This is a genomic window from Hydrogenophaga aquatica (genome assembly GCF_054780915.1).
The window spans coordinates 1-55,316 of sequence record NZ_BAAGVK010000005.1 but is presented as its reverse complement, the minus strand read 5'-3'; the positions used below and the strand labels follow the sequence as shown (position 1 = coordinate 55,316).

Here is a 55,316-nt window from a genome sequence, read left to right as displayed (position 1 = left end):
GAAGCTGAACATTTGGGGTGTTTCTAGAATCAGGTGCATTCTATGAAACCCAATCATCTTGTTCACGCCGGGGTGCTGGCTTTTGCCGCCTGGCTTCTTCCCCTGGCCCCGTCCGTGGCGCAGGTTCCGGTGCCGGGTGCCCGTCTGGCTGAACTGGCGGGTGCCGCCCAGACCGGTGTCACGGCCCAGACCTTCACGCTTTCCAACGGCATGACGCTCATCGTCCAGCCAGACCGGCGCGCGCCCACCGTGGTGCACATGGTCTGGGTGCGTGTGGGTTCCGTCGACGAGGTGAGCGGCACGTCCGGCGTGGCCCATGTGCTGGAGCACATGATGTTCAAGGGCACACCCACCTTGGCAGAGGGCGAGTTCTCGCGTCGTGTGGCGGCCCTGGGTGGGCGCGACAACGCCTTCACCAGCCGGGATGTGACCGCCTACCACCAGCAGGTGCCCGCCGACAAACTGGCAGACGTGATGGCGCTGGAGGCCGACCGCTTCGCCAACATGCAGTGGGCAGACGATGCCTTCCGCCGCGAGATGGGTGTCATCCAGGAGGAGCGGCGCCAGCGCACCGAGGAGTCGCCCCAGGCGTTGATGTTCGAGGCCTTCAATGCCACGGCTTTCCTTGCGCACCCTTACCGGCGCCCCATCATCGGCTGGATGAGCGATCTCAAGTCCATGACGCCCGACGACGCGCGCGACTTCCACCGGCGCTGGTACGTGCCCGCCAATGCTGCCGTGGTGGTGGTCGGCGACGTGGACGTGGACCAGGTCCGCACGCTGGCAGAGAAGCACTACGGTGCCATTCCCGCCCGTGCCGTGCCCCAGCGCAAGCCGCAGGTGGAGCCTGAACAGACCGGCCCGCGCCGCATCACCTTCCATGGCCGCACACAGCAGCCTTACCTGCTGATGGGCTACAAGGTGCCCCAGTTGACCGGCCCTGACGCCACCGACGCCAACAGCCAGGACGCGCTGGCGCTGCTGCTGCTGTCTGGCGTGCTGGATGGCAACAGCGCATCCCGTTTGGAGCGGCGCCTGGTGCAGGGGCAGGGCGGCAAGCGGCTGGCCGACAACGTCGGTGCTTCCTATGGGTTCATGGGCCGGGGGCCGCAGCTCTTCATGCTCAGCGGCGCCCCGCGCGATGGCATAGCCCCCGAGCAGCTGGAGGCCGCCCTGAAAGCCGAGGTCCAGCGCATTGCCCGCGAAGGTGTGAGCCAGGCGGAGCTGCAACGCGTGAAGAACCAGTGGACCGCCAGCGAGGTTTTCCAGCTGGACTCCATGTTCGCCCAGGCGCGCGAACTGGGCAGCCACTGGTCGCTGGGTTGGCCGGTGGACGCCGGGCAGACGCTGATGCAGCGCCTGCGCGAAGTCACCCCCGAACAGGTGCGCAGTGTTGCCCAGCGCTATTTCGATGACCGTCAACTCACCGTTGGCCTGTTGTTGCCGGAGGTGACCCGATGACCCCCCTTTTTCAGACCTTGCGCAAGGCTTGTGCGGCCTGTGCCTTGATGTGCCTCGGCCTTCAGGCGGCATGGGCGGCCTTGCCCATTGAGCATTGGAGCCTGGACAACGGCGCCAAGATCTATCTGGTGCGTTCACCGGGCTTGCCCATGCTGGATGTGCAGATCGACGTGGACGGCGGTAGCCGCCGCGATCCGGCGAACCAGGCAGGCCTGGCGCAGACCACCGCGCTCATGTTCGGCAAAGGCGTGGCGGCACAGGGCCAGAACGCGGCCCTGGACGAAAACGCCCTGGTCGAGGCCTGGGCGGACCTTGGGGCGCAGTTCGGCGCCAGCGCCAGCAGCGACAGGTTGACCTTCCAGTTGCGCACGCTCACACAACCCGATTTGCTGCAGGCAGCCGTGACGCTGGCTGCGCGCCAAATGGCTGCCCCGGCCTTTGCCGAGCCCGTGTGGGTGCGCGAACGCGAGCGCCTGTCGGCCGCGTGGCGTGAGGCGCAGACCCAGCCCGGCACGCTCGCCGAGAGGCGTTTTGCCCGCGCGGTTTATGGCACACACCCGTATGGCGCCGATGCCAGCCCGGATAGCTGGAAGCGCATCAACGCACAAGCCATGCGCGCCCATTACCGCCGCCACACCCAGGTTTGCGATGCCCGCGTCACGCTGGTGGGCGCCATCGACAGGGCAGGCGCGCAGGTGCTGGTGGAACGTCTTCTGGCCGGGTGGCAGGCACACGGTTGCACACCCCTGCCAGCGGTGCCCGAAGTTGTTGCACTCAAAGAGGCCCAGCAGATCCGCGAGCCGTTTGCGGCGGCCCAGGCGCAGGTGCTGGTGGGGCAGCCCGGCATCGCCCGCTCCGATCCCGACTTCCTGGTGCTCACCGTGGGCAACCACATTCTGGGCGGTGGCGGCTTCAATTCACGCCTGATGCGTGAAATCCGCGAGAAGCGCGGCCTCACTTACGGTGTCTACAGCTACTTCTCTCCCGGGCGGCACGCAGGTGCCTTCACCGTGGGCCTGCAGACGCGGCCCGACCAGGCTGCACAGGCTGTGGCACTGGTGCACGATGAACTGCGCCGCTTCGTGCAGGACGGCCCCACCGACGTCGAACTGGCCGAAGCCAAGGCGTCGCTGATCAACGGCTTCGCATTGCGGCTGGACAGCAACCGCAAGCTGCTGGACAACGTTGCCTCGCTGGCGTGGAATGGCTTGCCGCTGGACTACCTGGATACCTGGACCACGAAGGTTCAGGCCATCACGCGCGAGCAGGTCGTGCGCGCCTTCCAGCGTGTGCTCCAGCCGGACCGCATGGTCACGGTCGTGGTTGGGGGCGCGCAATGACGGCGCCCGGCGAAGTCCGCATCATCGGCGGCCAGTGGAAGCGCAGCAAGCTTGCCGTGCCCGTGCGGCCCGGCCTGCGCCCCACGCCCGACCGCGTGCGCGAAACCCTATTCAACTGGCTGGGGCAGGACCTGACCGGCCAGCGTTGCCTGGACGCCTTCGCAGGCAGTGGTGCGCTGGGCTTCGAGGCCGCTTCGCGCGGCGCCGTGGAGGTACTGCTGTGCGAGCTGGATGCCACCCTTGCGGCCAGCCTTCGCGGCCATGCGCAGCGCCTCAAGGCCAGCCAGATCACCGTGCGCCAGGGGGACGCCTTGGCCGCCCTGCGCTCGGCGCGGCAGGGCGCCTGGGACGTGGTGTTCCTCGACCCCCCCTTCGGACAAGGCCGCAACGATGCCCTGTTCCAACAGGCGCTGGAGGCGGCCGCGCCCCTGCTCACGCCGCTGGGCTACCTCTACCTGGAGGCCCCGCGCGAGTGGCAGGATGACGACGTGGCAGCCCTGGGCCTGCAGCGCCTGCGCCATGGCAAGGCGGGGCAGGTGCATTACCACCTCTTTGAACGCAGGCAAGAGCCCTCCGGCGATAATCCGGGGCCATGAGTGCAACACCGTCCACAACCTCTCGGCGCGTCGCCGTCTACAGCGGCACCTTCGACCCCATCACCCTTGGCCACGAGGACGTGATCCAGCGCGCTGCGGGCCTGTTCGACGAGTTGATCGTGGCCGTGGCCGTGGCGCACCACAAGAAGACACAGTTCGCGCTGGAGCAGCGCATGGCCATGGTGACCGAGAGCATGCGCCATTGTCCGCAGGTGCGGGTGTTGCCCTTCGAGGGGCTGATCATGGATTTCTGCCGCGAACACGGTGTCAGCGCCGTGGTGCGCGGTATCCGCAACGTGGCCGACTTCGACTACGAGGCCCAGATGGCCGCCATGAACCGCAAGCTGCTTCCCTCGGTGGAAACGGTCTTTCTGCTGCCCCAGGCGCAGCTGCAATGCATCTCCAGCACCCTGGTGCGCGAGATCGCCAAGCTCGGTGGCGACGTATCCGAGATGGTCAGCACAGGCGTGGCGCGCCAGTTGCTTGCAGCCACCGGCGCCGTGGCCCGCTGAGACCGGAAGGAGTCAGACCATGGCCCTCATGATCACCGACGAGTGCATCAACTGCGACGTCTGCGAGCCCGAATGCCCGAACCAGGCTATTTCCATGGGCCCGGAGTTCTACCAGATCGACCCCGCCAAGTGCACCGAATGCGTTGGCCACTTCGACGAACCTCAGTGCGTGCAGGTGTGCCCGGTGTCGTGTATTCCGGTCAATCCCGAGCACGTGGAAAGCCGCGAAACCCTGTGGCAGAAGTACCAGCGCCTGCAGAAGCTCACGGCGCCCTGATCACCCCACCCTGATCACCCTTGTGTCAGGAAGGAAGCCTGGCACGCAGCGCCAGGTTCAGCTGGTCCACCACCTCTGCCCAGTCGGCGTCCACCAGCAGTTGTTCCCGCAGCAAGGCGGCTTGGGCAGATGTCCAGAACGGGGCTTCGTACAGGTGAACGGCATCGCTCAACGGCGAGTGCTGCTCAATGAACGCGCGGATATCCGCCTCACCATTGGGCAACCCCAACTGGGCGAACAGTTCCGAGAAGCGGTGGAAGAACTTGTCCATGTCCGGCTCCTTTGCTTGATCTGCCAGCGCCTTACTCTACCGTAACTGCAGGTTTTGGGGGCTTGGGGCGCGGTGGTTTGGTCGTGTGCATGGCGGCGGTGGCCTTGTCCATGCGGTCGGCCAGCAGGTCGGGCAGCGCCTTCAGGGCACGGTCGATCGATTGCTGCAGCGCTTCGCGCTGGTCGGGCGCGGGTTTCTTGAGCACCCAGTTGGCCACCTCGCTTTTCACCCCCGGGTGGCCGATGCCAATGCGCAGGCGCCAATAGTCTCCGCTGCCCAGTTGCGCGTGAATGTCACGTAGACCGTTGTGGCCGGCATGGCCGCCACCTTTTTTCAGCTTCAACTCGCCGGGCGGCAGGTCAAGCTCGTCGTGCGCCACCAGTATCTCGTCGGGCGCAATCTTGAAAAAGCGCGCCAGCGCGCCCACGGCCTGACCCGAGCGGTTCATGTACGTCATCGGCTCCAGCAGCCACAGCGGGCGGCCCCCCACATTGGCCCGTGCCACCAGGCCAAAGTAGCTGCGCTCCGGTTGCAGATGCACCTTCAGTTCGCGCGCCACCGCCTCCAGCCACCAGAACCCGGCGTTGTGACGTGTTTCTTCGTATTCCGGCCCGGGGTTGCCCAGGCCCACCAGCAATTTGATCATGGGGCTTAGCTTAAACGATGACTGAGGCAGGGCGAGACACGGTCTTCAAGCCAGACAAGACACTTTCCGTTCAAGTGGTTATTGCGGTTGAAATGCATGTTTGTCCTAGACAAAATAGAATAGACACACCACGTTCCCTGTTTGGAGAAGACCATGTCCAGCTCAGCCATCAACTTGCAAGCCAGTGGGCTGGAGGCGCAACGGCACAACGCCGAGAAGTTCTTGCTGGCAGCGTCGGTGGTCTATGTGCTGGCCGCAATCGCGCTTGCCGTGGTCTTTGAACGCCCTGGACTCAGTCCTTTGGCTGGCATGGCATTGGCCGTGTTGCTGGCCCTGCCGGGCTGGCTGGGGTGGTGGCTTGCGCCGGGGCGTCTTGTGGCGCGGCTGCTTCAGGCCGCCTCCCTCACCGCGCTGGTGGCTTTGCACATCCAGCTCGCCATGGGCATGCGTGAGTTCCACTTCGGGGTCTTCGTCACGCTGGCTTTGCTCCTGGTCTACCTGGACTGGCGTCCTGTTGTCCTGTCTGCCGCCCTTTTCGCGGTGCATCACGTGGGTTTTGACCGTTTGCAGGCCTTGGGGTGGGGCGTCTACTGTTTGTCCGAACCTGACTTTGGTCTCATCCTCATCCACGCGGCTTACGTCGTCGTGCAGACGGCTTTCGAGGTGATGTTCGTTGTGGCGCTGGCGCGCCGTGTCCGGGACAACGCAGAAGTCGCCACGCTTGCAGGCGGCCTGCAGCAAGGCGGGCGTATCGTGTTTGATGGCGCTACCCAACTCAAGGTGAACGCGCCGGTGGCACTGCGTCTGCAGGAGGTCTTGGGCAGGATTGCACAGACGCTTGCGTCCGTCAGGCAGACCGCCGCCAACGTGCAACTGGCCAGTGAAGAAATTGCACGCGGCAACCAGGACCTGAGCGCGCGCACGGAGCAGACGGCGAGCAACCTGGAGGAGACGGCGTCGAGCATGGAGGAGCTGACCTCTACGGTGCGCCAGACGGCAGACGCGGCGCGTCAGGCCAACCAGCTGGCGTCCAGCGCGGCGGAAGTGGCGCAGCGCGGTGGTTCAGTCGTGGGCCAGGTGGTCACGACGATGGACGAGATCAACCACAGCAGCCAGAAGATCAGCGACATCATCAGCGTGATCGACGGCATCGCGTTCCAGACCAACATCCTGGCGCTGAACGCGGCGGTGGAAGCGGCGCGCGCGGGCGAGCAGGGCCGGGGCTTTGCCGTGGTAGCGGGCGAGGTGCGCACGCTGGCGCAGCGCAGCGCGCAGGCGGCCAAGGAGATCAAGGAGCTGATCAACACCAGCGTGGAGAAGGTGCAAAGCGGCAGCCGGCTGGTGCAGGACGCGGGCACGACGATGCGCGAGATCGTGGAGAGCGTGCAGCGGGTGACGGACATCATTGGCGAGATCACGGCGGCGGCTGGGGAGCAGAGCGACGGGATAGCGCAGGTGAACACGGCGGTGAACCAGCTGGACCAGATGACGCAACAGAACGCGGCGCTGGTGGAGCAGAGCACGGCGGCGGCCGAGAGCCTGAGGGAGCAGGCGGCGTCGTTGATGCAGGCTTTGGCGATGTTCGAGGCCTCAGGGGGCGCGCAGCGGCCGCGTCTGCGTTGACCGCAAAAGCAAAAGGCCCACCGAGGTGGGCCTTTTGCTGTGCAAGGAAGAATTACTTCTTCTTCTTGCCTTTCTTGTCGTCGGCAGCGGCGGCGACCGGCGCAGCGATCACTTCCTCGACCGGCTCCACCACGGTAACGATGGTGGGGTTCGGCTTGCCGTGGGTCACCAGCTTGATACCAGCAGCCAGCTGCAGGTCGTTGGCGTGGATGCTCTGACCCTTGGTCACGTTGCCCAGGTCGACTTCGATGAACTCGGGCAGCTTGGTAGCCAGGCACTCGATCTCCACTTCGGTCACGATGTGGTTGATCACGCACTTGTCCTGCTTCACAGCGGGAGAGTTGTCGGCGTTCACGAAGTGCAGGGGCACTTTCTTGTGCAGGCGGGTGGTTTCGTCCACGCGCTGGAAGTCCACGTGCAGGACCAGGGGCTTGAACGGGTGGTACTGCACGTCACGCAGCAGAACCTTCTCGACCTTGCCGTCGAGTTCCATGTCGAGGATGGAAGCGTGGAAAGCCTCTTTCTTCAGGGCGTGCCACAGGGCGTTGTGGTCCAGCTCGATGGTGGCGGGGGCAACGTTGCCACCGAAAACGATACCGGGCGTGCGGCCGGTGTTGCGCAGGCGGCGGCTCGCACCCGTACCCTGCTTGGCGCGCTCAAATGCGACGAATTGCATGGTTTTACTCCATTGTGGGGGCCTGCCGCGACCAGCGGGCCCCAAACTTAAAAAGCGCCCCTGGGCCAAAACGGCTTGGGGCGCCACGACATGTTGCTGTCAGGAAAGTGGCCTCAGGCCGGGTTCTCCTGCTCAGCGAACAAACTCATCACCGACTCACCGCTTGCAATGCGCGCGATGGTTTCGGCCATCAGCGGCGCCACGGAAAGTTGGCGGATCTTGGAGCAGGCCTGTGCGGCCTGGCTCAGCGGAATGGTGTTGGTGACCACCACCTCGTCGAGCGCGTCGCCCTTGGCGATACGGTCGATGGCGGGACCCGAGAAGATCGGGTGCGTGCAGTAGGCGTACACCTTCTTGGCGCCCCGCTCCTTCAGCACCTCGGCGGCTTTCACCAAGGTACCGGCAGTGTCGATCATGTCGTCCATGATGACGCAGTTGCGGCCTTCGATGTCGCCGATGACGTGCATGACTTCAGACACGTTCGCCTTGGGGCGGCGCTTGTCGATGATGGCCATGTCGCAGTTGAGCTGCTTGGCCAGTGCACGGGCACGCACCACGCCGCCCACGTCGGGTGACACCACCAGCAGGTCGGGGTAGCTCTTGGCGCGCAGGTCGCCCAGCAGCACGGGGGACGCGTAGATGTTGTCCACCGGGATGTCGAAGAAGCCCTGGATCTGGTCAGCGTGCAGGTCCATGGTGAGCACGCGGTCCACACCGACAGCCTGCAGCATGTTGGCCACCACCTTGGCGGAGATGGGCACGCGGCTCGAACGCGGACGGCGGTCCTGGCGGGCATAACCGAAATAGGGGATGACGGCCGAGATGCGGGCAGCAGAGGCGCGCTTGAGGGCATCGACCATGATGATGAGTTCCATCAGGTTCTCATTGGTCGGTGCACAGGTGGACTGGACCACGAAAACGTCGCGTGCGCGAACGTTCTGTGTGATCTCGACGGTGACTTCACCGTCGGAGAAGCGGCCTACATTGGCTGCACCCAGCGTGGTGCCGAGATGGTGCGCAATTTCAGCTGCGAGTACCGGGTTTGCGTTACCGGTAAAGATCATGAAATCCGGTGCTTGCACTGGCGTGGAAATTTGCATGAGATACCCGGCGCAGGAAAAATGTTTTGGCAGGGGAGGAAGGACTCGAACCCTCGCATGCCGGAATCAAAATCCGGTGCCTTAACCAACTTGGCGACTCCCCTACACTGGTTCGTTGCTGGCGCAACGCACCGAATGCAGTGTTTGCTCATCTCGTTTCGAGCAACGCCCGGTATTGTAACCGCTAACGCCACCCAATCAGAGGATGCTCATTCAAATTGCTGCAAATTTTTGCTTGCCAGCCTGGGGGCAGATCGGACGTGTCCGGCTCCTGCAAAACCCGGGCAAACAAGGCACTTCCTGAACCTGTCATTCGCCCGTTGAAACCACGGGCTTGCAACCACTTCAGGCCTTGCTCGATGTCAGGGCACAGTGCTTGCGCAACAGGTTGCAAGTCGTTATGTCCGAATCCGTAGATTCCGCACCCCGTACCGCAGTTTGCGGTGCTTTGAACATCGTTTGCAACAAAGTCTGCCATTGTAGCGTGTTTTGTGGCTCGTTGCAAAGTCGGGCTGGAAAAAATTTGCGGTGTGGATGCACCGGTGGGTGGTTTGATGACCAGGAAGCGCGCAGGCGGAAGGTCTATCGGAGTGAGTTGTTCGCCAATACCTTCGACCCAGGCGTTGCGTCCACCCAGAAAGAAGGGCACATCGGCGCCCAGCGCCAGACCGATGGGCAGGAGTTTTTCCAGTGGCCAGTTCAGTCCCCACAGCTGGTTGAGCGCGAGCAGGGTGCTGGCAGCGTTCGTGGAGCCGCCACCCATGCCGGCTTGCACGGGGATGCGTTTGTCGAGCGCAATGTGGGCTCCCAGTGTGCAGCCGCTGGCCTGCCGCAGCTGCTGGGCCGCGCGCACGACCAGATCGTTGCCGGGCAGGGGTGGTGCGTCCGCGTTCAGGTCTTCCCGGCTGATGCGGCCGTCGTCGCGCCGCTCGAAGTGCAGCGTGTCTGCCCAGTCGATCAGCATGAAAACCGACTGAAGCAGGTGGTAGCCGTCATCACGCCGCCCAACCACATGCAGGAACAGGTTGAGTTTGGCCGGGGCGGGTACGTCGAGCAGTTGGCGCAGCGTCATCGCGGTTCACTGAAATACAACGCGCAGGTGTGCGCCGGGAAGGGGGAACAAGCGGCGTGCGCTCAAGCGGCCTTGCGGGTGTTGCGTCAGGTCTGCCTCCCACCCATCCAGGGTCGCGGGCAGGCCCTTGAGCCAGTCGAACAGTGGCGAGATGGGCAGGGCCGTGCCTGTCAGTTCCGCGGTCAGGCTGGCCATGTCGGGGTAGTGCCGCGTTTCCTCGCCTTGGTGCAGGGCTGCACCGGTGTTTGTCCAGGTCGCGCTGGCAACGGTCTGCCCGAAGGGCGAGAACAGCTTGATCTCGCCCTGGGCCGGGTTGCCGCTGAGTTCAAAGCCGGCGGAGAAACTCTGCGCCGGGTTGCCGTCGATCTGCAGTGTCAACCGGCCTGTCCAGAATTCGCTGCTGCCGGTGGGTGGCGGGGGCGGGGTGGCGCAACCGGCCAGCCACAGGGCTACCGACAGCGCACTGGCCGAAAGCAGGGTGCGCCTGCTGGGAAGAAGCGCCTTCATGGCCTCACGTTCAAGCGGCGGAGTGTGGACAGCAGGGTTTCGTTTTCGGGATTCAGCAGAAGGCCTTCGCGCCAGACCTTGATGGCGTCTTCCTGCTGACCTTTCACCCAGTAGACCTCTCCCAGGTGGGCGGCGATCTCGGCGTCCGGGCGGCGGCGGTAGGCGTCCTGAAGCACCCGCAGGGCTTCCGGCAGGTTGCCCATGCGGAATTCCACCCAGCCCAGGCTGTCGAGGATGAAGGGGTCTTCCGGGGCCGTGCGCAGGGCTTGCTGGATGAGGGCCTTGGCTTCGGGCAGGCGCTCGTTCCGGTCGGCCAGCGAATACCCCAGCGCGTTGTAGGCGTGGTGGTAGTCCGGCCGGCGGGCGATCAGGCTGCGCAACAGCTGTTCCATGTCCTCAAGGCGGCCCGCTTTTTCGGAGGCCATCGCCTGCTCGTAGACGAGGTCGGGGTCGTCGGGGAAGCGTCGAACGGCTTCTGCGTAGACTTCAAGCGCCGCCGGGTATTGCTCCAGGTCACGCAGCAACTGGGCTTCGGCCAGGAGCTTGCGGCGCGAGTCTTCCGGGCTGCGCTCAGGCTGCTGCCGCAGCAGGGCCCGCGCTTCGTCGACCCTGCCCTGGCGGCCAAGCAGCGCGGCTCGGCGCAACTGGGTGCTAAGGATGTCCTGTCCGTCTTCGATCCGGTCCAGCCAGGCATTGGCAGCCGCGTAGTCCTTGCGCTGCTCCGCTATCTGGGCCAGCTGCAGGAATGCCTGTGTCTGCCCCCGCCGCACGGCGTCGGCAGGCAGTTCGCGCGCCAGCACCAGGTAGTGTTCAAACGAGGTCTGCGCGGCGTTGTACTGCCGTTCCTGCATTTGCAGCGTGCCCTGCAATAGCCAGCCGTCGGCGAGTTTCGGGTCCTGGGTGAGCAGGATGGCGAGTTCCTGGCGGGCAGGTGCGAACTGGCGCTGGTCGATCAGCGTGCGGATGAACCCCAGGTGCAACGGGCGTTGTGTCTCGCGGCGGTTGCGCTCCAGGTAGCTGCGCACGAGCGCTTCCGCGCCGGGCTGGTCCCTCTCCATCAGTTCCAGGCCAAGCACGGCAGGCATCACGGCGCGGGTGTCCGCTGCCATGGCCTGTTTCGCCGAGGCCAGCGCCTCAGTGTTGAGCTGCTGGTCTAGTTGCATCCGGCCAACGGCCGACCATGCCGCGGACGCAGTTGCCGGGTCGTTCAGGAAGGGTTGCAGAGCCGTGCGCGCGGCCTGCATGGCGGCGGCTTTGTCGCCGGTGCGCGCCAATGTCTGTGGGATGGCACCGATCACTTCGGGCCGGCGTTCTGGCGGCGCCAGCTGGATCAGCGTGCGCAAGGTCTGTGCAATCTCGGCAGGGCGGTTGAGCGCCAGCAGAATCTGCAGCACGTAGCGGTGCGGCTCATCGGACTGTGGGTGCGTACCCGCCCACTCCCTGGCAGCACTGAGCGCCGCGTTGCCGGAGCGCCCCTGCAGGGCGATCTCCACGGCGCGGCGGTACAGCTCCTCGCGGCCGGTCCGGCGTCCGGCGTCCAGAATCAGCGAGTAGGCCGTTCCTGGTTCCTCGTTGCGCAGATGCAGTTCACCCAGAAGCAGCTGGTAGAACAGCTCGGCGTCGATTTCCGAGTTGTTCACCGGTGGCGTTTCGGCAGCCGCATCCTGAGCATGGGCTGGCGAGAGCCACAGCGTGGCGGAGACCAGTGCAGACAGCAGCAAGCGTGGTGCTGCTGCAAGGCGCAATCGGCCCTGTGCCGTTTCCATTCTTGCGCCCAGGGGCGCGAGGTCACGGCGGGCGAGGTGGGGGGCATGCGGATGCATTGGCCGATCATAATGGAAGGCCCGTAGTCTTACCCACTGTCAGAACATGCCCGAATTGCCCGAAGTGGAGGTAACCCGACTGAGCTTTGCCGACCGCATTCGTGGAGCGGTGGTGCGGGCAGTGCGTCTGGGCAAGCCGTTGCGCTGGCCGCTGGGGGTGGAGCCCGGGTCGTTGGCGGGACGCCGGGTCACGGGGGTGCGCCGCCGCGGCAAGTACCTGTTGATCGACCTGGACGAGGGCATTCTGCTGTTGCATCTGGGCATGTCGGGCAGTGTGCAGTTTGCAGGCCATCTGCCGCCCGCCGGGGTGCATGACCATTTTGATATGGAGACGAGCCAGGGGGTGCTGCGACTCAACGACCCGCGCCGCTTTGGTGCCGTGGTGCATGTGCAAGGCGAAAGCGACCCGCTTGCCGTCAAACTGCTGGGCGGCCTGGGCGTGGAGCCTTTGACCGACGCCTTTGAACCCGAGGCCTTTCACTGTGCCTTGCGGCAGCGTCAGGCCAGCATCAAGCAGGTGCTGATGGCGGGCGATATCGTGGTGGGGGTGGGCAACATCTACGCTTCCGAAGCGCTTTTCCTGGCGGGCATCAGGCCCACGGTGCGTGCCAGCAGACTCAGCCTGCCGCGCGTGCGCAAGCTGCACCGGGCCATACGGCAGGTGCTGGACAAGGCCTTGAATTCCGGCGGCAGCACGCTGCGCAACTTCTCGAACGCGCACGGGCAAAGCGGGCATTTCCAGCAGGAGGTGATGGTTTACGACCGGGCGGGCGAGCCTTGCCGGGTCTGCGGCACGCCGATACGCATGCTGCGTCAGGGGCAGCGGTCCACCTTCTACTGCCCCCACTGCCAGAAGGCTTGAAATGCGACAGGCGGTGCTATATTGCCCGCAGAACATCCATACCATGAACACGCAGGGCCCCATGTCTTTCAACCAGGAATTCGACGAGCACAGCGTCTGGCGGCGGCAGTACGCCGCACGATTGAAGACCCTGGCGGACTGGCTGGACGCCGAGGAGCTGCTGGACGCCGGCACGCGAGAGCGGCTGGAGCAGCTGCAGGCGCAGCTCAAGTCGGACAAGGTGATGGTGGCCTTCGTCGCGGAGTTCTCGCGCGGCAAGTCGGAACTCATCAATGCGGTGTTCTTCGCGGGCTACGGGCGGCGCATCATGCCCGCCAGCGCCGGGCGCACCACCATGTGCCCGACCGAACTGGGTTACGACCCCGACGTGCCTCCCTGCCTGCGACTGCTGCCCATCGATACGCGCCTGCAGCCCCAGTCCCTGCTGGAGTGGCGCAGTGCCCCAGAGCAGTGGGAGCGGATCGATCTGGACGTGAACGACCCGGCACAGCTTGCCCAGGCCATAGAGAAGGTAGCCGAGGTGCGCCGTGTGAGCGTGGACGAGGCGCGGGCGCTGGGCTTCTGGCATGACGACGCACCCGACGACAACCCGCTCACCGGGCCGGACGGCTTGGTGGAGGTGCCGCAATGGCGGCACGCGCTCATCAACATGGCCCACCCGCTGCTGAAGCAGGGGCTGGTGATTCTGGACACGCCTGGGCTGAACGCTATTGGCGCGGAACCCGAGCTGACGGTGAGCCTGCTGCCGCAAGCGCATGCGGTGGTGTTCATCCTGGCGGCAGATGCGGGAGTGAGCAAGTCCGATCTGGCCATGTGGCGCGAGCACCTCGCGCCCGCTGCCGAGCGCAACGACACGCGGCTGGTGGTGCTCAACAAGATAGACACGCTGTGGGACGAGCTGAGCACGCCCCAGTACATCGAGCAGCAGATTCAGCACCAGCGCGAGACTTCGGCCCAGGTTTTGGGGCTGTTGCCGCAGCAGGTCATTGCTGTTTCGGCGCAGAAGGGTTTGCTGGCCAAGGTGCGGCAGGACGGTGCGTTGTTGCGCGAAAGCCGCCTGCCTGACCTGGAGCGTGCTTTGGCGGAAGACGTGCTGGCGCAGCGCAGGCAGATACTGCAGGCCAGCGTGGCCGGTGCTTTGCAGGCCTTGCGGGCGGACGTGGGCCAGCAACTGCACGCGCGCACCCGCGAGATGGTGGAACAGGTGCAGGAGCTGGAAGGCTTGCGCGGCAAGAACACCACGGTGATCAAGCAGATGCGCATGCGCATCGAGCAGGAGCAGAACGAATTCGACGCCAGCGGCGCTCGCATACAGGCGGTGCGATCGGTGCACCTCAAGCTGCTCAAGGACGTGTTCGCTCTGCTGGGCACCAACCACCTGAAGACCGAAGTCGCGCAGTTGGGCGAGGCCCTCAGGCAACCGGGCATCAAGCTGGGGGTGAAGAAAGTGTATGGCGATGCGTTCGACCGCTTGCGTGCTGGCTTGCAGCAGGCTCAGCGCCTGGCGGACGAGGTGCAGGACATGCTGGGCAGCAGCTTCCGCAGCCTGAACGCGGAGTTCGGCTTTTCCCTGCAGTTGCCGCAAAAGCTCGATGTCATGCGCTTTGCGCAGGAACTGGACGTGATCGAGCGCAACCACCTACAGTACCTGGGGCTCACGAACATCTTCCGCCTTGCGCAGCCCGAGTTCGCGGAGAGGCTGGCCAAGGCGGTGATGTCTCGCTTGCGTGGCGTTTACGACGATGCGTCGAGCGAGGTGGAACTGTGGAACAAGTCTGCCGCCGCTCAGCTGGATGGGCAGTTACGTGAGCGCCGCAAGAACTTTGCACGGCGCATCGAGGCGGTGCACCGCATCCAGCAGGCCGCTGGCGGTCTGGATGAACGCATTGCAGAACTGCAGCAGCGCCTGACCACGCTGGAAACCGACCGGGCCGAGCTGGAACGCCTGACCAGCGAGCTGGGACAAAGTGACGAGATGGCGGAAGAGGCAGTCACCGAGTCCTGGCCCGCCGTGGACAGTGCCGCTGCATCTCATGGCACGGCGGCCTGACCGGGAGGCGGGAAGACAGGCCGTTCCCGCAGCGTTTTTCCCTACCCTGGTGGCCTGGCAGAAAGTGCACGGGCGGCATGGCCTGCCCTGGCAGGGCACGCGCGACCCTTACCGCGTGTGGCTGTCCGAAATCATGCTGCAGCAGACCCAGGTGAGCACCGTGCTGGGCTACTACCCGCGCTTTCTGGCGCGTTTCCCCGACGTGCGCGCGCTGGCCGCTGCGCATCAGGATGACGTGCTGGCGTTGTGGAGCGGCCTGGGTTATTACAGCCGGGCGCGCAACCTGCACCGTTGCGCCCAGGAGGTGGTTGAGCGGTGGGGCGGGGCGTTTCCGCACACGGCCGAGTCTTTGCAGACGCTTCACGGGATCGGACCATCCACGGCGGCAGCCATTGCGGCTTTCTGTTTCGGGGAGCGTGTGTCCATACTCGATGGCAACGTGCGGCGTGTGTTGACTCGTCTGCTGGCCTTTGAAGGTGACCTGGCCGACGCCACGCAGGAGCGCCAGCTGTGGCAACTGGCCCAGGAGATGCTGCCACCGAACCCCACGGCAGACGACATGGCAGCCTACACACAGGGGCTGATGGACCTGGGGGCTACCCTGTGCACGCGTGGCAAGCCGCAATGCCTGCTTTGCCCGGTGGCGCCACTTTGCCAGGCGCGGGTGCAGCAGCGGCCGGGCGACTTCCCCGTCAAGACCCGCAAGCTCGTGCGCCGTACAGAGGAGTGGTGGCTTGTCGTGCACCGGCGCGGCGATGGCGCGATCTGGCTCACCCAACGGCCGCAGCAGGGCATCTGGGCGGGCTTGTACTGCCTGCCGGTGCACACCACGCGTGCTGACGCCTGGGCGTCGGTGGCAGGCGGTTCCTGCAACGAGGTTGCGCCCATGCGGCAGGACACCCTTCGGCACGCGCTGACACACCGTGATCTGGTGCTGCAGGTGGTGGAGTGGCAGGGTGCACTGCCCGAAGTCCGTGCGGCTGCCGAGGCGGGATTGTGGGTGCGCGGACCGCAGGATCTGGAGATAGGCCTGCCCGCACCCGTGCGGCAGTGGTTGCTTCAGCAGTGGTGAAGCATCACGCGCCGGTCAATGACCGGCGGCGTGCCTGAGCGCGTCGAGTTCGCGGTGGCGGCGCTGGACGGTCCAGGCCTTGCCGAAGACGCTGGCCAGCTGCTCCACCAGGTAGACCGAGCGGTGCTGCCCGCCGGTGCAACCCACCGCCACGGTCACGTAGCTGCGGTGGTCCTGCACCATGCGCGGCAGCCAGTGCTCCAGAAATGCCGTGATTTGGTCCTGCATGGCCTGCACTTCCGGCTCCGCGCGCAGGTAGGCTGCCACCGGGGCGTCCTGCCCGGTCAGCGGCTTGAGCTCGGGCTCGTAATGTGGATTGGGCAGCATGCGCACGTCGAACACGTAGTCGGCGTCCATGGGTATGCCGCGCTTGAAAGCAAAGGACTCGAACACCAGCGTGAGCGTGGCTGGCGCCCGGTGCAGCAGGGCCTTGACCTCGCTGCGCAGGTGCGATGCCTTGAGCTGGCTGGTGTCCAGCACCTGCGCCAGCTCGCGCAGTTCACCCAGCATCTCGCGTTCCAGTTCAATCGCATCCACCAGCGCGCGCCGCTGGTCGGCCGTGTCCTTGAGGGAGAGCGGGTGCATGCGCCGTGTCTCGGAAAAGCGCCGGACCAGGGTGTCGGTGGTGGTGTCCAGGAACAGCACGGTCAATGCCTGGCCCTGTTCACGGATGCGCTGCAAACGCTCCGGCAAGCCGGGCAGGGACTTGGCACTGCGCACGTCGATGGCGACGGCCACGCGCTCGGCGCGGTGCTCCTGCTCGACGGCGATGAAAGCTTCGAGCAGTTCTGGCGGCAGGTTGTCCACGCAGTAGAACCCAGCGTCTTCCAGCGCGTGCAGGGCCACCGACTTGCCGGAACCCGACATGCCGGTGATCACCACCAGCTGCATGTTCGAGGCAGGCAAGGTGTTCATGTCTGCAGCATCTCGCGTGCGTGGGCGAGTGAGGTGTCGGACAGCCGGTCACCCCCGAGCATGCGTGCCAGTTCGCGCACGCGGCCGTCGGTGTCGATGATGCGCACTTCGCTGGCAGTGCCTTGCGCATCCTGCTGTTTGGAGACGAGCAGGTGGTGGTCAGCGCAGGCGGCGACCTGCGGCAGGTGCGTTACGGCCAGCACCTGGCGGTCGCGGCCGAGCTGGCGCATCAATTGCCCCACGGTCTGGGCCACGGCGCCGCCAATGCCGCTGTCCACCTCGTCGAAGATAAGGGTGGGGGCCTGCCCCAGCTGGCTGGTGGTGACGGAGATAGCCAGCGCGATGCGCGAGAGTTCGCCGCCCGAGGCCACCTTGCCCACCGGGCGGGGTGTGGTGCCAGGGTGGCCTGCAACCAGGAATTCCACGTTTTCCAGGCCATGGGCCTGCGGCTCGTCCAGCGGCAGCAGCCGCACTTCAAAGCGGCCGCCTGCCATGCCCAGGCCCTGCATGGCTTCGGTGATGGCCTTGGACAGGCGCTGCGCGGCGGTCGAACGGTTCTTGCTGACCTGCTTGGCCGAACGCACCAGCGCCTGGTGGGCGGCACGTTCGCTTTGCTGAAGCGCATCAAGATCGGCGCTGCGCTCCAGTTCCGCCAGGGACTGCTTCCACTCGGCCAGACGCAGCGGCAGCTCTTCAGGCGCACAGCGGTAACGCCGTGCCAGAGACAGCCATTGCCCCAGCCGCTGGTCCAGGGCCTCCAGGGCGGTGGGGTCCACTTCTGTGTGGTTGGCGTGGTGTTGCAGGTCGTGGCAGGCGTCTTCCAGTTGCGCCAGCGCACCTTGCAGCACCTCGGCCAGTTCGCCGTAGCGCGGCTCGATGTGCTGCTGTTCCTGCAGCGCCTGGATGGCGCGGTTCACCAGACCAGTGGCGCCCGGTTCACCCTCGTCGAGTGCGTGCAGGGCGCTCTGGGCGGCATCGATCAGGCCTTGCGCATGGGCCAGGCGGCCGTGCTGCAGGTTGAGTTCATCCCACTCACCGGGTTGCGGCGCCAGCTTGTCCAGTTCGCCGATCTGCCATTGCAGGCGTTCGCGCTCCTGCTGCAGTGTGGCCTGGCGGGCGCGGGCTTCGTCTAGCACGCGCAGGCTGTCGCGCCAGGTGTTCCAGAGGTTGCGCAGTTCGGTCGTGGTGATTTGCGCGTAATCGTCCAGCAGCTGGCGCACCGCGTCGGGCCGCGTCAGGCTTTGCCACGCGTGCTGACCGTGGATGTCCACCAATTCGTCGGCCAGCGCCTTGAGCTGCCCGGCCGTGGCCGTGCTGCCATTGATCCACGCGCGGCTGCGGCCCTGGGTGTCTATGCTGCGGCGCAGGAGCAGCGGCTCGCCTTCTTCGGCGGCAAAGCCGTTATCGTCCAGCCAGCGGCGCACAGGGGCGCTGGCCAGGAATTCGGCGCTGATCTCGCAGCGCTGCGCCCCTTCGCGCACCACGCCAGCGTCACCACGTGCGCCCAGCACCAGTTGCAAGGCGTCAATCAAGATGGATTTGCCCGCACCGGTTTCACCCGTAAGCACGGTGAAGCCGTTTTCCAGGTCCAGATCCAGGCTGCGCACGATCACGAAATCGCGCAGCACCATGCGCTGCAGGCTCACGTCACCACCCCCTCGTTCCAGTGCAGTTTCTTGCGCAAGGTGTCGAAATAACTCCAGCCCACGGGGTGCAGCAGGCGCAGCTCGTGGGCAGACCGCCGCACGGTGATGCGGTCGCGGTGCAACAGGCTGGTGAAGGTCTGCATGTCGAAGTGCGCGCTGGCGTCGCGTCCGGCCACCACTTCCACGGCAATTTCGCCGGTGGACGGCAGCACGATCGGGCGGTTGGACAGCGTATGCGGTGCGATGGGCACCATCACCCAACCATCGATGGCGGGGTGCAGCAGCGGGCCGCCAGCCGACAGCGCGTAGGCCGTGGAGCCGGTGGAAGATGCAATGATGAGACCGTCGGCGCGCTGGTTGGCCACGAAGTGCCCGTCAACCTCCACGCGCAACTCCACCATGCTCGGGGCGCCGCCCCGGTTGACCACCACGTCGTTCATGGCAATGGTTTCGAACACGCAGTGGCCGTCGCGCCAGACCCCTGCCTGCATCAGTGCGCGCTGGTCTTCCTCGTACTCGCCGCGCAGCATGGGTGCCAGCAGCGTTTCGAAAGTATTGAAGGGGATGTCGGTGATGAAGCCCAGGCGACCCTGGTTGATGCCCACCAGCGGCACGTTGTAGCGGGCCAGCTGGCGGCCTATGCCCAGCATGGTGCCGTCGCCGCCCATCACCAGCGCCAGATCGCACTGCGCGCCGATGCCTTCCACGTCCAGCACGTGGTATTGGGTCAGCCCGGTGTTGAGGGCCGTGTCGTGTTCGATGACGACGTCGCAGCCCTGGTCGTGCAGGAAGTGGGCAATGCGTTCCAGGGCATCCTTGGAGCCCACGGCGTTGTATTTGCCCACTATGGCGACATGTTTGAACATGGTTAAATTACAGCACAAGCTTTTTACAATGACCTGATGTTAGACGACCGCGCCAAGCTGCTGCTCAAGACGTTGGTGGAGCGCTACATTGCCGACGGGCAACCGGTCGGCTCCCGCACGCTTTCCAAGGCGGCCGGGCTGGAGTTGTCGCCCGCCACCATACGCAACGTGATGAGTGACCTGGAGGACCTGGGCCTCATTGCCAGTCCGCACACGTCGGCCGGGCGCGTGCCCACGGCGCGTGGCTATCGCCTGTTCGTGGACACCATGCTCACCGTGCGGCGCGAGGAGATTTCAACGCTGGAACACCTGCCCGCGCCCAGCCTCGCCGCCGACCAGCCGCGCCAGGTCATCAGCCAGGCCGCGCAGATGCTTTCCAGTCTCTCGCAGTTCGTGGGGGTGGTGATGGCGCCCCGGCGGCCTACGGTGTTCCGCCACATCGAATTCCTGAGCCTGTCAGACCGTCGGGTGCTGGTCATCCTGGTGTCGCCCGAGGGCGACGTGCAGAACCGCGTGATCCACACCGAGGCTGCCTTCACGCAGTCGCAGCTTCAGGAGGCCGCCAACTTCCTCAATGCGCACTACTCGGGGCTGACCATCGAGCAGGTGCGCGAACGGCTGCGCACCGAGGTCGAGGCCCTGCGCAGCGAGATCGCCAGCCTCATGGTCAAGGCGGTCGATGTGAGCTCGCAGGCCATCGAGACGCAGGACGAGGTGGTGGTGGCCGGGGAGCGCAACCTGCTTTCTGTCAGCGAGTTCTCGCACGACATGGGCAACCTGCGCAAGATGTTCGACCTGTTCGAACACAAGACGCAGCTCATGCGGCTGCTGGAAGTCTCCAACCAGGCCGAGGGCGTGCGCATCTTCATCGGCGGTGAGAGCCAGGTGGTGCCCTACGAGGAACTGTCGGTGGTGAGCGCGCCGTACGAAGTGGACGGCAAGGTGGTGGGCACGCTGGGTGTGATCGGCCCGCAGCGCATGCCTTACGACCGCATGATCCAGATCGTGGACATCACGTCCAAGCTGGTGAGCAACGCACTGAGCCAGCAGCGCTGAAACAGCACCTGCGGCGGCTACAATCTCGGGCTTGGTCAGGGCCGTTAGCTCAGTTGGTCAGAGCAGAGGACTCATAATCCTTTGGTCGTTGGTTCAAGTCCAACACGGCCTACCAAAAAATCTTGTTCGAAAGAACGAGGGGGTTGAAAGAAGGCCGAAAACGGTGTTATACTTTCAGCTTCAGCAAGCGGCTGTAGCTCAGTTGGATAGAGTACTTGGCTACGAACCAAGGGGTCGTGGGTTCGAATCCTGCCAGCCGCGCCAAATCTGTAAGCCTCGCAATCGGAAACGGTTGCGAGGCTTTTCAGTTTCTGGCGTTGTGTTTTCCCGCATTCTCAATGGCAATGCACGCTTCCAGCCTTGTTGTCCATGTGGCAACACTGGCCAGGTGGTGAACTCTTGCGGCAACCGCCGCCATGTTCCAGTAGGCCAGAGAGATTGCCCGGGAGTGGTGTGTAAACGATTGAACCCGCATTGGCTATCGAAGATGCGAGTGCGACGGTCGCGACAGCAAGCAGCCACTTCATCATCAGCCTCCCTGTGGGTGCACAAGAGTTGCAATTTGGCATAGATCACATCTCTTGTAAACACATGGATTGCCTGACGGATGCCATTCCTCGGGCAGCAACGGCATCTCGCGCCGAATGGCTGTGCCGTGGTCAGCGTGCCAGTGCCCGGCGTGCCGCGTAGCTGATGCCGTCCACCAGGCCCACCATAAGCAGCATGGCTGCCAGCACCGTGGCGGTCTTGCCCATGTGGAAAAGCCCCATGTGAAAGGCCAGCAACTGGCCCAGGCCGCCTGCCCCCACCACGCCAAGCACGGCGGCGGCGCGGATGTTGTTCTCCCAGCGGTAGAGGGTGTAGCTCAGCACCTGCGGCAGTACCTGCGGCAGTGTGGCGTACAGGAACACGCGAACGGTGCCGACGCCCTGCGTGCGCAAAGCGGCGGCAGGCCCCGGCGGGGCGTTTTCAAGCGCCTCGGCAAAGAGGCGGCCCAGCACGCCGCTGGTATGCAGCGCCAAGGCCAGTGTCCCTGCCAGCGGCCCCAGGCCCGCAGAGATCAGCAGCAGGGCGGCCCACACCAGTTCTGGCACCGAACGCAGGGCGTTGAGCAGCCAGCGTGTGGGTGCCCGGCCCCAGGCCCGGTCGGCCTCGTGCAGGCGGCTGGCGGGCAGGGCCAGCAGCAGTCCCCCTGCCACCGCGAGCAAGGTGCCCAGCACGGACATTGCCAGTGTCTCCCAGGCCCCCAGTGCCACCTTGCGCAAAAACGCGGGCGAGGTGTCGGGTGGAAAAAACTCCCCCAAGAACCGGCCCATGCTGGCCAATGCGTCGGCAGAGAGAAACTGCGCCCACTGCAGATCGAGTGACCAGAAGCTGGCTACCACCAGCAGTAAAAGCCCCGCCATGAACCAGCAGGCCTTGCACCGAGCATCGAACAGCGGCGGCGGCAGCTTGTAGGGCGGGTTGGCGGCGCGGGGTTTGTTCATCGGATCAACCCAGGGTGCGGCGCAGCCAGGCGCTGGCCCGGTCGGCCAGGGCCACCAGTGCCACGAAGACCAGCAGCATGGTGGCCACTTCACCACCGGCAAACATCTTCATGGAGTTGTCGAGCTGCTGGCCCAGCCCGCCCGCGCCAACGAAGCCCAGCACCACTGAAGAACGAATCGCGCATTCCCAGCGGTACACGGTGTAAGAGGTGAGTTCTGCCGCATTGGTGGGCAGCAACCCATAGAAAAACGCTTGCAACCGGCCGCTGCCATTGCGCAGCAAGGTTTCTGTGGCGTGGGTTTCGCCGCTTTCCAGGATGTCGGCATACACCTTGCCCAGCATGCCCCCGTAGGTCAGGGCGATGGCGAACACGCCCGCCGTGGGGCCCAGGCCCACAACACGCACGAACACCAGCGCCCACACCAGTTCGGGTACGCTGCGCAGGACGATCAGCGTCCACCGCACACAGCGGCGGCCCCAGGCGGGCAGCAAGGCCATGCGCCCGGACAGGGCGGAGATGGACAGGACACGCACCGACAGCAAGGCCATGGGGGCCGCGATGAGCAGACCCAGCGTGATGCCCGCTGTGGCAATGGCGACCGTGCGCCAGGTTTCCCGCACCACGAGGGCAAGGAACTCACCGTCCAGCCGCAGGGGCCAGAAGCTGCCCAGGAACTGCGCGCTGGCCTTGAGGCTTTCGGCTTCCAGCAGTATCCACGGCCGGAACTCCGAAGCCACCGCCAGCGGCCACAGCAGCACCAGTGCGGCGCTCATCCAGAACACGCGGCCAGCCCAGGCAGGGTCTCGGCTCGGGGCGGCCCTGGCGGAGTTTTGGGCGATCGCTGTCATGGCCTCGACCCGTTCTCTCAGCGGCAGGTCATCACCACCGGGGCGGCAGGCAGCGGAGCTGCCGCATCCTGGGCGCCCACGCCGTCGCTCAGCTCGTCTTCGTGCTGGTAATAGAGCCTGTCGATGTGCTGCTGCGTGACCTGGGCCGCAGGCAGGTCGAACGCGATCGCGCCTTCGCGCAAACCCACCACGCGAGGGAAATGGGCAAGCGCTGCGTCTACCTGGTGCAGCGTGGACACCAGCGTGATGCCGCGCTCGCGCGCCACGTCGGTCAGGGTGAGCAGGGCCTGGCGGGCTCGCACCGGGTCGAGGGCCGACAAGGGTTCGTCCACCAGCCACAGGCTGGCAGGCGACAGCAGTGCTCGCGCCAGCCCCACGCGCTGGCGTTCCCCACCCGAAAGGCGGTCCACGCGGTCGAAGAGTTTGTCAGCCAGGTCGAAGCGGTCGAGCGCGTCGAATGCGGCCGGTATGTCAGAGGGGTAGAACAGCGATCGCACGCTGGACAACAGGCCCATGGCAGGCAGGCGCCCGGCCAGCACCGATGTGACCACGCGCTGGCGTGGCGGCAGCGGAGGCACCTGCGGTGCAAGGAACAGGCGGCCACGCAGCTTCTGCAACTCAGGCCTGGGCAGGCGCCAGGGGCTTTGGCCGCCCAGCCGCAACTCGCCGCCCGACAAGGGCAGGGCACAGGCCAGCACCTGCAGCAGCGTGGTCTTGCCCGCGCCGGACGGGCCGATCACCGCAACCTGTTCACCCGCCTGCACCGTCAGGCTCAGGGACTGCAGGATGGCCGCCGTGCCTGGTCGTGCTGCCGGGTGACGGGCACTGGCGCCCGCAAGTTCGATGTTCAAGCGCGCAGCCTCGCGTCAGAGCAGCTCGGCGCTGCGGGCAGCGGCCTCGATGCCCTTGTAGTTCTCGGCCTTGGTGGGCACGAAGCGCGTGGCGCGTTGCAGGTCCAGGATTTCCTTGCCCTCGGGGGTGTTGCGGTTGAGCGAGAGCAGGGCATCGGCCAGTTTCTGCCGGAGCGCGGCGGGCATGTCAGCGTGGACCGACCAGTTGTAGTCGAAGTAGGGGGGCGTGGTGTAGAAGGCGCGGACCTTGGTGGTGTCTACCTTCTTTTCGGTGACGAACTTGTCCCACACCGAGATGTTGAGTGCACCTGCCTGCACCTTGCCCGAGGCCACGGCCGCGATGGTGGCGTCGTGCGCGCCGCTGTAGGCCACGCGCCGGAAGTCCTTTTCCGGGTTGATGCCTGCCTGCAGCAGGAAGCTGCGCGGCATCAGGTGGCCCGACGTGCTGCTCTGCGAACCGAAGCTCACGTCCTTGCCCTTGAGGTCGGCCAGGGTCTGGATGGCCGGGTCGGCGGTGATGAAGACGGATTTGAACTTCTCATCTTCCTCGCGCTGCACCAGGGGCACGACCTTGCCACCCGAACGCACGTTGGCCTGCACGAAGGTGAAGCCGCCGAACCAAGCCAGGTCCACCTTGCGGTTGACCAGTGCTTCCACCGAAGCAGCGTAGTCGGTCACCGGCGTGTACTCCACCTTCACGCCCAGCTTGGTTTCCAGGTACTTCATCAGCGGCGCGGCCTTGCGCGCCAGCTCGGTGGGGGATTCATCAGGGATGGCGGTGACCCGCAGCACCTGCTGTGCAGAGGCCAGGGTGGAAACGGCGAGCAACGCGATTGCGGTGGCCGCGCGCAGCGCGCGCGTCGGAAGAAAACGGGACATGGTGGCTCCGGTCAAGAGGGAGGACAAAAAACCCCGGTGCCGGGTGACCATGCGCCCCGTGATGAAGGACGGGGCGGGCACGCATTGAACAGCGGGGCAAGGCTCTCAATTTTAGGCCGCGTGCCAAGGCCGAGTTGGCGCGACAAGGTATAAGAGCGGAAACTGCAGGGAAATGACCATGGGTTCCATCTCGTTGTTCGACTTCCACCAGCACCACCACGGCGATGCCGCGCAGGTGCGTGCCGAATTGGAGGAGGGCCTGCGGAGCGTGCCTGCGCAGATGGCCCCCAAGTATTTCTACGATGAATTGGGGTCGCGCCTGTTCGATGCGATCACGGCCTTGCCGGAGTACTACCTCACCCGGGTCGAAGCATCCATCTTTGAGTCGCATGGGCGTGGCATGGCGGCATGCATTCCGGCTGGCGCGGTGATGATCGACCTGGGGGCGGGCTGCTGTGCCAAGGCGGCCAGGCTGTTTCCTGTGCTGCGGCCTGCAGCTTACGTGGCCGTGGACATTTCGGTGGACTACTTGCGCAACAGCCTGGAAGGCCTGCGCCAGCAGCACCCAGGCCTGCCCATGTTCGGCCTGGGGCTGGATTTTTCTGCTCGGCTGGAACTGCCAGCCGAGGTGCTGAATTGGCTGGACGGCCTGGGGCTTGCCGGGCGGCCGCGCGTGGTGTTCTACCCAGGGTCGAGCATCGGCAACTTCGAGCCCGATGATGCTGCCGGCCTGATGGCGCAGGCCCACGCGCTTTGTCTGCAGGGCGGTGAAGGCAGTGGTTTGCTGATCGGCGTGGACCGTGTGAAACCTCGCGACGTGCTGGAGCCCGCTTACGACGACGCCCTGGGTGTGACCGCAGCCTTCAACCGCAATCTGCTGCTGCATGTCAACCGTCTTCTGGGCACCGACTTTGCGCCAGCGCGTTGGCAGCACGTGGCCTTCTTCAACGAAGAACGCTCCTGCATAGAGATGCATCTGGCTTCCAGCGTCGATCAGACCGTGCACTGGCCGGGCGGGCGGCGCCATTTCAAGGCTGGCGAGCGCATGCATACCGAAGACTCGTTCAAGTGGCGTAGCGATGCGTTCACTGCCTTGCTGCGCGACGCAGGCTTTGCGGGCACCAACTGTTGGAGCGACGCGCGCGACTGGTTCAGCGTGTTCTGGGCGCGGGCTTGACGTTCAGGCGGCCATGCTGCGAAAGCCTGCGTAGATGTCGTTGCGTGTCGCCACAAAATAGTTGCGGTACCTGGGATGCCGCATGCGTGCCGCGGTGGCTGCACTGGCGCCGCGCAGCACCGGCCGTCCGTCGAACCAGGGGGCTGAATAATCGGCGTAGGGGTGGGGCTCGAAGCCCGGGTAGGGCGTGAAGGCGCTGCTGGTCCATTCCCACACCTGACCCCAGGTGAAGCCGGGCAGGGTGCAGGCAGCGGCCTCCCATTCGGCTTCGGTGGGCAGGCGCCGACCGGCCCAGCGGCACCAGGCCTGGGCCTCGTGGGCGCTCAGGTGGCACGCGGCCACGGCTTCACCCAGCGCTTCCCAGCGGCCAAACCGAAACGCCTCCCAGCTGCCCGGGGCGTTGGCGGCACGCCGCAGGTGGCGCGGCGCGCTGATCTGCTCCGCCTGCCTCCAGGCCCAGCCCTCAGGGCTCCACAGCCTGGGGTTGTCATAAGCGCCATCCTCGATGAAGGGCAGATACTGTCCCCACGTCACCGCGTGGGCGTCGATATCGCCCCCGTCAAGCGTCACCGGGTGTGCGCAGCGCTCGTTGTCGAACACGAAGCCAGGGCCATCGTGCCCCAGCATCCAGGTCTGCGGGGCCAGCGCCAACTGGCGAGGCGGCCCGGGCAGAGCCGGAATGGCCGGGCGGTCGGCGCCGCCCGGGTCGATGCCCAGCGTCTGTGCCATGTAAAGGGCCGCTTCGCCATGCATGTCTTCGTGGAACAGGGCCAGCCGGAAAAAATAAAGACCCTGGTCGTCGGGGGGCGCGTCTTCCAGCCACGCCAGCGTGTCTTGCAGACTGGCCACGAGATGGTCTCTGGTGGCGTCCACATCCGGCAGCCGCAGGTGCCAGCGCGTATCGTGGGCCACGGTGCTGGAGTTGTAGAGGGCATCGGCGTCCCAGCCATCCCTGGCCTGGCGCGCCGCTGCGCGGGGCTGCCCCGTGCCCAGCAAGGTGCCCAGGAAGCGTCCTGGGTTGCGCGCGATCCACCAGTCGGCAAACCAGCCGATGTGCCCTGCCTCCCAGAGCGGCGGGTTGAGTTCGATGCTGTGGGGCACGGCCAGCGATGGCCCCAGGGCACGCTCACACGCCGCCAGCAGCCGCAGGGTGCGCTCGCGGGCGTCGGTGAGGGCTTCGCGCAGCCAGGCCTTGCCCGCATGGCGCGCATGGGGTCCGGCTTGCGAGACAATCTGAACCATGGGTGCCTCCACCGATAAAGCTTCCGTCTGCATTGTCACGCCTGCGCTGGCCGACGCCAACAATGGCAACTGGCAAACGGCGCAGCGCTGGGCCGGATTGCTTGAAGGCGATTATCGGGTGAGCCTGCGCAAGGAGTGGGTTGGAAGCGCCAGCGGCGACGCGGACATCCTGGTGGCTTTGCATGCCCGCCGTTCCGCAGCGTCGGTCAGCGCCTGGGCGGCGGCCCATCCCAGGCGCCCCCTGGTGGTGGTGCTGACGGGAACGGACCTGTACCGGGATATCTACCGTGACGAAGCCGCACAGCGTTCGCTGGCGCTGGCACAACGGCTGGTGGTGTTGCAGGGCGACGGGCTGCAGGCCTTGCCAGAACCCTACCGGCCCAAGACACGTGTGATCTACCAGTCCGTCGCCAAGCGCAAGCCGCTGCACAAGACAGACCGGCACCTGCGTGCCGTGATGGTGGGCCACCTGCGCGAAGAGAAGATGCCCGAGACCCTGTGGGCCGCCGCGCGCCTGCTGCGGCCGGACGAGGGCATCCTCATCGACCACATAGGGGGTGCGCTCGACCCGGCCCTGGGGGATGCCGCGCGGCAGACCATGGTGGCGTGTCCGCACTACCGCTGGCTCGGCGCGCTGCCGCACATGGCTACGCGTTCGCGCATACAGCGCGCCCATGTGCTGGTGCATGCCAGCCGCATGGAGGGCGGTGCACACGTCATCATGGAGGCCGTGTGCGGTGCGACGCCGGTGCTCGCGTCCCGGATTTCGGGCAACGTGGGCATGCTGGGGTCAGGCTACGGTGGTTACTTCGAGGCAGGTGACGCCCAGATGCTGGCCAGCATGCTCCGGGCCTGCCGCGATGGCCTTGGCCATGCGGACGGCATGCTTGCGCGCCTGCAATCACAATGCGAATTGCGCGCCCCGCTGTTTGAACCGCAAACCGAACGGGATGCGTTGCTGACGCTGCTGCGGGAATGCCGCCAGCCTTCGGCCCCGGCTCCTGTCCATCTACCAACGGATCGTTTCATATGACTTCATGGACCTCGCCTCCCGGCGAACCTCGCCTGACCAGCCTCTCCCATGGAGGCGGCTGCGGCTGCAAGATCGCACCTGGCGTGCTCAGCGAAATCCTCAAGGGCACCAGCGCCATGCCCGTGCCGCCGGAATTGCTGGTGGGCATCGAGACGGCGGACGACGCCGCCGTATACCGCCTCAACGACGAGCAGGCGCTGATTGCGACCACCGATTTCTTCATGCCCATCGTCGATGACCCGTTCGACTTTGGGCGCATTGCTGCCACCAATGCCATCAGCGACGTGTATGCCATGGGTGGCACCCCCATCATGGCGCTGGCGCTCGTGGGCATGCCGGTGAACGTGCTGTCCACCGCCACCATCGGCCGCATCCTGGAGGGCGGGCAGAGTGTCTGCCGTGCGGCAGGCATACCGATTGCCGGTGGACACACCATCGATTCGGTCGAGCCGATCTACGGGCTGGTCGCTTTGGGGTTGGTGCATCCGTCGCGCGTCAAGCGCAATGCCGATGCTCGCGTGGGCGACCGTCTGGTGCTGGGCAAGCCGCTGGGCGTGGGGGTGCTGTCCGCCGCGTTGAAGAAAAACGCGCTGGATGCCGAAGGCTACGCCCGCATGATTGGCCACACCACGCGGCTCAACACGCCAGGGCCGGTGCTGGCCGCGATGGACGGGGTGCATGCGCTGACCGACGTGACCGGTTTCGGCCTGGCGGGCCATGCGCTGGAAATGGCGCGGGGCAGTGGGGCAACGGTGCGCATCGACATGGCACGTGTTCCGCTGGTGCCAGGTGTGCGTGAACTGGCCGCCGCAGGCATGGTTACCGGAGCCTCCGGGCGCAACTGGGCGGCCTACGGCGGCGAGGCGGTGCTGGGGCAGGGCGTGGGCCCGGTGGAGCAGGCGCTGCTGACCGATCCGCAAACCAGCGGCGGGCTGCTGGTGGCCTGCGCGCCGGAAGCGGTGCCGCAAGTGCTGGCCGCCTTTGCCGCGCATGGCTTTGCCGAAGCGGCAGAGATTGGCGGCATTGAACCCGCCGGTGCTGGCGGCCCCCGCCTGGAGGTTGTTTGAGAGTGTTTCTGAAGATGAAGCTTCCCCCACGGTCACTTTGTTCGCTGCCCCCCGAGGGGGCTTCAGCCTCCTTGAGGCGGCTCGGCGGAGGCTGAGATGAGCAAGGCGTTTACCCGAGAGACTGACAACGACAGCGATGAAGACGATCTGCCGGCAGGGCCGAAGATTCCTGCGGGTGCCAAGAACTACATGACGCGCGCAGGCCATGACCGCCTGCGCGCCGAGTTGCTCAACCTGCTGGACGTGGAGCGCCCGAAGGTGGTGGAGGTGGTCCACTGGGCTGCGAGCAACGGCGACCGTTCCGAGAACGGTGATTACCTGTATGGCAAAAAGCGTCTGCGCGAGATTGACCGGCGCATCCGCTTCCTGACCAAGCGGCTGGACATTGCCGAGGTGGTGGACCCGTCTGTCCACCACGGCAGGGACCAGGTTTTCTTCGGCGCCACCGTTACCTATGCGCGCGAAGATGGCAGCGAGACCACCGTCACCATCATGGGCATTGACGAGGCCGACAGCGCGCAGGGCCAGGTCAGCTGGGTGTCCCCCGTGGCGCAGGCGCTGCTGAAGGCCCGCGTAGGCGAAGAGGTTCGGCTGCGCACCCCTGCTGGCTGGGAAACACTGGAGGTGGTGGACGTCGTCTACCCCGAGCCGGCCTGAACGCTGCCGGCGGCCAGTGGCTCAGGGCTTGGCCGGGCGTACCCGCTGGGCGCGGATGACCGAAGGCGTGCGCTTGAGGGTTCTCAGGGCCTGTGCCAGGTGCACGCGGTCGCGCACCGCCACCGTAAAGCGCAGGTCGGCGGTGGCCTGGGCTGCCTCGTCGCCCATGTGCACGTGGGTGATGTCGGCTTCCGAGGCAGCCAGCGCTGCGGCCACCTTGGCCAGCACGCCCTTGCCGTTGTTGACGGTCACCAGTACGGTGGACTCGAACAGCCGCACCGGCTCCTCGGCCCATTCCACTTCCAGGAAACGCTCGCTGTCGCGGTGCAGCAGCTTCTTGCCCACCGGGCAGTCGTCGGTGTGCACGACCAGGCCCTCGCCGCGTCCCAGGTAGCCCACGATGCGGTCGCCCGGGATCGGGCGGCAGCAGGTGGCGTACTGCACGGAAACCCCCTCGCTGCCGTCCAGTGTGACGACACCCTGACTGGGTTGGTCTTCCCGCGCGGTGGCGTAGCGTTCCTGGCTGATCAGCAGCACATCGGGTTTTTCGCCGGTTTCGGCCAGCAGGGCAGCCAGCTTCTTGCCGATCATGCCCGCGATGCGCTTGCCCAGGCCGATGTCGGTGAGCAGTTCTTCGCGCGACCGGTTGCCCGCGAAGCGCAGCAGCTTGTCCCACACCGCCTGGTGGGTTTCGTCGTCGGTGGGCAGGGCGGGAATGCCTTCGGCCCGCAAGGCCTGCCGCAGCAGGCGTTCACCCAGCTCGCGCGACTCTTCCTGCGCCAGCGTCTTGAGGTGGTGGCGGATCTTGGAGCGTGCCCGGCCCGTGCGCACAAAGCCCAGCCAGCTCGGGTTGGGCTTGGCGTGCGGCGAGGTGATGATCTCAACCACGTCGCCATTGTTGAGTTCGGTGCGCAGGGCGGCCTGTTCGCCGTTGACCTTCGCGCCAATGGCCCGGTGGCCCACGTCGCTGTGGATGGCGTAAGCAAAGTCCACTACCGTGGCGCCGCGCGGCATCGCCATGATCTTGCTCTTGGGCGTGAACACGTACACCGCGTCGGGGAAAAGGTCGATCTTGACGTGGTCCCAGAACTCTGCCGCGTCGTGCGTTTCCTGCTGGATGTCGAGCAAGGATTGCAGCCACTGGGCGTTGAGGTCCTGTGAGGCCGGGCTGTCGGGGTCGCTGGCCTTGTAGAGCCAGTGGGCCGCCACGCCCGATTCGGCCACCACGTCCATGGTCGCAGTGCGCAGCTGGAACTCGATGTTGGTACCGAAGGGGCCCACCAGCGTGGTGTGCAGCGACTGGTAGCCGTTCATCTTGGGAATGGCAATGTAGTCGCGGAACTTGCCCGGCAGCGGTTTGTACAACTGGTGCAACACGCCCAGGGCCGTGTAGCAGTCCAGCAGCTCGGGCAGCACGATGCGAAAGCCGTAGATGTCGGTCACCTGCGCGAACGACAGGTGCTTGAGCGACATCTTGCGGTAGATGGAGTAGAGCGTCTTCTCGCGCCCCACGATGCGCACTTCCACGCCCTGCTTCTGGAAAGCGGCCTCCACCTCGCCCTGCACGCGGGATATGAGGTCCTTGCGGCGGTTGCGCGACTTGTTGAGGGCCTTGTCGAGCGACTGGTAACGCCAGGGGTGCAGGTAGCGGAAGGCCAGGTCCTGCAGCTCGCGGTAGTTGTTGTTCAGGCCCAGGCGGTAGGCGATGGGGGCGTAGATCTCCAGCGTCTCACGCGAGATGCGACCCCACTTGGCGCGCGGCATGTCGCCCATGGTACGCATGTTGTGCGTGCGGTCGGCCAGCTTGATGAGGATCACCCGCACGTCACGCGCCATGGCCAGCAGCATCTTGCGGAAGGACTCGGCCTGGTTCTGCTCTCGGGTGTCGAATTCGAGCTTGTCGAGCTTGGTGAGGCCATCCACCAGCTCGGCCACGGGCGCGCCGAAGCGTTCGATCAGATCGATCTTGCTGACGCCGCAGTCTTCCATCACGTCGTGCATCAGCGCGGCAGACAGGGCCTGCGCGTCGAGCTTCCACTCGGTGCACATGCGTGCCACCGCGATGGGGTGGGTGATGTAGGGGTCGCCGTTGCGGCGCATCTGGCCCAGGTGGGCCTGGTCGGCGAAGCGGTAGGCCTGGCGAACCTGCTCGATTTCGGCCGCACTGAGGTAGTCCAGCCTGGCCTCCAGGGCGGCAAAGCTGGCCGCAGCGGCGCTGGCTGCTGCCTGCGCCGGACTCAGGGCCGGGACCGAAATGGCGTCGTCGTTCATGCCTTTACTTTAGCCTGACTTGTCGCCCGCCGTGCGAGCAAGGGTGACAAAGCCGCCCTGATTCTAGTTATGGGAACCATCGAAAAAACAAAAGCACCGCTTGCGGTGCTTTTCGGGTGGAACCCTGCAGGGCTCAGATGGGGACCTTCTTGAGCATCTCCAGGCCGACCTTGCCTTCGGCGATTTCGCGCAGGGCGGTCACGCCGGGCTTGTTCTTGGTCTCGATCTTGGGGGTGTGGCCCTGGCTCAGCATGCGGGCGCGGTAGGTGGCAGCCAACACGAGCTGGAAGCGGTTGGGGATCTTTTCCAGACAGTCTTCAACGGTAATGCGTGCCATGGCGGTGCTTTCGGTTCGGGGATCAAAGGATGTTGAGGGCGCGGAAGGTGTCGGCGCGGGCGCGGCGCTGTGCGGCCACCTTCAGGCGCTGGGCGTGTGCAATGGCTTTCAGGTCGAAAAGCGCACGCTCGAACATCTCATTGATTATAACGAAATCGAATTCCCCGACGTGTGCCACCTCCTCGGCGGCATTGCGCAGGCGCAGCTCGATGGTCTCTTCGGAGTCCTCGGCACGGCGCATCAGGCGCGAACGCAGCTCCGGCCAGCTGGGCGGCAGGATGAAGATGAGCACGGCGTTGGCAAATTGCTGCTTGATCTGGATGGCGCCCTGGTAGTCGATCTCCAGCACGATGTCGGCGCCGGCGGCGATCTTGTCCTCGATCGCCTTGCGCGACGTGCCGTAGCGGTTGCTGTGCACGTTGGCCCATTCCACAAAGGCGTTGTTGGCCACCATGCGGTCGAATTCTTCGTTGCTCACGAAGTAGTACTCGCGGCCGTGCATTTCCTGGCCGCGGGGCGCGCGGGTGGTGTGCGACACCGACAGTTCCATGCGGGAATCGACTTCGAGCAAGGCCTTGACCAGGCTGGACTTGCCCGTGCCGCTGGGTGCGGCTACGACGTAGAGGTTTCCGGGGTAGTCCATGGTGTTACTCAAGGTTCTGCACTTGCTCGCGCATCTGTTCTATCAAGACTTTCATGTCCACCGACACCCGGGTGAGTTCCAGGCTGGAGGATTTGCTGCCCAGGGTGTTGGCCTCGCGGTGCAGTTCCTGGATGAAAAAATCCAGGCGCTTGCCCACTTCGCCGCCTTTGTGGATGAGCCGCTCAATCTCGTCCAGGTGGGCTTGCAGCCGGGTGAGTTCCTCGGCCACGTCAATGCGGATGGCGAAAGCCGTGGCCTCGGTCAGGGCGCGTTCCTGGGCCGCGCTGGCTGCGGCGTCGGTCTGGGCTGCACCCAGGGCCTCGTTCCAGCGTTCCAGGAAGCGCTGGCGTTGCAACTCCACCAGCTGGGGCACCATTGGCTGTGCCTGGCTGGCCAGCGTGCGCAGTTGGGCCACCCGGTCCAGCAGCATGGCGGACAGCTTGGCGCCTTCGCGTTCGCGCGACGCGGCAAACTCTTCCACGGTGTGCCGTGCCAGCGCGAGCAGGTCGTCGGCCAGGCTGCTGCCAGCGGGCGTGGCACGCCCAAGGGCTTGCATCACTTCGGCCACCGACAGCTCGCGTGCTTGTGGCAGCCAATCGCGGATCTGGTCCTGCACGGCGGCAATTTTCTGGAGTTCCGGTACCCCCGGCGCGCGCAGCGCGTTGTCGGCCCGGCCTTCGATCCAGGCGCGCACCTCCACCTTGCCGCGCTTGATGCGCGCGCCAATGAGTTCGCGCAGGGCGGGTTCAACCGGGCGCAACTCGTCGGACAGGCGGAAGGTCAAGTCCAGGAAGCGGCTGTTGACCGACCGGATTTCCATGCCCAGGGCGGGCGCGGCGGGTGTCACGGCGGCCTCGCCCTGCGGGGGCTGGCTCTGCGCCGTGGCATAGCCGGTCATGCTGTAAACTGGCATTCAAACGTCTCGCAGTCTGTTTGCAACATTGTCTGGGGTTGCAAATTCTTCGATTATGTCAAAGACCAAGCCAGCCCCGCTGCCGCCCGACACATTGATCGGCGGCTACCGCATCATCCGCAAGCTCGCCGCAGGGGGTTTCGGGCTGGTGTATCTGGCGCTGGACAGCGATGGGCAGAAGGTTGCGCTCAAAGAGTATCTGCCATCGGCCCTGGCCACTCGCGAAGTGGGGGAGTTGCTGCCCGTCGTTCCCCCGGAAAAACTCTCGCTGTACCGGCTGGGCCTGAAGAGCTTCTTCGAAGAAGGCCGGGCGCTGGCGCAAATCTCGCACCCTTCGGTGGTGAGCGTGCTCAACTTCTTCCGCGAGAACGAGACCGTCTACATGGTGATGAACTACCTGGAGGGTGCTTCCCTGCAGGACTACATCATCGTGGCGCGTGAACTCAAGCGCAAGAAAGTGTTCCGCGAGTCCACCATCCGTTCCCTGTTCGACGAAGTCCTGCGGGGGCTGCGTATCGTGCACCAGCACAAGATGCTGCATCTGGACATCAAGCCCGCCAACATCTTCATCACGGACGACGACAAGGCCGTGCTGATCGATTTTGGTGCGGCGCGTGAGGTGCTCAACACCGAGGGTAACTTCGTGCGGCCCATGTACACGCCGGGTTTTGCGGCGCCAGAGATGTACAAGCGCAACTCGGCCATGGGCCCGTGGACCGATATCTACGCCGTGGGTGCCTGCATGTACGCCTGCATGCAGGGCTACCCGCCGCACGACGCTCCCCAGCGCGTGGAAAAGGACCGGCTGCCCACAGCCATGGCCCGGCTGCGCGGCCTGTATTCCGACAGCCTCATCGAGGTGGTTCAGTGGTGCATGGCAACCGATCCGCTGGCCCGTCCGCAGTCGGTGTTCGCTTTGCAGAAGGAACTCAACCGCGAGGAGGAGCGCCAGTACACCGAACCCAGCCTGGCCGACAAGCTGCGCATGCGGCTGGGCGGCATCATTGGCAGGGGCGACGATTCGGGCATGGCGCGCCCGCGCTCCAGCTTCCACGACACATGAAGTTCTCTGTCTACCAGATCAGCCGCAAGGGCGGTCGCGAGATCAACGAGGACCGCCTGGGCTACACCTACACCCGCGCTGCGGTGCTGCTGGTCCTGGCCGACGGCATGGGCGGGCATCCGCAGGGCGAAAAAGCGGCCGAGATTGCGGTCCAGGTCTTCACTCAGCGTTTCGTGGCGCAGGCCCAGCCCCGGCTCGACGATGTCCAGGCTTTCCTGGAAAAGGCGCTCTACGCGGCCAACCAGGCCATCATCGACTACGCGGAAGAACATGCCCTGCAGGACAACCCGCGCACCACGCTGGTCGCTGCCGTCCTGCAGGATGGCTGCCTGCACGCGATCCACTCGGGCGATTCGCGCCTGTACTGGACGCGTGGCGGGCACGTGCTCAAGCGCACGCGCGACCACTCCTACCAGGAGAACGCCGACCTGTTCAAACACGCGCCGCCCAATGTGAACCGCAGCGTGCTGTTCACCTGCCTGGGTTCACCAACCCGGCCGATCTTCGACGTCCTGGGGCCCGAAGTCCTGCGGGAGGGTGACCGCCTGTTGCTGTGCTCCGACGGCCTGTGGGCTGTCATGTCCGACGAGGACGTGGGTGCGGGCTTGCATGGCCTGGCGTTGCGCGACGCGGTGACCTCGCTGGCCGAGCACGCGCTGCACAAGGGCGGCAAGCGCGGCGACAATGTGTCTATCCTGGCGCTGGAGTGGGAGATGACGGATGATTTCGAGCCCACCCAGGTGATCCGGACCGAAGCATTGGGCGAGGAACCCTTTGCTTCGTCGTTCCACAACGTTGCCCCTGGCGATCTGGTGGACGACTTCGACGACGAGGCGATCGAACGCTCGATTGCCGAGATCAACGAGGCGATCCGCCGCACGGCGGCTCGCAAACCACGCTGACTGACCCCTTCATGACCGCTGAAAACACCACTGCCCAGTCCCGCCCGGACGGGCGCTTGCCTGATGCCCTGCGCCCCGTGCGCATCACCCGCAACTACACCATGCACGCCGAAGGTTCGGTGCTGGTGGAGTTCGGCCACACCAAGGTGTTGTGCACCGCGTCCGTCGAGGAAAAGGTGCCGCCGCACAAGAAGGGCAGCGGCGAGGGCTGGGTCACAGCCGAGTACGGCATGCTGCCGCGCGCCACCCACACCCGCAGCAGCCGCGAGGCTGCCAAGGGCAAGCAGAGTGGCCGCACCCAGGAGATTCAGCGCCTTATTGGCCGTTCCCTGCGTGCCGTGTTCGACCTGTCCGTGCTGGGCGAGCGCACCATCACGCTGGACTGCGACGTGTTGCAGGCCGATGGCGGCACGCGCACGGCGGCCATCACGGGGGCCTTCGTGGCAGCGCAAGATGCTGTGCACCAGTTGCTGGCCGAAGGCAAGATTGAGCGCACACCGGTGCAGCATCCGGTGGCTGCCATCTCGGTGGGCATCGTGGGCGGCGTGCCGGTGCTGGACCTGAACTATGTGGAAGACTCCGCCTGCGACACCGACATGAACGTGGTCATGACCGGTGCCGGGCACTACGTCGAAGTGCAGGGCACAGCTGAAGGTGCGGCCTTCACCCGTGAAGAGATGAACCAGCTGCTGCTGCTGGCCGAGAAAGGCATCAACGAACTGATCGCCCTGCAGCGCGCCGCGCTGGCGGGCGCCGACGTGGAGTGAGGTGGCGGATGGTCGGTCACAAGCTGGTGCTCGCATCCAACAACGCTGGCAAGCTGGCGGAGTTGCAAGCCATGTTCGCCCCGCTGGGCGTGGAGTTGGTGCGCCAGGGCGACCTGGGCATTCCCGAGGCGCCCGAGCCGCACCGCACCTTCATTGAGAATGCCTTGGCCAAGGCACGCCATGCCAGCGCGCAAAGCGGCCTGCCCGCGCTGGCAGACGATGCCGGGCTGTGCGTCGATGCCTTTGGCGGCCAGCCTGGGGTGGACACCGCCTACTACGCCACCCGCTTTGGTTACGAAAAGAGCGATGCCAACAACGTGCGCGCGTTGCTGGAGCAGCTGCGCGGCCAGCCCAACCGCCGTGCCGCCATGGTGAGCACGCTGGTGGCCGTGCGTTCGGCTGACGACCCCGAACCCCTGGTGGCCACCGGTCGCGTGGCGGGCGTCATTGCCGAGGCACCCGTGGGCAGCAACGGCTTCGGGTTCGACCCGGTGATGTGGATACCCGAATTCGGCCAGACCTTCGCCCAGCTCCCGGTGGAAGTGAAGAACGCCAACAGCCACCGGGGCCGCGCCGCCCGCGCCATGCTGGAACTGATGCGCGAGCGTTGGTTCTCACGGGCATGACCCAGACCACCGTTTTGCGCTGGCAGCGGCCAGGTGCCCTGCAGCTGCCTGCGCTGCCGCCCCTGTCGCTTTACATCCACCTGCCCTGGTGCCTGAAGAAATGCCCCTATTGCGACTTCAACTCCCATGAGTGGGGTGCTGCGGCGGGGCAGGGGGGCGCCATGCCCGAGCAGCGCTACCTGGACGCGCTGCGTGCCGACCTCGAAGCCAGCCTGCCGCTCATCTGGGGCCGGACGGTGCACAGTGTGTTCATCGGTGGCGGCACTCCCAGCCTGTTCTCGCCAGACGCCATCGACCGTCTGTTGTCTGACGTGCGTTCGCTGCTGCGGTTGGAGGCCGATGCCGAGATCACGCTGGAAGCCAACCCGGGCACCTTCGAGAAGGACCGCTTCCGGGGATACCGGCAGGCGGGCGTGACCCGCCTGAGCATTGGCGTGCAGAGCTTTGACGACCGCTTCCTGAAGGTGATCGGCCGGGTGCACGACGCCCAGCAGGCGCGCGCTGCCGTGGAAGAGGCTGCGCAGACGTTCGATACCTTCAACATCGACCTGATGTACGCCCTGCCCGGGCAGACGCTGGCCGATCTGGACCGCGACCTCGACCTTGCACTGGGCTACGCGCCGCCGCATCTGTCGGTCTACCACCTGACGCTGGAGCCCAACACCTATTTCGCCAAGCACCCGCCCCAGGTGCCTGACGACGATACCGCCTACGAGATGCTGGACCGCATCACCGAACGCACGGCCGGGGCGGGCCTGCACCGCTATGAGGTGTCGGCCTACGCGCGCGACGGCCACCGCTGCTGGCACAACCTGAACTATTGGCAGTTTGGCGACTACCTGGGAATAGGCGCGGGGGCGCACGGCAAGCTGAGTTTTGCGCACCGCATCGTGCGGCAGGTGCGCTGGCGTGAACCCAAGCTTTACATGGACAATGCTCTGGCCGGTCAGCCCGTGGCGAGCGAGACCGAGGTGGCCAGCGCAGACCTGCCGTTTGAATACATGCTCAACGCGCTGCGGCTGCGCCATGGTTTTCGTCTGGTCGATTTCAGCGAGCGCACGGGCTTGCCCGTCACTACCATCACCGCGGCATTGGAGCGGGCACAGCAGCGCGGCTGGATTGAGCGCGACCTGCAAATCGTGCGCCCGACCGAAAAAGGGTTCGACTTTCTGAGCGATCTGCAGGAATTGTTCCTGCCGGACGAAGGGGGACTGTCCCCCGCAGCTTGAGCGGAGGTGCGTCATGTTCGCTATTTACGGCACATCGGGCCAGATGTTCCAGGGCCCGTTCGAGGAGCTGCGCAAGGTGGCTCCGTCGCTGCGGCTGGCGCGCGCGCGCGCCGTCAGCGCCGACCTGGACCGCCCAGACGCCACGGAGGTGGGCGCGGGCCAGGACCACGCGGCCAGGCACTCGCCTGCCGAGCGTGCCTTGCACGCCTACGCCGACACGCAGCAAGGGGTGGTGGGCCGTCAGCAGCTGCGGCTGGTTTCTGACGTGATGACCCGGGACCCGGTTCTGCTGCCCGACACGCTTTCCGTTTGGGAGGCGTTGCAGCGTCTGGTGGAGTCCGGGCTGAGCCAGGCGCCGGTGGTGAATCCGCAGAATCGACTTGTCGGCGCGCTGACGTGGGGCGACTTCATGCGCCCGGACCGTCTGCCCGATCCCGCCGCGAACCCCCTGGTCTGGCGAGCGCGCATGGCGCAGCCCGTCACGGAGTGGATGTTTTCCCCCGTGCCCAGCGTGGAGCCCGATACCGACCTGCGCCGCCTGGCGGTGGCCTTGCTGGACACAGGCCTGCCAGGGCTGCCGGTGGTCACCGCTGACGGCACCGTGCAAGGCTACGTGTCGCGCTCGGACATCCTGAGGGCGGTGACCCACGATCCGCCCCTGGACCTGTGGGCGCGCTGAGAAGCAGGCCTGTACCGAAAACAGAGACAATACGTGTTTGGTCCCCGGCAGGGGGCCCGTACCCATTGCTGCATTGACGTTGTGAACACCCAAGACAAGAACCCGCACAAGCCGGTTGACCTTCCCCAACTCGACGCCCTCACGGGTGGTGTCTTCACCGCGCCGACATCCGGTGAGCGTGCCTCCCGTTTGCGCGACTGGCTCGCTGGCGAGCCTTCCCTGGACGCGATGCATGATGTGTACCGCGAACTTTCCCACCGGGACAAGGGTGCTGCCAAGTCGCTCAAGGAAAAGCTGGACGAACTCAAACGCGCCAAGGCGCAGGACGCCATGGCCGAAGAGTGGGCCGCCAAAGCACAGGCGTTGCTGGCCCTGCCGCGCCTGAACCTGGCCGATGCCATGGCTTGGCAGCGTGACGCCGCCAAGGCGGGCGCTCCGCTGTCGCGCGAGCCACTGGCTGGCCTGAAGGCGGCGCTTGCCGAGCGCATGAAGGCGCTGGAGGAGTTGCAGCACCGTGTGCAGGTGGATCGGGAGGCTGCGGTGCTCCTGGCGCAGCGCATCGAGGTGTTGTCCACCAAGTCGTGGCAGGAAGCGCAGGCCTCCCTTGACGGGCTGCGTGCGGACGTGGCCGGCTGGCAGGAGCAGGCGGACCGGCTGGCGGCAGACCCCGCCTGGGACAGCCTGGACCCCAAGTTCCCGTCGCAGCTCGACACCTCGCGCAAGCAGCTTGCGCTGGTGTGGGAGGCGTTTGACGCCGCGCTGGCACTGGCCGTGGCTGCCGCTGCCGACCCGCAGGCGCCCCTGCCCGAGGTACCGGTGTGGGCCGACGAGTTGCGCGTGTTGCGTGGTGAGTCTGCGGCTGCGCCCGCCGGGATCGATCCGGCTGAGCTGGCTGCCCGCCAGGCCCAGGCCAGCCAGAGCGTGCAGGCGGCGCTGGACCCCCTGCTCAAGGAACTGGCGCAGGGGCACAGCAAGGTGCTGCCCAAATTCGCTGCCAACCTGCGCCAGGCCCTGAAGGACCATGGGCGCCTCATCGGCACCGAACTCGATACCAAGGCACAGGCCGCGCTGGCCCAGGCGGGTGAGCTGGAGGGTTGGCAACGCTGGCGCGCCGACCAGTTGCGCGAGGAACTGGTGGCCAAGGCCGTGGCGTTGACGCAGGGGCCTGACGGGCAGCGACTGGGCGGACGCAAGATGCAGGAAACCCTGCGCGCCCTGCGCGAACAGTGGAAGACCACCGACCAGGGCGGTGTGCCCAACCATGCCCTCTGGAAGAAGTTCGACGATGCCTGCAACCAGGCGCACAAGGTCGTCGAAGAGTGGCTGGACAAGCTCAAGCAGCAGAACGAATCCAACAAGAGCCAGCGCCTGGCCCTGATCGAGGAAGTGCGTGCCTGGACCGAGGCCCACGCCGCCAGCAGCGACTGGAAGGCGCAGGCGCGCGACCTGCATGCCTTTGCCGAGCGTTGGCGCCAGTCCGGGCACCTGAGCGAGAAGCTCTTTGCCGAGGTGCAACCGCTGTGGAAGGCCGCGATGCAGTCTGCGCATGTGCGCCTGGAAGCGGCGCAGGCTGAAAGCCTGCAACGCCGCCAGGCCCTGATCGACGAGGCCGTGGCGCTGGGCGCGGCACCTGCGCTGCGCATTGATGCCGTGAAGGCCCTGCAGCAGCGCTGGCAGCAGGAAGCGCACAGCGTTCCCCTGGATCGCAAACAGGAGCAAAAGCTCTGGGAGGCCTTCCGCAAGCCGATCGACGAAGCTTTCGAGCGCAAGTCCAGCGAAAGGGAAAAGGCCGCTGCGGCGGTGAGTACCCACGACAAGGCGGTTCTGGACGCTGCGAAGGCGCTCGACGCGGCAAGTGCTGGCGGCGACGCGCAAAAGATCCGGGCCGCCATGGATGCCTTGCAGGCCGCCATCCGGGGGCAGGCCGACGCCGCACCGGCAGAAGCCGCGCACGCACCCGAAACATCCGAGCCGGCGGCTGAGCCGGGGACAGAGGCAGCGGCTGCGCCTGCAGCACCGAAGAAGCTGGTGGCCATGCGTGGTGACGACCGCCCTGGCATGCAAAAGCCGGTGCCTGCAAGTGGCAAGCCTGGTGCGCGAGACGCCAAGGCACCTGGCCGCCGCGACGAGCGGCCAGGCTCGGGCCGCTGGGGCGAGCGCCCTGGTGCCGAGGCACGTGGCCCGCGGCTGGGCGATGCCGCCTTCCGCGCGCAGCGTCAGGCGCTGGAGCACGCCGAGGCTGCCCTGCGCAAGCTGGCAGCCCAGGCCCATGGTGAGGTGCTGACGCAACTGCTCACTGCCTGGGAGAAACGCGATGCCGAGGCACTGCCCACGGCGCAGGCACTGGGTGGCCGCGCTGGTGCGCCGGCCCGGTCTGCCTGGGCGCAGGCCCTGGCGGGTGCGGCAGCGGGCGGCGACCAGGTGGCGCAAAGCATGCTGCGCCTGGAAATGGCCGCAGACGTGCCTACCCCGGCCGAGCACCTGAGTGCGCGTCGCATGTTGCAGCTGCAGTTGCTGACGCAGCGCCACGCCGCAGGGCCTGCCGAAACCTGGGTGCAGGATGTTGCCAAGGTGCTGGCGGCACCGCACGACGCCGCCACCGCACGCCGGTTGCAGGCCGTTCTCAAGGGGCTGCTCAAGCGCTGAGTCTGTTGCCAGGCCGGAAGAAGGCGTCGAACAGGGCGCAGACCTCCGGCCATTCCGCTTCGAAGCAGGCGCGATTGACGAAGTAGGCCTCGCAGGCCACCGCAAAGAACTCGCTGGGCGAGTGGGCGCCGTAGCTGTCCAGCCACGGCGGCTCGGCGCCAAAGCGCTCGTTCATCTCCACCCGCTGGCGGTGGCGTTCATGCGCTGCGTGCAGCGTCTGGCGCCAATGGCGCCGCGCGTTGCCTGCCTGTGTGTGCCCCATGAATCCCCTGGGCAGGGGCGGGCAGCCGTCCGGTGGCTGCCCATGTGACTTGCCACGCATGTCCAGCTTGTGGGCGAATTCATGGATCACAAGGTTGTGGCCCCTGGAAGCCTCGTCAGCGGCACTGGCCACGCTGGACCAGGCCAGGGTCACGGGGCCACCCTCCATGGCTTCGCCCAGCAGGGCTTCACGGTAGTGGTGCACCACACCGGCCTCGTCCATCACCTCGCGTGGCGCCCACATTTCGTTCGGGTGGACCACGATGCCGACGAAGTCGTCGTACCAGGCCAGCGCCTGTTCGCCCCAGTGCAGCAACAGCACGCAGGCCTGCAGCGCAATCGTGAGGGCCATGACGTCGCTGATGCGCACGCCATGCGCACCATTGAATTCCTTGCTGGCCAGAAAGCCTTGGCAGAGTTCGCGCAAGCGTACCTGCTCGCTGGCGTCCAGGTGGTGCAGGAAAGGATGGTGTTGCCACACCTTCTGCCAAAGGCTGTCGGGGATGTCGGGTTTGCCGCCCAGCCAGCGGCGCAGTGACTGGCGCAGGTGCCGCCACCAGCGCGAGGTGCTCATGCGTTCCAGGGCCGCCGTTCCCAGCGGCCATCGGCATGCAGGCGAAGCGCCTGTGCACGGGGCGGCGTGGCTTGCACGTCCCAGTCGCTCAGTACCAGCCGCTGGCGGCCGCCGCTCAGCGCGTGCTCGGCTGGCCGGTGTGTGTGGCCGTGGACCAGCGCCTGAGCGTCGGCGGCTCGCAGCCAGTGTTCGGCGGTGGGCTTGTCCACGTCCGCGTAGGTGATGGTGTTGCCGGGCTCGCGGCTCTCCCGCTTGCGGGCTTCGCTCTGGGCGCGCAACTGGCGGCCGACGGCCTCGCGCTCGGCCAGAGGCCGCGCCAGGAAGGCCTGCTGCCAGGCCGGGGTTCGCACTTCGTCGCGGAAGCGCATGTAGTCCCGGTCGTCCAGGCACCAGGCGTCACCGTGGCTGAGCAGCCAGCGGTGGGTGCGCCAGTCCAGCAGGGTGGGGTCGTGCAGAAGGCGGGCGCCAGCTTGCGCAGCAAAGCCTTCGCCCAGCAGAAAGTCGCGGTTGCCGCGCATCACGTACACGGGCAGCCGGTGTGCGCATTCGCGCAGGGCATCGCAGCAGGCGCGGGCAAACAGGTGGTCGGGGTTCTCGTCCTGGGTGTCGAGCACATCGTCACCCACCCAGACCTCGAACAGGTCGCCCAGGATGAACAGGGCGTCGCAGTCGGCTTGGCGCAGGTAGCGCCGCCAGGCGTCGAAGGTGGCCGGGTCGCCAGCCTGCAGATGCAGGTCGGCGATGCATTCCACGGCGCGCCAGTGTGGCGCGGCCTGCAGAATGCCCCAGCCTGGTTCTGTCACGTCAGACAGCAACGGCCTTTTCGATCACCACGTCGGTGACGGGCACGTCGTCATGGAAGCCCTTGCGGCCAGTCTTCACGCCACGCAGGGTGTCGACGATCTCGGTGCCGCCCACGACCTTGCCGAACACGGCATAGCCCCAGCCCTGCAGAGAGGGTGCGGTGTGGTTGAGGAAACCGTTGTCGGCTACGTTGATGAAGAACTGTGCCGTGGCGGAGTGGGGCGCCTGCGTGCGCGCCATGGCGATGGTGTATTTGTCGTTCTTCAGGCCGTTGTTGGCCTCGTTCTCGATGGGCTCGCGGGTGGGCTTTTGCGTCATGCCGGGCTCGAAGCCGCCGCCCTGGATCATGAAGCCGTCGATCACGCGGTGGAAGATCGTGTTGTCGTAGTGGCCGCTGGCCACGTAGGCCAGGAAGTTCTCGGTGGACTTGGGAGCTTTTTCAGCGTCCAGCTCCAGGGTGATGACGCCGTGGCCGGCGATGTGCAGTTCGACTTTCGGGTTGGCCATGTTCAGTTCTCCAATGTGGCTTTGAGGATGGTGATGGGAGTGGCGGGCACGTCACGGTGCATGCCACGGCTGCCAGTGGGCACGGCGCGGATCTTGTCCACCACGTCCATGCCAGTGATGACCTTGCCGAAGACCGCATAGCCGTGGCCGTCTGGCCGGGGGGCGTTGAGGCCCGCGTTGTCGACCACGTTGATGAAGAACTGGCTGGTGGCCGAGTTCGGGTTGCCGGTGCGGGCCATGGCGATGGTGCCGCGGTCGTTCTTCAGGCCGTTGCTGGCTTCCAGGGGAATGGGCGCCTTGGTGGGCTTTTGCTGCATGTCGGCGGTGAAGCCGCCGCCCTGGATCATGAAGTCGCTGATCACCCGGTGGAAAACGGTGCCGTCGTAGTGGCCGCTCTTGACATAGTCGATGAAGTTGGCGACGGTCTTCGGTGCCTTGGCCGAGTCCAGTTCCAGGACGATGGCGCCGAGGGATGTGTCGAGTTTCACGCGCGGGACGGGCTGGGCTTGCAGCGGCGACACCGCCAGCAGGCTGGCGGCGGCAAGGAGGGAGGCGAGGGTGCGTCGTTTCATGGAGTAGGTATGAGGGTCACTGCGCGGGGCGTGTGGTCAGCACGGCGTCCAGCGCCTGCACCTTGGGGCGCAGAGTGCCGTTGGCGGGGTTGAGCTTCAGCGCCTCGCCGTACGAGCGCAGGGCCATCCGGGCGAACACGTCACCCAGGTTCTGGTGGGCGATGGCGTAGGCCGGGTTCAGGCGCACGGCCATTTCAAGCGCCTCTCGGGCCTGGTCCAGCCGGTTGGCGGCAGCGTGCAGCACTGCCAGGTTGTTGTAGGGCTCGGGCAGTTCGGGGTAGTCGCGCGTGATGGCCATGAAGGTGTCCAGAGCGGCGTCGTCCTGCCCCTGCTGGGTCTGGATCACGCCGTGCAGGAAGCGCATCTGTGGATCGTTGGGCTTGGTGCCCAGGTAGTCCTCGGCCATCTTGCGGGCCAGAGCGAGTTCACCGGCCTGCAGCAGCCGGTTCACTTCCTGGTAGGGGGCCTCCTGGGCTTGTACGCCAGCGGCGCACAGCAGCGCAGCCGCGCAAGCCAGGCGCACAATGTGGGCGCGCCAGAACGAATGAGGTGGGGTGTTGGCACCCAGTGTCAGGGGAAGGGGCATGGTGACCTCAGCGGGTTTCTGTGGTGGTCGCAACAAACGGGCACAATACGCGACCTCCGGCAACGCTGGCAGGGTGCTCCAGGGTCCCCTGGACGGCACGCCGATATACTGCAAAAGATTGTATCTGAGGGGCTGCGGCCCCTGTTTGTTCCGATGACTTTGCGCATTTACAACTCCCTCACGCGCCGCGTGGACGCGTTCACGCCCCTGGAGCCGGGCCACGTGCGCATGTATGTGTGCGGCATGACCGTGTACGACCTGTGCCACCTGGGCCATGCCCGTTCCATGGTGGCGTTCGACGTGGTGCAGCGCTGGCTCAAGGCCAGCGGCTACCGCGTCACCTACGTGCGCAATGTGACCGACATCGACGACAAGATCATTGCCCGTGCGCTCAAGAACGGCGAGACCATCCGCTCGCTGACCGACCGCATGGTTGACGCCCTGCACCAGGACGCGGACGCTCTCAAGATTGAGCGGCCCACCTTCGAGCCGCGCGCCACCGAATTCGTTCCGCAGATGCTCAATCTGATCGGGCAACTGGAGAAGAAGGGTCTGGCCTACAAGGCCGCCAACGGTGACGTGAACTTCGCGGTGCGCGACTTTGCGGGTTACGGCAAGCTTTCGGGCAAGAGCCTGGACGAACTGCGCGCCGGTGAGCGTGTGGCCGTGGCCGACGACAAACGCGACCCGCTGGACTTCGTGCTGTGGAAAGCCGCCAAGGCGAGCGAGCCAGACGAAGCCAAGTGGGACGGCGCCTACGGCCTGGGTCGCCCGGGCTGGCATATTGAATGTTCGGCCATGAGCTGCGAGATGCTGGGTGAGAGCTTCGACATCCACGGCGGCGGCGCGGACCTGCAGTTCCCGCACCATGAGAACGAGATCGCCCAGAGCGAAGGCGCCACGGGCAAGCCCCTGGCGAGCGTGTGGATGCACAACGGCTTCGTGCGCGTGGACAACGAGAAGATGTCCAAGAGCCTGGGCAATTTCTTCACCATTCGCGAGGTGCTGGAGAAGTACGACGCCGAAACCGTGCGCTTCTTCATCCTGCGGGCGCATTACCGCAGCCCGTTGAACTACAGCGACGCTCACCTGGACGATGCGCGCGCGTCGCTCAAGCGCCTGTACACCGCGCTGGACGCCGTGCCCGCGCAGGACGTGGCGATCGACTGGGCGGAGCCCCACGCAGCACGCTTCAAAGCCGCCATGGACGACGACTTCGGCACACCCGAAGCCGTGGCCGTGCTGTTCGATCTGGCGGGCGAAGTCAACCGCAGCCGTTCGGGTGAACTGGCCGGGCTGCTCAAGGCGCTGGGCGCCACGCTGGGCCTGTTGCAGGAAGAACCCAAGGCATTTCTGCAGGGTGGCGGGGCCGCCGACGGGCTGGATGAAGCGGCCATTCAGGGCATGATTGCCGCGCGTGCCGCTGCCAAGGCCGCCAAGAACTTTGCCGAGGCCGACCGCATCCGCCAGGAACTGCTGGCGCAGGGCGTGGCACTCAAGGACGGCCCGCAGGGCACGGCCTGGGAACGGGTGTAAGGGCGCAATGGCTTCCAAACCCAACGCGAAGCGGGCGCGAACGGCCGACGCCCAGCAGGCACCCGCCTACTGGGAGGACGCTTGCCAGCACCTGATGCAGCGCGACCGCGTGATGAACAAGCTCATCCCGCAGTTCCCCAACGTCTGCCTGTCCTCGCGCGGCGACCCTTTCACCACCCTGGCGCGCAGCGTGGTGGGGCAGCAGATTTCCGTGAAGGCGGCGCAGGCCGTGTGGGACCGTTTCGAGCAGCTCCTGCCCGAGATGGCCCCCGCCCAACTGCTGCGCCTGAAGGTGGACGACATGCGTGCCGCCGGCCTGAGTGCCCGCAAGGTCGAGTACCTGGTGGACCTGGCACTGCATTTCGACAACGGCATCCTGCGCCCGGAAGAGTGGCAAGGGATGGACGACGAGGCCATCATCAAGCAGTTGGTGGCCATACGGGGCATCGGCCGCTGGACGGCAGAGATGTTCCTCATCTTCTACCTGATGCGCCCCAACGTGCTGCCGCTCGACGACGTCGGCCTGATCCGGGGCATCAGCCAGAGCTATTTCTCGGGCGACCCGGTCAGCCGCAGCGACGCGCGGGAAGTGGCCGCCGCCTGGGCACCTTACTGCAGCGTCGCGACTTGGTATATTTGGCGCTCGTTGGACCCGGTGCCGGTGGCCTATTGACGGCCTGCCCGTTCCCTGCCGCCCCCACCCGCGCCCCATAAAGACCACAGGAGTATCACCTTGGCCAAAAAGAATTTTCTGGATTTCGAGCAACCCATCGCGGAGCTGGAAACCAAGATCGAAGAACTGCGTTACGTGCAGTCTGAATCGGCGGTAGACATCACCGAAGAGATCGACCAGCTCAGCAAGAAGAGCCTGCAGCTCACCAAGGACATCTACAGCAGCCTGACGCCCTGGCAGGTGACCAAGATCGCCCGCCACAGCGACCGACCCTACACGCTGGACTACGTCAACGAGATCTTCACGCATTTCGTGGAGTTGCATGGCGACCGCCATTTTTCGGACGACCAGAGCATCGTGGGCGGGCTGGCGCGCTTCAATGGCCAGCCCTGCATGGTGCTGGGCCACCAGAAGGGCCGCGACACCAAGGAGCGCACCGTGCGCAACTTCGGCATGACGCGCCCCGAAGGCTACCGCAAGGCCCTGCGGCTGATGAAGCTGGCAGAGAAGTTCAAGCTGCCCGTGTTCACCTTCGTGGACACCCCCGGCGCCTATCCCGGCATCGACGCCGAGGAGCGCGGTCAGTCCGAAGCGATCGGCCGCAACATCTTCGAGATGGCGCAGCTGGAAGTGCCCATTATCTCCACCATCATCGGTGAAGGCGGTTCGGGCGGCGCCCTGGCCATCTCCGTGGCCGACCAGGTGCTGATGCTGCAGTACTCCGTGTATTCCGTCATCAGCCCCGAGGGCTGCGCTTCCATCCTGTGGAAGACCAGCGAGCGCGCGGCCGACGCCGCCGAGGCGCTGGGCATCACCGCCCACCGCCTGAAGGCGCTGGGGCTGGTGGACAAGATCGTGAACGAGCCGGTGGGCGGTGCACACCGCGACCACAAGCAGATGGCCGCCTACCTGAAGCGCGCCCTCAACGACGCCTACCGCCAGGTGGCCGACCTGAAGGTGAAGGAGCTGCTCGAGCGCCGCCACGAGCGGCTGAACAGTTACGGCCGCTTCACCGACACCAAGGCCGACGGCCGCCGGGTCTGACCCGGCAGCCTCTGGCATGGCCCGCAAGTCCGGCCCGGGGAGCGCCTGCGAAGCGGCGCTGCGGAGCTGGGCGGCGCGCCAGCCCTTGCCCGTGACGGGCCTGCACCACCCCTGGGCCGTGGCCTACAGCGGTGGCGCCGACTCCACCGCCTTGTTGCTGGCGGCTCACGCACTGTGGCCTGGCCGGGTACAGGCGTTTCATGTTCACCACGGTTTGCAGGCCGCCGCAGATGGCTTTGTGGCGCATGCCGGGCAGACGTGCGCCGCGCTGGGCGTGCCGCTGCACGTGGACCGCGTGCAGGCGGGGCACAGCGCCGGCCAGAGCCCCGAGGACGCCGCCCGCCAGGCCCGTTACGCGGCCCTGGCACGCATGGCCCATGCACATGGTGCGGCATGTGTGTTGCTGGGTCAGCACGCGCAAGACCAGGTGGAGACGGTGCTTCTGGCCTTGACGCGCGGCGGAGGCGTGGCAGGCTTGGCAGGCATGCCCGAGGTGATGGAGCGCCACGGCGTGCGCTTCGGCCGCCCATTGCTGCAGACGGATGGCCGGGTGCTGCGCGAGCAGTTGGAGGCGCAGGGGGTGCCCTACCTGAACGACCCCACCAACGTTGACGAACGCTATACGCGGAACCGCATTCGAGCTCGCGTGCTGCCGCCACTGCTGCAGGCATTCCCGACCAGCCTGGAAACCTTCTCTCGAAGCGCGCGACTGGCAGCGCAGGCCATGAAGGTTTTGCAGGATGTGGCGCAGCAGGATTTGCAGGCGGTGGGCGATCCCCCGGTGATCCGCCGCTTGCAGAGCCTCAGCCGCGAACGACAGGCCAACGTGCTTCGTCACTGGCTGCAGGAGGGCTGGCAGGCCGTGCCGAGCGAAGCGCAGCTCAACGAACTGCTCGACCAGGTGAGCACGTGCACCACACGCGGTCACCGTCTGCGCCTGAAGGTGGCTGCGGGGCACGTGGTTCGTGACGGGCAGGTGTTGCGCTACAACCCCTAGGTATAATCCCCAGGTTTTGCGCCTTACTGCCGGCAACGCAACACATTCTCCCGCTGGCGCCTTCTTTCCCGTTTCACGATGGCTTTGATTGTTCACAAATACGGCGGCACGAGCATGGGCTCCACGGAGCGCATCCGCAACGTCGCCAAGCGCGTGGCCAAGTGGCACCGCGCGGGCCACCAGATGGTGGTGGTTCCCAGCGCCATGAGCGGCGAGACCAACCGGCTGCTGGCCTTGGCCAAGGAGTTGGCCCCGGGCAAGCCTGGCGATGCCTATGGCCGCGAACTCGATCAACTCGCCGCAACGGGTGAGCAGGCCTCGTCCGCGCTGTTGGCCATTGCCCTGCAGGCCGAAGGCCTGGAGGCGGTGAGCTACTCCGGCTGGCAGGTGCCCATCCGCACCAACAGCGCCTACACCAAGGCCCGCATCGAGTCGATCGATGACAAGAAGGTCAAGGCCGATCTGGATGCTGGCAAGGTTGTCATCATCACCGGCTTCCAGGGTGTGGACGAAGGTGGCAACGTGACGACCTTGGGCCGTGGCGGCTCCGACACCTCCGCCGTGGCCGTGGCAGCCGCCATCAAGGCCGCCGAATGCCTGATCTACACCGACGTGGACGGCGTGTACACGACTGACCCGCGCGTGGTGCCCGAGGCTCGCCGCCTGGAGCGCGTCAGCTTTGAAGAGATGCTGGAGATGGCCAGCATGGGCTCGAAGGTGCTGCAGATCCGTTCCGTGGAATTCGCCGGCAAATACCGCGTGCCCATCCGCGTGCTGTCCAGCTTCACCCCCTGGGACATCGACCTGAACGAAGAAGCCCAGTCGGGCACCCTGATCACTTTTGAGGAAGACGACACCATGGAACAAGCCGTTGTTTCCGGCATTGCTTTCAACCGCGACGAAGCCAAGGTCACCGTGCTGGGCGTGCCGGACACCCCGGGCATTGCGTACCAGATCCTGGGCGCTGTGGCCGATGCCAACGTTGAAGTGGACGTGATCATCCAGAACATCAGCAAGGACGGCAAGACCGACTTCAGCTTCACCGTGCACCGCAACGACCTGGCCAAGACGCTGGACCTGCTCAAGGGTACCGTGGCACCCAAGCTGGGTGCCGCTGAGGTGCTGGGCGATGCCAAGATCTGCAAGGTCAGCATCGTGGGCATCGGCATGCGCAGCCACGTTGGCGTGGCCAGCCGCATGTTCCGCTGCCTGAGCGAAGAGGGCATCAACATCCAGATGATCTCCACCTCCGAGATCAAGACCTCCGTCGTGATCGACGAGAAGTACATGGAACTGGCTGTTCGTGCGCTGCACCGCGAATTCGATCTGGACCAGCCCGCAGATTCTTTGGCCTGAGACCGGAGAATCGCCTCGAGTTGAGGCATAATATTGCGTTCCGGAGCGATGACCGAGTGGCCGAAGGTGCTCCCCTGCTAAGGGAGTATGCGATGTAGAGTCGCATCGAGGGTTCGAATCCCTCTCGCTCCGCCAAGATAGACCCCAAGTGATTAAGTCACTTGGGGTTTTTTCTTTGAGGGCTGCAAACCCCAACATCTGATCCAACATAAACCATCCCCCTGGGTGGATGGCAGGTTGGCTTTCAGGCAGTGCGACCTTTTTGACTGCACATCAAAGACATTCCTGACGACGAGAACTTCTGGTTTCACTCGCCTGTTCGCTTCGATGCGGAGGAATCTCAGTTGAAGAATTTCAGAACGCTCAGCAGGGTGCGATAAATGCCCCAGCTCAGTGGGATGATTACCGCAGCCCAGGCCAGGACCACCACCGCCAACGGTGTATTGCCGCCCGAACCCGGACCACTGCCCACCTCGTTCGCGATGGCGCGGTCATGGGCTAAGCGCTTTTCCTCGGCGAGCTCCGCTGGCGTCATGAACCACTTGTCGGCAACTGGGCGGATCATGAGGTTGCAGATCAACCCGACCACCAGGAAGCCCGTCAAGATGTACATGGTCTGGTTGTAGACCTGCTCGCGCGGGATGCCCAGGCCGATCTGGTACTCGCGCATGTAGTTGACGACCACCGGCCCGATGATCCCGGCCGTGGCCCAGGCTGTGAGCAGCCGACCATGGATGGCGCCGACATTCTGAGTGCCGAACAGGTCGGCTAGGTAGGCCGGCACGGTGGCGAAGCCCCCTCCATACATGCTGAGGATGATGCAGAACGAGGCCACGAACAACAGTTTGCTGCCAGCTGCAGCGCTGGCCGGAATGCTGGCGTACAGCAAGCCGCCGAGCAGGAAGAAGGTCACATAGGTCAGCTTGCGGCCGAGCTTGTCCGAGAGGCTGGCCCAGACGAAACGGCCGCCGATGTTGAACAGGCTCAGCAGTGCCGTGAAGCCAGCGGCCACACCCGCGATCGCAGCGAGCTGGTCCGTGTCGAGCTCGCCAAAGCTCTTGGAGACGCCGATCAGATTGCCGCCGAACACCTCCTGCAGCATGGGACTGGACATGCCGATCACGCCGATACCGGCGCTGACATTCATGCACAGCACCATCCAGACCAGCCAGAACTGAGGAATGTGCCAGACCTTCTTCACGTGCACGTGGTGCGGCGTGATCATGGTGTTGCTCGACGCCGGCGGCAGCGTCCACCGCTCGGGCTTCCAGCCGCTGGGGGGAATGCGATAGCCAAGCGCGCCGCCCATCATGAAGGCGAAGTAGATCGCCGCCATCGCCAGGAAAGTCTGAAGCACGCCGACACTGGTCGAGGATGCGAAGAGTTCCATCAGTTCGGTGGCCAGCGGCGAGCCTATCATCGCACCGCCGCCGAAGCCCATGATGGCCATTCCGGTGGCCATGCCGCGCTTGTCGGGGAACCACTTGATCAAGGTCGACACTGGCGAGATGTAGCCCAGCCCTAGACCGATGCCGCCGATGACGCCGGAACCCAGCCACATCAGCCAGAGTTGGTGTGTGTAGACGCCGAGGGCCGAGATCAGGAGGCCGCCACACCAGCACAGTGCCGACACCACCCCGGCCTTGCGCGGGCCCGCACGTTCCAGCCAGCCGCCCCAAAGTGCCGCCGATGAGCCGAGCAGCACAAAGAACAGCGTGTACATCCATCCCATGCTCGCGATGCGCCAGTCGCAGGTGGTTGTGAAGAGTTCGGCCAGCAGACTCATGTCCTTGGGGCAGGTCTGCGGCGCGCTCATGCCTATGGCTCTGGACAAGGGCAGCCAAAACACGGAAAAGCCATATGCCATGCCGATGCAAAGGTGAATCGCCAAGGCGGCTGGTGGCACCAGCCAGCGGTTGAATCCCGGGCCGGCAATCGTTCGTTCCTTGTCCAGCCAGCCGGTATTCCCGGTGATGAGCCCAGACCCGTCCAATACAGCTGACATACATGTCTCCTTCAAGATCGCACCGGTCAGACGGTGTCTGGGAAAAAGTATGTGTGAGGGCCGCGGGGCCGGTCCAATTTATTCGGCGAATGGCTCGATGCAATCGCGGAATCAGGGCTTGCCTTGGGGCGGATGCTCAAGACCAGACGCCAGCAGGCCCGAATGCTGCGCGGCATGGTGCCGCCAATCCGGCTCCTGGGCGAAGGCCAGGGCTGCCTGGAGCGTCCGAGGAGGGCGGGCCGTGTGGTGCGCCATAAATGCAATCGGAACCTCGACTTGCGGACTTGCCAGGGGCAGGGCTTCAAGCCCGCCGTAGCTTCGCACAGCGCCTACGAGTGCGCCTGGCATGATGCTGCATACCCGGCCGGCCACCACGCTCAACGCCAAGGTGAGGATCGAGTTGGTTTCGATCGCAGGGCTTGGACGCGCACCGGCCATGGCGAACGCCCGGTCGACGATGGTGCGGTTGTGCATCTCGGCGCTCAAAAGACACAGCGGCAGGGCTGCAGCCTCGCCCCAGGTGATCTGAGGCCCGATCTGGAGGGCCTGTTCTGCTGGAGAGGCCGCCTTGCGAAGCAGAAAATAATGCTCCGTGTACTGCGGCACCAGTCGAAGTTGCGAACGGTTGGCGTCTGCCCGCTCCGTGTAGCCCAGTCCCATGTCGAGCGCCAGACTTTCCAGTCCTGTTTCCAGCTCGACCGAACTCATCGAGCGCACAGTGGGAATGATGCCCGGATGGCGGTCCCGCAGCATGGCCGCGAACCGTGCCGCAATCGGCATGGCGGTGGGCACCGCGCCGATCAGCAGATGGCCCTTGGGGTAGCCAGCGCCGCTGTGCAGGTCCTGCTGCAGCAGCTCATGTTCCCGCAATATGCGCCGGGCGCTGGCGAGTACGCGTTCGCCCTCGGTCGTGAAGCCAGCGAAGCTTCGGCCGCGCTTGACGATCGCCGTGCCGAAGCTTTCCTCGAGTGCCCTGAGCGCATTGGACAAGGCCGGCTGAGTTACGCAACAGGCCAGCGCTGCTCGGCCGAAATGTTGATGATCGGCCAAAGCGACCAGGTATTTGAGGGAAACGAACAGGTTCATGGAGCAGCCCCCGGTGTGGCAAGACGCTGCCGAACGCGCTTCGCCTTTGCGCTCTAAGGCCTCGTCAGCCGGCCACGGTGCCGCCTTCGAGGCTGGGCAGAACGCGCAGCGCACCCGCGAAGTCGTGATGCGCGGTGAATGCGTTCGGCGTCTCGATGGTCAGGATGTCGGTTGCCATGGCCGCCTTGAGACCTTTGCCCGAATCTTCAAAGGCCAGACGCAGGCCCTGGGCTGCCAGTAGCCTGTCTGACGAGGCTTTGGAACGCCAGCGCTGCAGCGTTTCTTCTGATGAGGCACTTGGGCGGTGTTGGTGATAACCGGGCTTTCGACGGGTGATTTCACAGCGGCCCCCAAGCGTGGTGGTGAGTTGATGGAGGGACTGTAGGGACTCGGGTGAATAAGGTAAAGTCAAATAAACTTCTATTTCGAATAAGTTATTTCTTAGTCATGAACGTCACGTTCCGCCAGCTGAGGGTGTTCGCCGAAGTCGCGCGTCGGGGCAGCGTGCTGCGAGCCGCAGAAGCACTGCACCTCACGCCGCCAGCGGTGTCGATGTCGATCAAGGAGATCGAGACGCAGGTGGGTCTGCCACTGTTCGATCGCGTTGGCCGCCAGCTCTCGCTGTCCACTGCCGGTGAGTACTTCCTCGTCTACGCCCGGCGTCTGCTGGGCACGCTCAAGGAGGCCGAGGACGCGATGGCGCGCTTCAGGGGTGTGGAATCAGGTGTGCTGACGATAGGCATGGTCAGCGCGGCCAAGTACTTTCTGCCCCAGTTGCTGGCGCGCTTCCATGCGGAGCACCCCAGCGTCGAAGTGCGGCTGCGCTTAGGCAACCGCGAGCAGCTGGTGGCGCTGATGCAGGCCAACGAGGTGGACATGTCGGTCATGGGCAGAGCGCCCAAGGACTGGCCCAACCGTGCCGAGCCCTTCGCGATGCATCCGCATGTGCTGGTGACGGCGTCGAACCATCCTTTCGCGCAGAGCGAAGGCGTGCCTGCCGCCGCGCTGGTACGCGAGGGTTTCATCGTGCGCGAGCCAGGTTCTGGGACGCGCGCGGCACTGGAGGAGTACCTGGCTGCGCATCATCTCGAGCCCATGTTCATCATGGAGATTGCCAGCGACGAGGCCATCAAGCAGGCGGTGATCGCCGGCCTGGGCGTGAGCCTGGTGTCGCTGCACACCATTGGACTCGAGTGGCAAAACGGCTTGCTTGCCGCACCGCCTGTGGAGGGCCTGCCGCTGATGCGGCGCTGGCACCTGGTGACCGCCGCGGCCAAGATGCTGTCGCCGGCGGCCGAGGCCTTTCGCTACTTCATGCTTGAGCGCGCCGAGGCTCATCTGGCGGCGATGTTCGGAACGGAAACGGCGTCGGGGTGAACCCGGCCGGAATGACGCGAGCAGCAGGCAGGCTGGTACTGGCCTCGATGCGCGTGCCGCGCGGTTGAATTCGTCAATGACGTTGAAAGTTCGGGGTCTTCGACCGGAGCACCACGCATCAAACATGAAGTCGCAGTCCCAGCCCTGGTTGAACTCCCCCGGGGTGCCCGACGGACCGCCCCGGGGAGAGGTGCGGCGGCTTACTTGCGCAGCTTGGCCAGCTCCAGCATCACTTCCTTGACGGTCTC

At 65.6% G+C, this 55,316-nt stretch carries 54 protein-coding genes and 4 tRNA genes (1 of these 58 running past the window's edge); 30 read left to right on the top strand and 28 right to left on the bottom strand.

The window, feature by feature from the left end:
* Window positions 1-12 carry the 5' end (the start) of a signal recognition particle-docking protein FtsY gene (gene ftsY, locus ACYVHH_RS04830; protein ID WP_460563953.1) on the bottom strand. The gene continues 1,128 nt to the left of window position 1, outside the view, so the window shows 12 of its 1,140 coding nt (coding positions 1-12); it begins with the start codon at window positions 10-12; its stop codon lies beyond the left edge, outside the window.
* Window positions 13-42: 30 nt separating this feature from the next.
* On the opposite strand from ftsY, the gene ACYVHH_RS04825 reads away from it, so the two are divergent.
* From ACYVHH_RS04825 to ACYVHH_RS04805, 5 genes are read left to right on the top strand one after another with little or no spacing between them, the layout of a single operon-like run.
* The gene (locus ACYVHH_RS04825) at window positions 43-1,461 is read left to right on the top strand and encodes a M16 family metallopeptidase (RefSeq protein ID WP_460563952.1); all 1,419 of its coding nucleotides are present in this window, start codon (window positions 43-45) and stop codon (window positions 1,459-1,461) included.
* Complete coding sequence (locus ACYVHH_RS04820; protein WP_460563951.1) at window positions 1,458-2,801, top strand: M16 family metallopeptidase; 1,344 nt, start codon at window positions 1,458-1,460, stop codon at window positions 2,799-2,801. Before ACYVHH_RS04825 ends, ACYVHH_RS04820 begins: the two co-directional genes overlap by 4 nt.
* On the top strand, window positions 2,798-3,397 hold the full coding sequence (gene rsmD / locus ACYVHH_RS04815) for a 16S rRNA (guanine(966)-N(2))-methyltransferase RsmD (protein ID WP_460563950.1): 600 nt from the start codon (window positions 2,798-2,800) through the stop codon (window positions 3,395-3,397). Before ACYVHH_RS04820 ends, rsmD begins: the two co-directional genes overlap by 4 nt.
* Window positions 3,394-3,909: a pantetheine-phosphate adenylyltransferase gene (gene coaD / locus ACYVHH_RS04810; protein ID WP_460563949.1), complete on the top strand. Its 516-nt coding sequence runs from the start codon at window positions 3,394-3,396 to the stop codon at window positions 3,907-3,909. Before rsmD ends, coaD begins: the two co-directional genes overlap by 4 nt.
* Before the next feature lie 19 nt (window positions 3,910-3,928).
* Window positions 3,929-4,186, top strand: a complete 258-nt coding sequence (locus ACYVHH_RS04805) for a YfhL family 4Fe-4S dicluster ferredoxin (protein WP_460563948.1) — start codon at window positions 3,929-3,931, stop codon at window positions 4,184-4,186.
* A gap of 25 nt (window positions 4,187-4,211) precedes the next feature.
* Here the strand turns inward: ACYVHH_RS04805 and ACYVHH_RS04800 are convergent, their stop codons facing one another.
* Entirely contained in the window at window positions 4,212-4,457 is a 246-nt protein-coding gene (locus tag ACYVHH_RS04800; RefSeq protein ID WP_460563946.1) for a DUF2789 domain-containing protein, read from the bottom strand.
* A gap of 31 nt (window positions 4,458-4,488) precedes the next feature.
* Window positions 4,489-5,103 (bottom strand): aminoacyl-tRNA hydrolase, encoded by a 615-nt coding sequence (gene pth / locus ACYVHH_RS04795; RefSeq protein WP_460563945.1) that lies wholly within the window; start codon window positions 5,101-5,103, stop codon window positions 4,489-4,491.
* Window positions 5,104-5,256: 153 nt separating this feature from the next.
* On the opposite strand from pth, the gene ACYVHH_RS04790 reads away from it, so the two are divergent.
* Window positions 5,257-6,726, top strand: coding sequence for a methyl-accepting chemotaxis protein (locus tag ACYVHH_RS04790; RefSeq protein ID WP_460563944.1), 1,470 nt, complete (start codon window positions 5,257-5,259; stop codon window positions 6,724-6,726).
* A gap of 52 nt (window positions 6,727-6,778) precedes the next feature.
* On the opposite strand, the gene ACYVHH_RS04785 is transcribed toward ACYVHH_RS04790, so the two are convergent.
* From ACYVHH_RS04785 to ACYVHH_RS04760, 6 genes are all read right to left on the bottom strand, one after another.
* A complete protein-coding gene (locus ACYVHH_RS04785) occupies window positions 6,779-7,402 on the bottom strand; it encodes a 50S ribosomal protein L25/general stress protein Ctc (RefSeq protein ID WP_460563943.1) in 624 nt (207 codons plus the stop codon).
* A 113-nt stretch (window positions 7,403-7,515) separates the two neighbouring features.
* Complete coding sequence (locus ACYVHH_RS04780; RefSeq protein ID WP_460563962.1) at window positions 7,516-8,484, bottom strand: ribose-phosphate pyrophosphokinase; 969 nt, start codon at window positions 8,482-8,484, stop codon at window positions 7,516-7,518.
* 45 nt (window positions 8,485-8,529) lie between these two features.
* Window positions 8,530-8,606 (bottom strand) — tRNA-Gln (locus tag ACYVHH_RS04775).
* A gap of 80 nt (window positions 8,607-8,686) precedes the next feature.
* On the bottom strand, window positions 8,687-9,568 hold the full coding sequence (gene ispE, locus ACYVHH_RS04770) for a 4-(cytidine 5'-diphospho)-2-C-methyl-D-erythritol kinase (RefSeq protein ID WP_460563961.1): 882 nt from the start codon (window positions 9,566-9,568) through the stop codon (window positions 8,687-8,689).
* Window positions 9,569-9,580: 12 nt separating this feature from the next.
* Complete coding sequence (locus tag ACYVHH_RS04765; RefSeq protein WP_460563942.1) at window positions 9,581-10,081, bottom strand: lipoprotein insertase outer membrane protein LolB; 501 nt, start codon at window positions 10,079-10,081, stop codon at window positions 9,581-9,583.
* The gene (locus tag ACYVHH_RS04760) at window positions 10,078-11,802 is read right to left on the bottom strand and encodes a tetratricopeptide repeat protein (protein ID WP_460563941.1); all 1,725 of its coding nucleotides are present in this window, start codon (window positions 11,800-11,802) and stop codon (window positions 10,078-10,080) included. The genes ACYVHH_RS04765 and ACYVHH_RS04760 overlap by 4 nt, the downstream gene beginning before the upstream one ends.
* A gap of 148 nt (window positions 11,803-11,950) precedes the next feature.
* Between ACYVHH_RS04760 and mutM the strand changes: the two genes are divergently transcribed.
* Genes mutM through mutY form a run of 3 tightly spaced genes read left to right on the top strand, consistent with a single transcriptional unit; the run spans window position 11,951 to window position 15,888 of the window.
* A complete protein-coding gene (mutM, locus tag ACYVHH_RS04755; RefSeq protein ID WP_460563940.1) occupies window positions 11,951-12,766 on the top strand; it encodes a bifunctional DNA-formamidopyrimidine glycosylase/DNA-(apurinic or apyrimidinic site) lyase in 816 nt (271 codons plus the stop codon).
* Window positions 12,767-12,809: 43 nt separating this feature from the next.
* Entirely contained in the window at window positions 12,810-14,816 is a 2,007-nt protein-coding gene (locus ACYVHH_RS04750; RefSeq protein WP_460563939.1) for a dynamin family protein, read from the top strand.
* Entirely contained in the window at window positions 14,800-15,888 is a 1,089-nt protein-coding gene (mutY, locus tag ACYVHH_RS04745; protein ID WP_460563937.1) for an A/G-specific adenine glycosylase, read from the top strand. Before ACYVHH_RS04750 ends, mutY begins: the two co-directional genes overlap by 17 nt.
* A gap of 15 nt (window positions 15,889-15,903) precedes the next feature.
* On the opposite strand, the gene rapZ is transcribed toward mutY, so the two are convergent.
* Genes rapZ through ACYVHH_RS04730 form a run of 3 tightly spaced genes read right to left on the bottom strand, consistent with a single transcriptional unit; the run spans window position 15,904 to window position 19,315 of the window.
* Entirely contained in the window at window positions 15,904-16,803 is a 900-nt protein-coding gene (rapZ, locus tag ACYVHH_RS04740) for an RNase adapter RapZ (protein ID WP_460563936.1), read from the bottom strand.
* Entirely contained in the window at window positions 16,800-18,449 is a 1,650-nt protein-coding gene (gene recN / locus ACYVHH_RS04735; protein ID WP_460563935.1) for a DNA repair protein RecN, read from the bottom strand. The genes rapZ and recN overlap by 4 nt, the downstream gene beginning before the upstream one ends.
* Window positions 18,446-19,315 carry an NAD kinase gene (locus ACYVHH_RS04730; protein WP_460563934.1) on the bottom strand — a complete coding sequence of 290 codons (870 nt, stop codon included), beginning with the start codon at window positions 19,313-19,315 and terminating at the stop codon, window positions 18,446-18,448. Before ACYVHH_RS04730 ends, recN begins: the two co-directional genes overlap by 4 nt.
* A 36-nt stretch (window positions 19,316-19,351) precedes the next feature.
* On the opposite strand from ACYVHH_RS04730, the gene hrcA reads away from it, so the two are divergent.
* The 3 genes from hrcA (at window position 19,352) to ACYVHH_RS04715 (ending at window position 20,635) form a co-directional block, all read left to right on the top strand.
* Window positions 19,352-20,371, top strand: a complete 1,020-nt coding sequence (gene hrcA, locus ACYVHH_RS04725) for a heat-inducible transcriptional repressor HrcA (RefSeq protein ID WP_460563933.1) — start codon at window positions 19,352-19,354, stop codon at window positions 20,369-20,371.
* Between the two features lie 38 nt (window positions 20,372-20,409).
* A tRNA-Ile gene (locus ACYVHH_RS04720) sits at window positions 20,410-20,486 on the top strand.
* Between the two features lie 72 nt (window positions 20,487-20,558).
* Window positions 20,559-20,635 (top strand) — tRNA-Arg (locus ACYVHH_RS04715).
* A gap of 395 nt (window positions 20,636-21,030) precedes the next feature.
* Here the strand turns inward: ACYVHH_RS04715 and phnE are convergent.
* The 4 genes from phnE to ACYVHH_RS04695 are packed head-to-tail and all read right to left on the bottom strand — an operon-like array spanning window position 21,031 to window position 24,438.
* The gene (gene phnE, locus ACYVHH_RS04710) at window positions 21,031-21,858 is read right to left on the bottom strand and encodes a phosphonate ABC transporter, permease protein PhnE (RefSeq protein ID WP_460563932.1); all 828 of its coding nucleotides are present in this window, start codon (window positions 21,856-21,858) and stop codon (window positions 21,031-21,033) included.
* A gap of 4 nt (window positions 21,859-21,862) precedes the next feature.
* Window positions 21,863-22,708 (bottom strand): PhnE/PtxC family ABC transporter permease, encoded by an 846-nt coding sequence (locus ACYVHH_RS04705; RefSeq protein ID WP_460563931.1) that lies wholly within the window; start codon window positions 22,706-22,708, stop codon window positions 21,863-21,865.
* A gap of 17 nt (window positions 22,709-22,725) precedes the next feature.
* Window positions 22,726-23,559 carry a phosphonate ABC transporter ATP-binding protein gene (locus ACYVHH_RS04700; RefSeq protein WP_460563930.1) on the bottom strand — a complete coding sequence of 278 codons (834 nt, stop codon included), beginning with the start codon at window positions 23,557-23,559 and terminating at the stop codon, window positions 22,726-22,728.
* 15 nt (window positions 23,560-23,574) lie between these two features.
* Entirely contained in the window at window positions 23,575-24,438 is an 864-nt protein-coding gene (locus ACYVHH_RS04695; protein WP_460563929.1) for a putative selenate ABC transporter substrate-binding protein, read from the bottom strand.
* 172 nt (window positions 24,439-24,610) lie between these two features.
* On the opposite strand from ACYVHH_RS04695, the gene egtD reads away from it, so the two are divergent.
* A complete protein-coding gene (egtD, locus tag ACYVHH_RS04690) occupies window positions 24,611-25,615 on the top strand; it encodes an L-histidine N(alpha)-methyltransferase (RefSeq protein WP_460563928.1) in 1,005 nt (334 codons plus the stop codon).
* A gap of 3 nt (window positions 25,616-25,618) precedes the next feature.
* Here the strand turns inward: egtD and senA are convergent, their stop codons facing one another.
* On the bottom strand, window positions 25,619-26,857 hold the full coding sequence (senA, locus tag ACYVHH_RS04685) for a selenoneine synthase SenA (RefSeq protein WP_460563927.1): 1,239 nt from the start codon (window positions 26,855-26,857) through the stop codon (window positions 25,619-25,621).
* On the opposite strand from senA, the gene senB reads away from it, so the two are divergent.
* From senB to greB, 3 genes are all read left to right on the top strand, one after another.
* Window positions 26,856-27,890: a selenoneine biosynthesis selenosugar synthase SenB gene (gene senB / locus ACYVHH_RS04680; protein WP_460563925.1), complete on the top strand. Its 1,035-nt coding sequence runs from the start codon at window positions 26,856-26,858 to the stop codon at window positions 27,888-27,890. The two genes, senA and senB, sit on opposite strands and share 2 nt — an antisense overlap.
* Entirely contained in the window at window positions 27,887-28,957 is a 1,071-nt protein-coding gene (selD, locus tag ACYVHH_RS04675; protein WP_460563924.1) for a selenide, water dikinase SelD, read from the top strand. Before senB ends, selD begins: the two co-directional genes overlap by 4 nt.
* Before the next feature lie 96 nt (window positions 28,958-29,053).
* Complete coding sequence (gene greB, locus ACYVHH_RS04670; RefSeq protein WP_460563923.1) at window positions 29,054-29,614, top strand: transcription elongation factor GreB; 561 nt, start codon at window positions 29,054-29,056, stop codon at window positions 29,612-29,614.
* 21 nt (window positions 29,615-29,635) lie between these two features.
* On the opposite strand, the gene ACYVHH_RS04665 is transcribed toward greB, so the two are convergent.
* From ACYVHH_RS04665 to ACYVHH_RS04650, 4 genes are all read right to left on the bottom strand, one after another.
* Window positions 29,636-31,885 (bottom strand): RelA/SpoT family protein, encoded by a 2,250-nt coding sequence (locus tag ACYVHH_RS04665; protein ID WP_460563922.1) that lies wholly within the window; start codon window positions 31,883-31,885, stop codon window positions 29,636-29,638.
* Between the two features lie 133 nt (window positions 31,886-32,018).
* Complete coding sequence (gene rpoZ / locus ACYVHH_RS04660; protein ID WP_460563921.1) at window positions 32,019-32,222, bottom strand: DNA-directed RNA polymerase subunit omega; 204 nt, start codon at window positions 32,220-32,222, stop codon at window positions 32,019-32,021.
* 22 nt (window positions 32,223-32,244) lie between these two features.
* Window positions 32,245-32,865 (bottom strand): guanylate kinase, encoded by a 621-nt coding sequence (gene gmk / locus ACYVHH_RS04655; protein WP_460563920.1) that lies wholly within the window; start codon window positions 32,863-32,865, stop codon window positions 32,245-32,247.
* Between the two features lie 4 nt (window positions 32,866-32,869).
* Window positions 32,870-33,778 (bottom strand): YicC/YloC family endoribonuclease, encoded by a 909-nt coding sequence (locus ACYVHH_RS04650; protein WP_460563919.1) that lies wholly within the window; start codon window positions 33,776-33,778, stop codon window positions 32,870-32,872.
* A gap of 55 nt (window positions 33,779-33,833) precedes the next feature.
* On the opposite strand from ACYVHH_RS04650, the gene ACYVHH_RS04645 reads away from it, so the two are divergent.
* The 7 genes from ACYVHH_RS04645 (at window position 33,834) to ACYVHH_RS04615 (ending at window position 41,690) form a co-directional block, all read left to right on the top strand.
* Complete coding sequence (locus ACYVHH_RS04645) at window positions 33,834-34,841, top strand: serine/threonine protein kinase (protein ID WP_460563918.1); 1,008 nt, start codon at window positions 33,834-33,836, stop codon at window positions 34,839-34,841.
* A complete protein-coding gene (locus tag ACYVHH_RS04640; RefSeq protein WP_460563917.1) occupies window positions 34,838-35,743 on the top strand; it encodes a PP2C family protein-serine/threonine phosphatase in 906 nt (301 codons plus the stop codon). The genes ACYVHH_RS04645 and ACYVHH_RS04640 overlap by 4 nt, the downstream gene beginning before the upstream one ends.
* A gap of 11 nt (window positions 35,744-35,754) precedes the next feature.
* Complete coding sequence (rph, locus tag ACYVHH_RS04635; protein ID WP_460563916.1) at window positions 35,755-36,510, top strand: ribonuclease PH; 756 nt, start codon at window positions 35,755-35,757, stop codon at window positions 36,508-36,510.
* A gap of 8 nt (window positions 36,511-36,518) precedes the next feature.
* Complete coding sequence (gene rdgB, locus ACYVHH_RS04630) at window positions 36,519-37,136, top strand: RdgB/HAM1 family non-canonical purine NTP pyrophosphatase (protein WP_460563915.1); 618 nt, start codon at window positions 36,519-36,521, stop codon at window positions 37,134-37,136.
* Window positions 37,133-38,365, top strand: a complete 1,233-nt coding sequence (gene hemW, locus ACYVHH_RS04625) for a radical SAM family heme chaperone HemW (protein WP_460563913.1) — start codon at window positions 37,133-37,135, stop codon at window positions 38,363-38,365. The genes rdgB and hemW overlap by 4 nt, the downstream gene beginning before the upstream one ends.
* A 13-nt stretch (window positions 38,366-38,378) precedes the next feature.
* The gene (locus tag ACYVHH_RS04620; RefSeq protein WP_460563912.1) at window positions 38,379-39,044 is read left to right on the top strand and encodes a CBS domain-containing protein; all 666 of its coding nucleotides are present in this window, start codon (window positions 38,379-38,381) and stop codon (window positions 39,042-39,044) included.
* Window positions 39,045-39,125: 81 nt separating this feature from the next.
* On the top strand, window positions 39,126-41,690 hold the full coding sequence (locus ACYVHH_RS04615; RefSeq protein WP_460563911.1) for a DUF349 domain-containing protein: 2,565 nt from the start codon (window positions 39,126-39,128) through the stop codon (window positions 41,688-41,690).
* On the opposite strand, the gene ACYVHH_RS04610 is transcribed toward ACYVHH_RS04615, so the two are convergent.
* Genes ACYVHH_RS04610 through ACYVHH_RS04590 form a run of 5 tightly spaced genes read right to left on the bottom strand, consistent with a single transcriptional unit; the run spans window position 41,680 to window position 44,994 of the window.
* Window positions 41,680-42,525: a M90 family metallopeptidase gene (locus tag ACYVHH_RS04610; protein ID WP_460563910.1), complete on the bottom strand. Its 846-nt coding sequence runs from the start codon at window positions 42,523-42,525 to the stop codon at window positions 41,680-41,682. The two genes, ACYVHH_RS04615 and ACYVHH_RS04610, sit on opposite strands and share 11 nt — an antisense overlap.
* Window positions 42,522-43,328: a UDP-2,3-diacylglucosamine diphosphatase gene (locus ACYVHH_RS04605; RefSeq protein ID WP_460563909.1), complete on the bottom strand. Its 807-nt coding sequence runs from the start codon at window positions 43,326-43,328 to the stop codon at window positions 42,522-42,524. Before ACYVHH_RS04605 ends, ACYVHH_RS04610 begins: the two co-directional genes overlap by 4 nt.
* 1 nt (window position 43,329) lies before the next feature.
* Window positions 43,330-43,836 carry a peptidylprolyl isomerase gene (locus tag ACYVHH_RS04600; protein ID WP_460563908.1) on the bottom strand — a complete coding sequence of 169 codons (507 nt, stop codon included), beginning with the start codon at window positions 43,834-43,836 and terminating at the stop codon, window positions 43,330-43,332.
* A 2-nt stretch (window positions 43,837-43,838) separates the two neighbouring features.
* Window positions 43,839-44,408 (bottom strand): peptidylprolyl isomerase, encoded by a 570-nt coding sequence (locus ACYVHH_RS04595; RefSeq protein WP_460563907.1) that lies wholly within the window; start codon window positions 44,406-44,408, stop codon window positions 43,839-43,841.
* A gap of 16 nt (window positions 44,409-44,424) precedes the next feature.
* Entirely contained in the window at window positions 44,425-44,994 is a 570-nt protein-coding gene (locus ACYVHH_RS04590; protein ID WP_460563906.1) for a tetratricopeptide repeat protein, read from the bottom strand.
* Window positions 44,995-45,147: 153 nt separating this feature from the next.
* Here ACYVHH_RS04590 and cysS point away from each other — a divergent pair, with 153 nt between their 5' ends.
* The 6 genes from cysS (at window position 45,148) to ACYVHH_RS04560 (ending at window position 50,735) form a co-directional block, all read left to right on the top strand.
* The gene (gene cysS / locus ACYVHH_RS04585; RefSeq protein WP_460563905.1) at window positions 45,148-46,530 is read left to right on the top strand and encodes a cysteine--tRNA ligase; all 1,383 of its coding nucleotides are present in this window, start codon (window positions 45,148-45,150) and stop codon (window positions 46,528-46,530) included.
* Window positions 46,531-46,537: 7 nt separating this feature from the next.
* On the top strand, window positions 46,538-47,203 hold the full coding sequence (locus ACYVHH_RS04580; protein WP_460563904.1) for a DNA-3-methyladenine glycosylase family protein: 666 nt from the start codon (window positions 46,538-46,540) through the stop codon (window positions 47,201-47,203).
* A gap of 60 nt (window positions 47,204-47,263) precedes the next feature.
* Window positions 47,264-48,247, top strand: coding sequence for an acetyl-CoA carboxylase carboxyltransferase subunit alpha (locus ACYVHH_RS04575; protein WP_460563903.1), 984 nt, complete (start codon window positions 47,264-47,266; stop codon window positions 48,245-48,247).
* 16 nt (window positions 48,248-48,263) lie between these two features.
* Window positions 48,264-49,244: a tRNA lysidine(34) synthetase TilS gene (gene tilS / locus ACYVHH_RS04570; RefSeq protein ID WP_460563902.1), complete on the top strand. Its 981-nt coding sequence runs from the start codon at window positions 48,264-48,266 to the stop codon at window positions 49,242-49,244.
* Between the two features lie 78 nt (window positions 49,245-49,322).
* The gene (locus tag ACYVHH_RS04565) at window positions 49,323-50,600 is read left to right on the top strand and encodes an aspartate kinase (RefSeq protein ID WP_460563901.1); all 1,278 of its coding nucleotides are present in this window, start codon (window positions 49,323-49,325) and stop codon (window positions 50,598-50,600) included.
* Between the two features lie 42 nt (window positions 50,601-50,642).
* Window positions 50,643-50,735 (top strand) — tRNA-Ser (locus ACYVHH_RS04560).
* A 205-nt stretch (window positions 50,736-50,940) separates the two neighbouring features.
* Here the strand turns inward: ACYVHH_RS04560 and ACYVHH_RS04555 are convergent.
* Entirely contained in the window at window positions 50,941-52,605 is a 1,665-nt protein-coding gene (locus ACYVHH_RS04555) for an OFA family MFS transporter (RefSeq protein ID WP_460563900.1), read from the bottom strand.
* Window positions 52,606-52,716: 111 nt separating this feature from the next.
* On the bottom strand, window positions 52,717-53,691 hold the full coding sequence (locus ACYVHH_RS04550; RefSeq protein ID WP_460563899.1) for a LysR family transcriptional regulator: 975 nt from the start codon (window positions 53,689-53,691) through the stop codon (window positions 52,717-52,719).
* Between the two features lie 447 nt (window positions 53,692-54,138).
* On the opposite strand from ACYVHH_RS04550, the gene ACYVHH_RS04545 reads away from it, so the two are divergent.
* Window positions 54,139-55,068, top strand: coding sequence for a LysR substrate-binding domain-containing protein (locus ACYVHH_RS04545; protein ID WP_460563898.1), 930 nt, complete (start codon window positions 54,139-54,141; stop codon window positions 55,066-55,068).
* Window positions 55,069-55,316 lie beyond the last annotated feature (248 nt).

Coding starts and splice junctions, on each gene's coding strand:
- ACYVHH_RS04790 (WP_460563944.1), top strand. CDS start 5,257: ATGTCCAGCTCAGCCATCAACTTGCAAGCCAGTGGGCTGGAGGCGCAA.
- greB (WP_460563923.1), top strand. CDS start 29,054: ATGAGCAAGGCGTTTACCCGAGAGACTGACAACGACAGCGATGAAGAC.
- ACYVHH_RS04800 (WP_460563946.1), bottom strand. CDS start 4,457: ATGGACAAGTTCTTCCACCGCTTCTCGGAACTGTTCGCCCAGTTGGGG.
- ACYVHH_RS04820 (WP_460563951.1), top strand. CDS start 1,458: ATGACCCCCCTTTTTCAGACCTTGCGCAAGGCTTGTGCGGCCTGTGCC.
- phnE (WP_460563932.1), bottom strand. CDS start 21,858: ATGAACAAACCCCGCGCCGCCAACCCGCCCTACAAGCTGCCGCCGCCG.
- ACYVHH_RS04705 (WP_460563931.1), bottom strand. CDS start 22,708: ATGACAGCGATCGCCCAAAACTCCGCCAGGGCCGCCCCGAGCCGAGAC.
- ACYVHH_RS04825 (WP_460563952.1), top strand. CDS start 43: ATGAAACCCAATCATCTTGTTCACGCCGGGGTGCTGGCTTTTGCCGCC.
- tilS (WP_460563902.1), top strand. CDS start 48,264: ATGGCCCGCAAGTCCGGCCCGGGGAGCGCCTGCGAAGCGGCGCTGCGG.
- ACYVHH_RS04610 (WP_460563910.1), bottom strand. CDS start 42,525: ATGAGCACCTCGCGCTGGTGGCGGCACCTGCGCCAGTCACTGCGCCGC.
- coaD (WP_460563949.1), top strand. CDS start 3,394: ATGAGTGCAACACCGTCCACAACCTCTCGGCGCGTCGCCGTCTACAGC.
- ACYVHH_RS04665 (WP_460563922.1), bottom strand. CDS start 31,885: ATGAACGACGACGCCATTTCGGTCCCGGCCCTGAGTCCGGCGCAGGCA.
- ACYVHH_RS04595 (WP_460563907.1), bottom strand. CDS start 44,408: ATGAAACGACGCACCCTCGCCTCCCTCCTTGCCGCCGCCAGCCTGCTG.
- rsmD (WP_460563950.1), top strand. CDS start 2,798: ATGACGGCGCCCGGCGAAGTCCGCATCATCGGCGGCCAGTGGAAGCGC.
- selD (WP_460563924.1), top strand. CDS start 27,887: ATGACTTCATGGACCTCGCCTCCCGGCGAACCTCGCCTGACCAGCCTC.
- rph (WP_460563916.1), top strand. CDS start 35,755: ATGACCGCTGAAAACACCACTGCCCAGTCCCGCCCGGACGGGCGCTTG.
- ACYVHH_RS04750 (WP_460563939.1), top strand. CDS start 12,810: ATGAACACGCAGGGCCCCATGTCTTTCAACCAGGAATTCGACGAGCAC.
- ACYVHH_RS04650 (WP_460563919.1), bottom strand. CDS start 33,778: ATGCCAGTTTACAGCATGACCGGCTATGCCACGGCGCAGAGCCAGCCC.
- ACYVHH_RS04555 (WP_460563900.1), bottom strand. CDS start 52,605: ATGTCAGCTGTATTGGACGGGTCTGGGCTCATCACCGGGAATACCGGC.
- rapZ (WP_460563936.1), bottom strand. CDS start 16,803: ATGAACACCTTGCCTGCCTCGAACATGCAGCTGGTGGTGATCACCGGC.
- egtD (WP_460563928.1), top strand. CDS start 24,611: ATGACCATGGGTTCCATCTCGTTGTTCGACTTCCACCAGCACCACCAC.
- ACYVHH_RS04545 (WP_460563898.1), top strand. CDS start 54,139: ATGAACGTCACGTTCCGCCAGCTGAGGGTGTTCGCCGAAGTCGCGCGT.
- ACYVHH_RS04765 (WP_460563942.1), bottom strand. CDS start 10,081: ATGAAGGCGCTTCTTCCCAGCAGGCGCACCCTGCTTTCGGCCAGTGCG.
- ACYVHH_RS04580 (WP_460563904.1), top strand. CDS start 46,538: ATGGCTTCCAAACCCAACGCGAAGCGGGCGCGAACGGCCGACGCCCAG.
- ACYVHH_RS04645 (WP_460563918.1), top strand. CDS start 33,834: ATGTCAAAGACCAAGCCAGCCCCGCTGCCGCCCGACACATTGATCGGC.
- ACYVHH_RS04730 (WP_460563934.1), bottom strand. CDS start 19,315: ATGTTCAAACATGTCGCCATAGTGGGCAAATACAACGCCGTGGGCTCC.
- mutY (WP_460563937.1), top strand. CDS start 14,800: ATGGCACGGCGGCCTGACCGGGAGGCGGGAAGACAGGCCGTTCCCGCA.
- rpoZ (WP_460563921.1), bottom strand. CDS start 32,222: ATGGCACGCATTACCGTTGAAGACTGTCTGGAAAAGATCCCCAACCGC.
- cysS (WP_460563905.1), top strand. CDS start 45,148: ATGACTTTGCGCATTTACAACTCCCTCACGCGCCGCGTGGACGCGTTC.
- hemW (WP_460563913.1), top strand. CDS start 37,133: ATGACCCAGACCACCGTTTTGCGCTGGCAGCGGCCAGGTGCCCTGCAG.
- ACYVHH_RS04590 (WP_460563906.1), bottom strand. CDS start 44,994: ATGCCCCTTCCCCTGACACTGGGTGCCAACACCCCACCTCATTCGTTC.
- ACYVHH_RS04640 (WP_460563917.1), top strand. CDS start 34,838: ATGAAGTTCTCTGTCTACCAGATCAGCCGCAAGGGCGGTCGCGAGATC.
- gmk (WP_460563920.1), bottom strand. CDS start 32,865: ATGGACTACCCCGGAAACCTCTACGTCGTAGCCGCACCCAGCGGCACG.
- senB (WP_460563925.1), top strand. CDS start 26,856: ATGGGTGCCTCCACCGATAAAGCTTCCGTCTGCATTGTCACGCCTGCG.
- rdgB (WP_460563915.1), top strand. CDS start 36,519: ATGGTCGGTCACAAGCTGGTGCTCGCATCCAACAACGCTGGCAAGCTG.
- pth (WP_460563945.1), bottom strand. CDS start 5,103: ATGATCAAATTGCTGGTGGGCCTGGGCAACCCCGGGCCGGAATACGAA.
- ACYVHH_RS04805 (WP_460563948.1), top strand. CDS start 3,929: ATGGCCCTCATGATCACCGACGAGTGCATCAACTGCGACGTCTGCGAG.
- ACYVHH_RS04565 (WP_460563901.1), top strand. CDS start 49,323: ATGGCTTTGATTGTTCACAAATACGGCGGCACGAGCATGGGCTCCACG.
- ACYVHH_RS04620 (WP_460563912.1), top strand. CDS start 38,379: ATGTTCGCTATTTACGGCACATCGGGCCAGATGTTCCAGGGCCCGTTC.
- ACYVHH_RS04600 (WP_460563908.1), bottom strand. CDS start 43,836: ATGGCCAACCCGAAAGTCGAACTGCACATCGCCGGCCACGGCGTCATC.
- hrcA (WP_460563933.1), top strand. CDS start 19,352: ATGTTAGACGACCGCGCCAAGCTGCTGCTCAAGACGTTGGTGGAGCGC.
- mutM (WP_460563940.1), top strand. CDS start 11,951: ATGCCCGAATTGCCCGAAGTGGAGGTAACCCGACTGAGCTTTGCCGAC.
- senA (WP_460563927.1), bottom strand. CDS start 26,857: ATGGTTCAGATTGTCTCGCAAGCCGGACCCCATGCGCGCCATGCGGGC.
- ACYVHH_RS04785 (WP_460563943.1), bottom strand. CDS start 7,402: ATGCAATTCGTCGCATTTGAGCGCGCCAAGCAGGGTACGGGTGCGAGC.
- ACYVHH_RS04695 (WP_460563929.1), bottom strand. CDS start 24,438: ATGTCCCGTTTTCTTCCGACGCGCGCGCTGCGCGCGGCCACCGCAATC.
- ACYVHH_RS04550 (WP_460563899.1), bottom strand. CDS start 53,691: ATGAACCTGTTCGTTTCCCTCAAATACCTGGTCGCTTTGGCCGATCAT.